Raw genomic sequence first — 45,373 nt, forward strand, 5'->3', positions numbered from 1 at the left:
GATTATCATTAAAAACTCCCAAAAATGAAGCAAAATGAATATTCTTATTAAATCAAAAATTATTTAGGACAGCATTGAAAATTTATATAAATGAAAACTTAAAAAATCATCTGACAGATTTGGATTTTTGGGATGGGCAACATTTATATACAATCCATTTTCATTAACAAAAAAATTATTTATCTGATACTTATAATCAGGGAGTAGAATCTCACTTATAAATTTAAAGTTTTGATCAAATACTTCCACAGAAAGTTGTTTATCTAAAAACCCTCTTTCAATGTTTTTGACTGATGGTTTATTCCATTTAAATCTATAAACTAAATTCCTCCATTTATCAGGCATGACTGATAAAAAATGTGTATTTTCAATCGCATGGGTATCAAACTCGTCGGAAGTGGAGTTAATATTTAATAGGTTAATTTGGCTTGGATTTTCTTCTGAATTCCCTGAAAATCCTTTTATTTTACCATTTTTTGGATTACATAAAAAAATGGCTGATTGGTTTTGAAAATTATAAAGAATTTCCCCCTTCCAATAGTCAACAAATCCCAAATATGAGATAAAACCTGTAGTTTCTTCACTTGACAAAAAAATAGGGGCTTTTACAGGTAAAATAGTTAATTCCATAGTTTTCAGATTAAGTGATGCAATTTTTGGAGAACTTTCTTTATCATTAAATTGTGTTAAATAAAAAATTGTACTATGATTTTCTTGATTAAAATTCAATTTAAAATAAAAATTAAAATTTGGTTCGCCTAATTCTTCCACATCAAATAACTCATAGAGAGAAAAAGATTTAAATTTTTCCCCTTCTAAATTCATTAAGTGAAGGTAACCTCTTTCATAAATAAAAATTGAATCTCTATTATGGAAATAAAGTGATAATATTTCATTAATGCCATTTGGCCCCTCCCTTTCTAATTCTAATTCGCTAATAATCTGACCACTTTCTAAATTAAAAAAATTTAGAGAGTGGGTAAATCTATTGTAGGAAACGAATTTATTCCCATTATCTTCTTGGTAAGGATTGAATACTTGGTAGGAATTCAAATATCTTTTGGTAATTGGGATATTCAGACTCTCTACAGCATAATTTATTTTAAATTTTTTCTCTTCTTTATTTCGCTCGCATGAAAATAATAATAACGAAAAATAGAATATTAAATAATATTTCATTATTTCTAGAATAAATTTTTGAGACAATACAATGAGTTGATTTAATTTGAATAAACCAACTCATTTTAATTAACAAATTTGATCATTGCACAGATCCCGCACACATTCTAAATGTATCACAAGATTGGCTAGAGATATCACCTAACCCGCAACCTGTCATACCCATAGTATCCGGACACCATACCCTCGTACATTTAAAAACTTGACCGGCAACTCGAAATTCACATGCTGCATTTGTTTGCAAAGTAGTTCCTAAGCCGATGAAGAGGAACAAAGAGAATAAAATGGTTTTTTTCATTTTTTAAATAGTTTAAAATTTAAACGTAAAACAACTATATAAAAACTAAAATCAAAATATTATCTTATTTTTTTTATGATTTCTTCCACTTCGCCTGCGTCTTCATCTGGTTTCTGTTTCTTTTAGCTTTGGAGTTTTTGTTGCCGCGTTTCTTTTCGACTTTATTGGGATTGGCTTTGGGAATGGCTTTTTTCTCGTGAAAACCGCCTTTGAAATCGGGATTCATTTTCCTCTTCTGCCCATCGATTTCCCTTTCGTAAGCCTGTTTTTCTTCAAAAGGTGTTGGGACTGTATCAACCTCAACCGGAATCTGCACAGTCGGAACTTCCATGCGGATGATTTCTTCTATTTTCTCAAAATGATACTCTTCCGCAGGATTGACAAAAGTGATGGCAATTCCTTCGTTTTCTGCCCTTCCTGTCCTGCCGATGCGGTGTACATAATCTTCATAGATCAGGGGCACGTCAAAATTGACCACATGGCTGACCATACTGATATCAAGCCCTCTTGCTGCCACGTCTGTCGCCACCAAGATCCGCACATCCCCTGCTTTGAAATCCTCCATGGAGTTGATCCGAGTATTTTGTCCTTTGTTGGCATGGATGACACGCATAGACCCGAGTTTCTTTTTGTCCAGATAGCTATATACTAACTCGGCATTTTTCTTTGACTTGGTAAACACCATGATCCTTTTGACATCATGGGCCTCCAGGATATGGATCAAAAGATTGGTTTTGGTTTTGATATTGGGGATCAAATATTTGACCTGATGGATGGTCTCTGCGGTAGTAGCCTGAGGAGATACCTCTACACGCTCAGGAAATTCCAAAAACTCGTAAGAAAACTTCTCTACCTTTTGTCCAAAGGTGGCCGAAAAAAGGAGGTTTTGACGCTTGGTCGGAATGATCTCGAGTATGGACCTGATCTGTGGCATGAAACCCATGTCCAGCATTTTATCAGCCTCATCCAAGACCATGGTTTTGATCTCTTTGGTGACGATTTCACCTTTTCTATATAAATCCAAAAACCTTCCCGGTGTGGAAATGATAATATCCACGCCCTTTTGGAGCTTTTCGATCTGGGTTTTTGGCCCAAGGCCACCGTAAAGAGAGACGAACCTCAGGTCTGTATTTTTGCCAAAAACGATTACCGCCTCTTCGATTTGCATGACCAATTCACGGGTTGGCGCCAATATCAATGCCCTTGGAAGATTCCCTTGGGCATACTTGATTTTCATTAGGATGGGAAGGATATAGGCGGCTGTTTTGCCTGTTCCCGTTTGGGCGATACCCAATACATCATGTCCTGCAAGGGCCAATGGGATTGCCTTTTCCTGAATCGGCGTGGGCTTGGTATATCCGGCTTCCTTGACAGCATCGAGGAGCTGTTTATTTAATTTAAAATTTTCGAAACTTTGAAGGCTATCGGACATGTTTTGTATTTTTGAAAGGTAAGAAACACCGAGTATGAAATTTTTTGGCTTTTATCTCCCAGATGTAGGAAAATCAGCGGTTAAGAATTGGTGTTTCTTGGATCAAATTTCCCATCTCATAAAGAATATTCATGAAAAGTATTTTAATCACCGGTGCAAATATAGTGAATGAAGGCAAGATAACCCTCGCTGACATTTTGGTTAAGGAAGGAATGATCCATAGTATAGGCCCGGATCTGTCAGATTTTGAATCAGATATCCATATTGATGCATCCGGCAAATATGTTTTTCCCGGGCTGATCGATGATCAGGTGCACTTTAGAGAGCCGGGATTGACCCACAAAGCGGATATTTATACAGAAAGCAAATCCGCCGTAGCAGGTGGCGTCACCTCCTACATGGAAATGCCCAATACCGTCCCCCAAAGCACTACTATCCCTCTTCTGGAGGAAAAATTTACCATCGCCTCCCAAAAATCCCTTGCCAATTATTCCTTTTTTTTTGGTGCCACCAATGACAACATTGCAGAAATTCTCAAAGTCGACCCCGAAAATGTATGTGGCATCAAAGTGTTTCTGGGTTCCTCGACGGGAAATATGTTGGTAGACAATCCGGAAAGCCTGGAAAGAATATTTGCGGAGTGCAAATTGCTGATCGCCACCCACAGTGAAAACGATCTGATCATCAAAGCCAATCTGGAAAAGTACAAAACCGAATATGGTGAGGACATTCCGGTCAAATTTCATCCCAAAATCCGGACGGCTGAGGCCTGTTTTGATGCATCCAAGAAGGTGGTTGCATTGGCAAAGAAGTATGGCAGCAAACTCCATGTTCTTCATATCAGCACGGCCCAGGAAGTGGAGCTGTTTGACAATTCCATTCCTTTGGAACAAAAGCGCATCACTGCAGAGGCTTGTATCCACCATCTTTGGTTTTCGGAGGAAGATTATGAGAAAAAGGGAAATTTGATCAAATGGAACCCTGCAGTAAAGTCGGCCCAAGATCGGGAGAGAATCCTTCAAGGTGTATTGGAGGACAGGATAGACATCATTGCTACCGACCATGCCCCACATACCTTGGAAGAAAAATCGAGGACTTACAGCTCTGCACCCTCGGGAGGGCCATTGGTTCAGCATAGCCTTGTCGCCATGCTCGACCTCTACCATAATGGTAAAATCAAGCTTGAACAGATCGCCGAGAAAATGTGTCATAATGTTGCCATTCTTTTTGAAATTGACAAAAGAGGCTATATCCGTCCGGGATATCATGCGGATCTGGTGATCGCAGACTTGGACAGTCCCTGGAAAGTTGAAAAATCCAACATTCTTTCCAAATGCGGGTGGTCTCCATTTGAGGGTCATGTCTTCAAATCAAAAGTCACACACACAGTGGTTTCCGGACATTTGGCTTACGAAAACGGTATTTTTCATGAGGAAAAGAAAGGGGAGCGTCTAAAATTTTCAAGAAAATTTTGAGAAAGGTTATTGCTTTAGGAATCGCGAAATATTACCTTTGCAGTCCAATCTGATAAATGATCAGAATAAATTAAAATGGTGGTTGTAGCTCAGCTGGTTAGAGCGCTGGTTTGTGGATCCAGAGGTCGCCGGTTCGAACCCGGTCTTCCACCCTCAAACCCCTGTCTTGGACGGGGGTTTTATTTTTTATTGTTTTCAATGAACCCAAATGGCACAAATTTTGTATTAGTGGTTAAAATTAAATTTGGAAGGCAATGTTTACTTTATTCAAATCTTCACCGAGATTTCCGAAGGTCAATCCTGTAAATCTCAAATTTGTTCATCTTTACGTCATCAAGTTTGAGGAATCCCTCCGAAACTTTGAGGAACTGCAAAAAGAAGGGGCACTCTCTTAATTCAAGAATAATTCAAGGTTATGGAAACATAACCTTTATTTTTGTCCCAATTAATTTTTCTTTCGCATGCAAAAAAGTATTTTTATAAAAATCTCAAACTTTTGACCAGATGAGTTATATCCACTTTGACAAAACCCAATTAATTAACCTTAACTACTCACTTGACAGGGAAATAATTCGAACCAATAGAGGCGGATGTTATACCAGCACGACAATTATAGGGTGTAATACCAGGAAATATCATGGGTTATTGGTGGTTCCCCAACCGCAGATTGATGAGCAACTACACGTGATGTTGTCGACTGTTCACGAGACAGTCATTCAGAGGGGAGCAAGCTTTAATCTTGGTATTAGTAAGTATCCGGGAAATTATTCTCCAAGAGGTCATAAATATTTGGAGGACTTTGACACCGAACCTATTCCAAAACTCACCTATCGTGTGGGAGGTGTTTTACTTCAAAAAGAACTCATACTCGACACCAATAGGGATCGTGTGATGATCAAATACACCCTTTTGGAAGCCAATTCTCCTACAAAAATCAGAATCAGTCCTTTTTTGGCATTCCGTGGCTATCATAATCTTTCAAAGGAAAATGACAGGTTAAATAAAGAATTTGAAAAAGTGCCAAATGGGGTAAAATTTCAACTTTATCCTGAATACTCACCGCTTTACCTGCAGCTTTCCAAAAGAAATGAATATATCTCCAAACCGGAATGGTATTTCAATATTGAGTATATCATGGAAAGGGAAAGAGGATATGAATACCAGGAAGATTTGTTTGTTCCGGGGTGTTTTGAATTTGACATTGCCAAAGGTGAGTCCGTAATTTTTTCAGCAGGACTTACGGATGCTGACCCTAGTACACGCCAAAGGGCATTTGAAAAAGAGCTTGCAAGAAGGATTCCAAGAAACAATTTTGTCAATTGCCTCAAAAACTCAGCAGGGCAGTTTATTCAGAAAAGAGATGGCAAAACACACGTCATAGCAGGTTATCCATGGTTTGGATGGTGGGGAAGGGATACTTTCGTTTCGGCACCGGGCTTGGTTTTGACCCAGGGAGACAAAGAGACTTTTCTCGATATCATGGATACTATGGTTGCAGATCTTCATGGCCCTTTGTTTCCGAATGTGGGTAGCGGTGTGATGAGAAATCTTGCTTCGATGGATGCTCCACTTTGGTTCTTTTGGTCATTGCAACAGTTCATCAGGTTTACCGCTGACACTCAAACTGTCAAGAAAAAGTATCTTGAAAAGATGAAAGGCATTATTGACGGGTTTAGAAAAGGCACTGACTACAACATCCACATGCTTGATAACGGACTTGTGTATGGTGGACAGGAGGGTGTTGCCCTTACTTGGATGGATGCTGTAAATTCAGATGGGCCTGTCACCCCAAGAATCGGATGTCCGGTTGAGGTCAACGCTTTGTGGTATAATGCGCTATGTTTCTACCATGAATTGACCAATGACAATGAAATAAAAGATTTGGCCGAACAGGTTCAAAAATCCTTTACAGAGGTGTTTTGGGATGAGAAAAAAGGCTATTTAGCTGATTATGTCAGCGGGGAATATAAAGATTGGGCCATCAGACCAAATATGGTGATCGCTACTTCCATGCCATATTCTCCCTTAGAAGAAAGTCAGATGAAGAGTATTCTGGAGGTTGTCAAGTCAAAACTTCTTACTCCAAGAGGCTTGAGATCACTTGCACCTGATGACCCGGGATATAAAGGCTATTACCATGGGAATCAATATACCAGGGATATTGCATACCACAATGGAACGGTTTGGGCGTGGCTGTTGGGTCACTTTGTAGAGGGATACCTCAGGTTACATGGCAAAGCAGGTAAACATTTTGTAGAAAAAATAGTGCAGGCATTTGATGATGTCATGCCGCAATACGGTATAGGAACCGTCGCTGAGATTTACGATGGAGATCCTCCTCACAGACCAAAAGGTGCCATTTCTTCGGCATGGTCCATCGGTGAGTTATTGAGAATGATGTATATTTTAGAAAAAGTTTAAATCGGTTTTATGAAGGTATTAATGTTCGGTTGGGAATTTCCTCCACATATTTCCGGGGGCTTGGGCACAGCTTGTTATGGCTTGGTCAAAGGCTTAAACCATCATAACCAAGAGGTAATTTTTGTGGTGCCAAAATTATGGGGTGACGAAGAACCACTGGCGGATTTTGTCAATGCCAGCGACGTAGTCATTGATTACCGTGAAAGAAAATTCAAGAAAATCTGGAAAAACCTTACTTACCTTGAGGTAAGCAGTTTTCTTGTTCCCTATTTGGGACCTGAGGAATTTAAAAAGTATACCGACTTTACCATCCACGACCGAACAGATGTCGATGAAAGTGTTTTTTCAAATAAGTTTGAATTCAGTGGAAAATATGGAAAGGACCTGATGAAGGAAGTTTCAAGATATGCCCTTGTTGCAGCCCAAATCGCCAAATCCAAAGAACATGATGTCATCCACGCGCATGATTGGCTGGCATATCCGGCCGGAATTGCGGCCAAAGAAATCAGTGGAAAACCACTGATCGCACATATTCACGCTACAGAATTTGACAGATCAGGTGAATCGGTAAACAAACCTGTCTATGATATCGAAAGAGCGGGAATGCACGCAGCTGACCATGTTGTGGCAGTCAGCCACCTGACCCGAAAGATTGTAATCGATAAATACGGGGTACATCCTGACAAAGTCAGCGTACTCCACAATGCTGTATTGGATGCTAGCATAATTCATTCTGATACCCGGAAGCATGTCCCCGAAAAAATCGTCACCTTTTTGGGAAGGATTACATTCCAAAAAGGCCCTGAGTACTTTGTAGAAGCTGCCAAAAAAGTAATTGACAGAGACCCCAATGTGAGGTTTGTCATGGCAGGAAACGGAGATCTTCTCAACAGGATGGTGGAACGCGTTGCAGAATTGGGCATGGGTACCAAATTCCATTTTACAGGATTCCTAAAAGGAAAGGATGTAGATGATATGTATGCCATCAGTGATGTCTACGTCATGCCTTCAGTCTCCGAGCCTTTTGGAATTGCCCCGCTTGAAGCTGTGAGACATAATACTCCTGTCATCATCTCCAAACAATCAGGCGTAGCAGAGGTGCTGGTAAATGCCATCAAAGTGGATTTTTGGGATGTAGATGCCATGGCTGATGCCATTTTTGGTTTACTGCATTATGAAAGTATCTCGAAGATGTTCAAGGAACTTGGCAGTGAGGAATTGAAAAAGCTGAAGTGGGAGCATGTTGCAGCCAAACTAGTTAAAGTATACGAAAAGACCATAAAACAATAGCCATGAGAACAATCTGTTTTTACTTTCAGGTTCACCAGCCTCTAAGAATCAAGCCTTATCGCTTTTTTGATATCGGTGATGACCATTATTATTGGGACGATTACAGTAACAAAAGCATCATCCGGAAAGTCGCCCAAAAATGCTACCTCCCTATGAATGCCCTCTTGCTAGACCTTATCCACATGCATCAGGGCAGGTTCAAAGTGGCTTTTTCAATATCAGGCGTTTGCTTGGATCAGTTCGAAGCATTTGCACCTGACGTGCTGGAAAGTTTCAAAAAACTGGTGGCTACGGGGCATGTCGAAATCTTGAGCGAAACAGATGCACATGCATTGTGCTCTTTGAAAAGTAAGGATGAATTCAAGAGAATGGTCGGAAGGCATACAGAGAAAATAAAGAGACATTTCAGTGGCTACACCCCAAAGGTTTTTAGAAATACAGAATTGATATATTCTGACAAAATCGGGGGAATGGTAGCAGAAATGGGATATGAAGGCATACTGACCGAAGGTGCCAAGCATATTTTGGGATGGAAGAGCCCAAACTTTGTTTACCAAAACGCAATCGAACCTAACCTGAAGATTCTTCTCAAAAACTTCCAACTCAGCGATGACATCGCTTTCAGGTTCAGCAACAAGACCTGGGCCGATTATCCCTTGACCACTGAGAAGTTTGTCACTTGGCTCAATGCCGTCCCAAAGGAGCAGGAAGTGATCAACCTTTTTATGGACTATGAAACATTCGGTGAACACCAATGGGCAGAAACCGGGATTTTTGAATTCATGAAAGCCCTTCCAAGTGCAGTATTCAGGTATACCGACTTCAACTTCTCTACACCATCTGAGGTGGTTAAAAACGGAACTCCGGTGGCCAAGATCAATGTACCGACTCCAATCTCTTGGGCGGATGAGGAAAGGGATTTGACGGCCTGGTTAGGAAACGACCTCCAAAATGAGGCTTTTTCCAAGCTCTATGAAATGGAAAGCAGAGTCAAAAACATCGAAGATGAAGAAATCCAAAGGGATTGGAATTACCTTCAGACCTCCGATCATTTCTATTACATGTGTACCAAATTCTTTTCTGATGGCCATGTCCACTCCTATTTCAGTCATTATGACACACCATACGATGCATTTATCAACTACATGAATGTATTGAGCGATTTCATCCTTCGTGTCAAAATGAAAGAGAATGAATTGGCAGAAGCTGAAGAATAGACTACATTTTGAATCAATAATAAGAGGCTTGGTAAAACAAGCCTTTTTAATTCCTGAAAACCCCGACAAAAGATGAAAAGAATAATTTTCCTATTACCCATGTTTGCTTTCCTTGGTTCCTGCATGGTCACTACAGAGAAAAAAGAAGTTTCCGAAGAAAAAGAGGAATTTATCGTCCGATACGATCGGCCTGATGCCTCCATTCTAAGGGGGGTGTATATTCCAAAAGGCGCAGAATATTTCTATACATCGGGCTTGGTCGCTCCTGTAAAGGATGAAAATGCTGTTCCGGGCACTTACGCAAGGTATGGTAATTCCTACGAGCAAAGTATCGGGATTTTGGAAAGGATAAAAGAAACCATCGGAGAAGGTGGGTTTACTCTTGAAGACGTGGTCTTTCTACGGGTCTATCTTGCACCTGATAAGGATGGGAAAATTGATTGGGAAGCATGGTTCAAGGCATATGGGGAATATTTCAATAATCAAACCAACCCAAACAAAGTCGCAAGATCGACAATAGCGGTTCATTCCCTCGCCAATCCTGAATTGTTGATTGAAATTGAAGCCGTTGCAGCAAAATGAAAAAATTCAGTCCGATCTCTTTTCTTCTAATTTCCTTGTTTGTCAGTTCATGCGCCTGCGATGGAGAGACAATGGTCAAAGGTATGATGTGGGGATTTAGCAAAATCGCCGGAGAAGGCTACCTCCCTTCAGCAGAAATCATGGCTTTGGGGGAATTTGAAAGTGTAGAAGTCAATGTATCCCAAGAGTACACGGATGGCGAAAACCAAGGTACAATAGAACTCAGGTTATTCAACGGAAAAAGTCCCGAGATGAGAATGAGTGAAGAAAATGTGGCCAGAAAATGCGCTGAATTGTATTCTCAAGGATATTCAAAAATCGAAGATTATAAAACCATTAAGGTCTCCTTTATTCAAACCGATCCTTTCAACGCTGAAAACTACGCGATAAGCGAATATACTTTTGAAGTAAATGATTTATTAACCTCCACAAACCCTGAAGAAAATGGAATTTGACTACAATGCAGAATTTAAGCACCCAACCGTAAAAGCAAGCGATTGGTTTTTGACCATATTAATTGCCAATATTCCTGTTGTAGGATTTATCATGCTCATCGTGTGGGCTGTGGACAAAACAGGAAACCCCAACAAAGCCAATTGGGCCAAAGCCAAACTGATTTGGTATGCTATTGGTTTCGGATTGATGATCCTGTTGTTGCTGATGATTGGATTTGGAACGGTCTCAGGAGTTTTTGATGAAATCGACTGGAACGATTTCCAGTAAATCCATCACATCAACCCGTCTCCGCTATCAGAATCATCTATTGCGCGGGAAAGAAAATCATGGAATGGCTTCATCAATTTGAAGCCTTCCACTGCTTTTTTCTTAAAGCTTCCGGTGGAAATTTCCACATCGGAAATCGGATTGGATACTATAAAACTCTTTTGCTTGAGCAATTCAATGTAGGGGTGATCCATTTCATAACCCTTTGGCATATTCTTGAGTTTGTCACCTTCCAATCCTGAAAAAGTCTTTTTGAACTTCGGTTCGTTCAAAATGGCTTCCAATTCCTTTCCGGAATAGTCAATTTCCTGCCTTATTTTTTTCAGACTTTCGGATTCCGGCATCCATATTCCACCTGCCAAAAAGCTATTGCCCGGCTGTACATGAACATAGTATCCCGGGCCTGGGGATTTCTTTCCCCCTACAGAGAAATATGCAGCAAAATTGGTTTTGTATGGGTCCTTGTTTGCTGAAAAGCGGACATCCCTGTTTTGTCTAAAAACACAGTCTTTTGCTTTGAAAGAAGATAAGGCCGGTTCCCAAGCAGAAACTTCCGCGAGCATTTTGCCCACGTCATTCAAAAATTCCTCCTTGACAGCAAGGTACCACGTTTTGTTCTCATCCATCCATGATTTATGGTTGCTTTGAGAAAGTGCTTCGAGAAATTTCAAGTATTGATTGGCCATGGTCAAATATAAATAACAACAAGAAAACAAGTCATAAGTTTTTTTCAAATGATGATTCTATATCGTTTTGAAAAGTGGTTGGGTATTGAAAAACTTCCAAAACAGGATCAAAACCAAAAAAAATTCAAAGATCCAATCAGAACTTTGGAAAAGGTCATCGGGTCGTCCATAACAAAAAAAATGACTTTGGATCATGAAAAAAGCCTGACTTTACGATCAGGCTTTTTTCTATTTATTTCAATTATTTCAACATATTCCTATTGATCCATTCGATCTCCTCTTGGCGGATCGTATGCTGCGTATCAGGAAAAATCAAGGTTTTCACTTCCGCACCTAGATTTTTTATCAATTCTGCTGAAGCCTCAATCCTGCTTAATGGAACATGCATGTCCTTGTGACTTGATCCGATAAAAACAGGAGTTCCGAGAAAATCACCTTTGTACTTGGTGGGATTTAATTTTTCTCCAATCAACCCTCCGGTAAATGCCATCACTCCTCCGTACTTTTTGGCGTTTTGAGAGGTATATTCCAATGAAAGACAAGCCCCCTGAGAAAATCCGATAAAATAGATTTGATCCGATTGGAATCCTTTGTCTAAGAGATTTTGAACAACCTTATTGATTATCTCAACAGAATTTGAAAAGGCAGGTTCATTATTGGCATCCGGTGCCATAAAGCTGTAAGGATACCAAGAACCACCCTGAGCTTGCGGTGCCAATAGTGCAAATTCATCCAAGTTCAGGTATTGACTTAAACTCAATATGCTTGCGGAAGTCGCGCCTCTGCCATGAATCATGATCGCAACTTTGGTTGCTTCTTCGATCGATTTTCCGGAATGTATCAACTCAGGCATATTTTTCAATATTTAGTTCAACTTTGGCTAGCCGTGCTTCTAACTTTGCCCTTTGAGGCTCAATCCATTGAGGGAGTTTTAACAATTCTCCCAAATGTGCTTCATCTTCATCGATGGCAAATCCCGGTTCATCGGTTGCGATTTCGAACAACACTCCGCCAGGTTCGCGGAAATAGATGGAATTGAAATAATTCCGATCCTTTACTTCTGTGACATGATAGCCATTACTTAGCAATATTTGTTGTATCTCCTGTTGGCTTGCAACATTGGCAGTCCTAAAAGCGATGTGGTGGACAGTTCCGGCGCTTTGCATCCCCTGTCTCCCATTTGGATCAATGACGATGTCCACAATATCACCCGGTTCACCTTTGGTTCCATATCGAAACCTACCATTCTCCTCCTCGATAAACCTGTAATCCATGAATTGGGTGAGCAAGTTTGCTGTCAATTCTTTTGCTTTGAGGTTCAATGTAGCTCCGTAAAATCCCTTAATCGAAAATTCCAATGGGATAGAACCGTAAGACCAACCCTTTCGGCTGTCTTTGTCAGTAGCAATGAGCTCGATACCCATGCCGTCATGGTCTTCAAATCGGATCCATTTTTCACCAAATCTTGACAAAGGAGTAGATATGGGAATATTGAATTTGGTCAGCCTTTCCATCCAAAAACCCAAAGAATCCATAGGAATTGAAAAGGCGGTATAGGTCAATTCACCAGTCCCTTTTGTTCCTTTTCTTGCTCCCTCAAACGGGAATGTGGTGAATACCGTCCCGGGGGCGCCCGATTCATCTCCAAAATAGAAATGATAGACATCAGGCGCATCAAAATTGATGGTCTTCTTCACCAGCCTCAAACCCAAAATACCTGTATAGAAATCCAGGTTTTTTTGTGGATTACCTGCAATTGCGGTGATATGGTGTATTCCGGTGATTAAAGGAGACATAGTGTTTGGGGTTTTTGGTTGAATTATTTGGTTATTTGGTTAATGGTTATTAGGAATCATGGATATACGCTTCTTTGCCAGTAACCTTATATTCTGCTTCAGTGGGGACAGAAGACCGAAGTAGGAAGACCGATGTACCCGGCATTTCAGTCCGAAGACAGGAATTTAAATGGATATCCATTTTACTGGCATAATTGCGTAAATACATTTTAGGAATAACTCAATAACCATTAACCATTTTCAAAATTACTGTTTTACAATCTGAATGTTGGCCAAAATTCTGACTTGGTCACTGACGACAATGCTACCTGCTTCTGTCACGGCATTCCAAGTCAATCCGAATTCCTTTCTGCTGATTTTTCCTTCCAACTCAAAACCTGCTTTCGTTTGTCCATATGGATCCTGCACTACACCGCCAAAGTCCGCGGTCAATTCTACTGTCTTGGTAATGTCTTTGATCGTCAACTCACCAATAAGTGAATTTCCTTCCAAAATACCTGAGAAAGTCATTTTTGGATATTTCTCAGCATCAAAAAAATCAGCTGATTTCAGGTGGTTGTCTCTGTCAGATTGGTTGGTGTCAATACTTGCGATGTGGGCTGCAAAAGAAATCTCTGCTCCCTGAAAATCATCTGACGAACTTTCTGCTCCCCCTTCAAATGAGTTGAAATTACCTGTCACAGTAGAAATCACTAGGTGTTTCACTTTGAATGATACTTCTGAATGTGTTGGGTCAATAGCCCATTTGGTTGTTTTTTCTGTTGCGGTACTCATTGTTTTATTGGTTTAATTTATTTGTTGATAAAGATTTGTTTCAGCTGACCCCTTATTTCAACCCAAAGTCAAAATAAAAGTTATTATAAAGAGTTGATACATTAAATGTATAGACATTTTTATAGGTAATTTTTTTTCCCTAGCCTCGGAGCTTATCAAGCAGAAAATTCAATTGACTGACTTCCTCATTGTCTAATTTTATCAGGCGAATATTTTGATTCAGAATCTCCGTTTGAAGTTGGTTGAGCAATTGAAGACCCTTTTCAGTAATCATGATATCAACCTGCCTTCTGTCTACGGGACATTCTTCCCTAAGTACTAGCCCCTTTTGCTTCAACTTTTCCACCAGACGGGATGCATTTGACATTTTATTCAGCATTCTATCTTGTATCGAAGAAACTGTAATGGGGTTTCCATTTTGACCTCTTAGAATTCTCAGCACATTGTATTGCTCAGGAGAAAGGCCAAAAGGCTTAAAGAGACTGTTCTGCTTTGTGACAATATAACTTTGCGTAAAAAGAATATTGACTACGGCTTTGTTGTAGTCATCTTTAAATTCCTTCTGCTGTATTTCGTCTTCCAATCTCATATTTATAAAATGTTTTTGTATTAAATGTATATACATGCAAATGCTTGAAAAAGTTTCAAATGAATTTCATTTTTTAAAATTTGTTTGAAATAATCTAAAAAAAATTGTGAGCATTCGCATAAATGCAGGTAACAGCATTAACCATGAGCATATGGAGTTCAGTTTTAAAATAGAAAATTTCGAAACTCGTAGGGTACGTACAATAATGTGAATACAAATAAAAATGTACGTAATGATGCCAGAAGATCCGACTTCGACACGCAATCGGGATCCGTCCCGAAGAGGATTATGGGATTGCCGTCAGAGAAATAAATAACCCTAAAAATTAAAACTGCCTTATCCAATCCCCAATGAGCCTATTAATTTCATCGGGTTTTTCGATGCAGCTGCTATGACCCGCTCCCGGCACCATATGCAATACCGCATTTGGGATAGACATTTGGATAAACTTTGCTTTTTCTGGCTTGGTGGCCACATCCTCGTCTCCCACTACAATCATGGTGGGACATTTTATGTTTCGGATTTCTTCCTCTATTCCTTTCCTATGGATAACAGCCTCCACAGATTTGGTGATGGACTTTTTGTTGGATTGTAATTCTTTCATCCACTTTTTATAGGAATCTGCATTTTTTGGATTTTCAAGCCAGCTTTGTGCAAACATGATCTTCATCACAGACCCCGCAACTGTTGGGATGATCCCAAACCATTTGACTATTCCATTCAAAAATTTATACTTTGGGAGGTTTTCTACTGGTTCAGGACTTGCCGAAGTCTCCAGCAAAGCCAGGCTTTTTACTTTTTCAGGAAATCTAGCTGCAAGTCGCATCCCAACAAATCCACCCATAGAAAGCCCGACAAAATGAACAGGCTTGCCTACAAGTATGTCTATCAGCTCCACCGCATCTAAAGTCAATAAATCCATGTCAATGGGCCCATCAGTCACTTCAGATTGACCCTGTCCCCGATGGTCATAGGCGATAACGGTATAATTCTGTTTTAAAAAATCAACCTGACTCTGAAACATCTTATGGCTCCAAAGTAATCCATGTGAAAAGACGACAACTTCTTTTCCTTCTCCCTCTTTGATATAAAAAAGCTTTGTCGTGTTGAGCTGAATGTGTGGCATAATGTTGTTTTACGAAGTATAGCGGACCTAATACCAAGTATTGGAAAATATGTTTGAATTTACTTTCTGATTCCAGATCCTACTTCTGTATAAACCAAAGTCAACCTGAGTTGTTAAAATTGGCATTTTCAGAATAGGTAAAGACGATTGGTATCGCGTCATTCTGAACGGCAGCTTGCGAATCCCGACAGCTGTACGGGTGAAGAATCTCTTTATTAAATGAGAATCTTCGCTTCACTACCAATGACGTGAATCTCTTGGTCGTCACACTTCTCCACCGCGGCGGAGAAGTGTCTCCTTATTCAAAGAGCTTTCATCCCCGTACCTCGGATTCAAGATGACACAACAACCGTCATTCCATTTCTGAACATTAACAAAATGTTGAAAACTCAGAGTGACGATTCCGATAAATACGTCATTGGTAGCTTACTTGGTTCTTGGTACTTGGTTCTTGGTACTTGGTTCTTGGTACTCAATTTCACCAATCCAAACCCGGCTGTTTTAATTTCCTGGATTCTTCCCGGTCCTTGTGCTGTTGTACCAAAGTACGTACATCCTGCAAGAGTTGTTTGGCATCATAGACTATCCCATCTTTCACAGTATATTTTACGCCTCCAACCCTGATCGGTTCATTGTTTTCATCAATCCGGATGGCGCCGGTGCCATATAAAACCTTGAGATTCTGAAGTGGATTTTCTTCCAAAATCACAAAGTCTGCCAACTTCCCAACTTCCACAGTTCCGATTTCATTTTCCATCCCCAAAGCCTCCGCGGCATACATGGTCGAGGATCTGATGACTTCCAATGGATGAAATCCTGCTTCCCTGAGCAATTCCATTTCTCTGATAAAGGCAAAACCATACAATTGATAAATAAAGCCAGAATCCGAGCCGGTGGTCACACGGCCTCCACGGTTTTTGTATTCATTGACAAAGGTCATCCAAAGTTGGTAATTTTCCTTCCATTGGATTTCCTCTTCTGTAGTCCAATCAAACCAATAGGATCCGTGGGACTCGCGGCTCGGCTTATAAAAACGCCATAAGGAAGGAAGCGTATATTCCTCATGCCACTCGGCCCTTCTTGCACGCATCAAATCCCTGTTTGCCTCATAGATATTAAATGTAGGGTCCAATGTAAAATCCAGGTCCAAAAGCTCCTGCATTACTTTGTTCCAATGATCTGAATATGGCGGCGCAGCCTGCTTCCAAAGCTTTCCTGCTTCAGCAAAACGGTGCTGTTCATTCTGATAATTATAATCCAGCCTGTAATCCTGAATGGTCCTATCAGCAAAAAGAGCTTCAGGAAGTCCATACCAATGCTCCATCGTAGTCAGTCCAGCCCTTGCAGAATGGAGGACATTCCATCTTGCCACGTCCATCTGCGCATGATGCATTGAAGACCTCAAACCGATTCTTTTATTTTCTTCCAAAGCCGCCTGCATTACTTCCGGTTTTGCACCAAAGAATTTGATGCCGTCAGCTCCTTTTTTGGCATTGTCATTAACCCAAGCCTTGGCTTCAGCAGCATTGGTTATGGGTTTTTCTGAACCTTGCCCAAAACTGGTGTACGCAAACAAACGCGGTGCGGTAATGGTGTTGGCTAAGGATTTTTTCTTATGGTCAAGCACCCAACTCAATCCATTACTTGCAGAAGGGTCTTTTACAGTAGTGATGCCATGTGACATCCAAAGTTTGAAAACATATTCGGCGGGAGTACCCTGTCCAGATCCTCCGATATGCCCGTGCATGTCTATAAAACCCGGCAAAAGGTAATTTCCCTCCAATTCCATCACTTTGTCATTAGGGCCGGCTTTAGGCCTTCGGTCTTCTTTGATAGGAATGCCGGGATATCCTACGACTTTTATTTCTGTGATTCTGTTTTTTTGTACTACAATATCTACAGGACCAATTGGAGGTGAACCTGTCCCATCTATCAATGTTACTCCCCGAAGAATCAGCTTGTCATAAGGGCCTTCACCTTCCTTTCTATCAGGAGAAGGCATAATCCGGGAAAAAATCTCTGAGGCAAATAAAAAGAAGCTGAAAGCAAATAGAATTAATGTTTTTTTCATGGCTAGTGGATTTGACAGGAACAAAATAATCCTTTTCCATCCAATAAAAAAACCGACCATCCCAATGAAAAGGATAGTCGGTTATGTCAAATAGGAGGTCTATATTTTATTCTTTTTCCTTCCTGAAAGTGTAGCGCAGACCGATATTTCCTCTAAACCCAATCATTCCAATATCAAAATTTACATTGGGTGTAGCTTCAATTAAAATTGAGAAATTTTTATGTTCTTGAATGGGTTTAAAAGTCAACCCAAAAGGCAATCCAACTCTTGCGCCTCCATTTTCAAATACGCCTATCATTACTCCTGCATGCAAATTAACCCAATCAGACCTCTTAAAATTTCGATGAAACATTCCTTCGACTCCAAGAGGAAAATCAAGTAGATCTGTTGCTAAGAACCTCAATTCGCCGAAATACTTTTTCTCAATATCGGTTCCAACTCCGATTTGGCTAAATAGGCCACTATTGTACACACCAACATGGACTTGGGCCTGAGCCTGAATGGAAATGAAAAGTCCAAAAATCAAAATAATGGTAAAAGATCTGAATTTATTCATGTTTTTTATCGGTTTGATTTATATAAGACAAAAATAGTTTTTAATTCCAATCTACCAAAAGGAAAGTTGATTATCCCAAAGCGGACAAAAAAAAAAGGGCCTTTGAGAATTTTATTCCCAAAGGCCATATTTCCATTTTATCAGTATTCATTATTTTATTAACAATTTTGCCAGAAGCAGTCAAAATCAAACTCAACCTTGATTTCGGAAATAATATCCACAAATATCAAATATCAATGAATATCTAAACTGAGAATTGAGGTTAAATGCAGTAGTTGCAAAATTCATTACATCAATAAAACTTAGCCCCTCAAAATCTCCATCGGAGGCATCTTCACGATTTTGCGTCCATTGAGCCAACCTAGTAGAATGGTCAATGCAGTAATGGCTACATAAACTACCAAGGCTTCTTTGTATGCGCCTCTAAATGGCAATTCAAACACGAACTCACTTAGCAACCATGTTGCCAAAAAGGAAAGCAAAATCCCGCTCAACGAAGCCAAAGAGCCCAAAAAGAAATATTCCAAGGTATTGATCTTGCTGACCAATCCGCTATCTGCACCGAGTGTCCGTAGCAAAATACTTTCCCGCATCCTTTGATACTTGCTGATAATTAGCGAACTGATCAAAACCAAAATCCCGGTAATGATACTGAAGAACGCCATGAATTGGATCACAAAGCTGATCTTGCCGAGGATTTCTTCCAAGGTTTCTACTATGGCCCCTAGGTTGATCACGGAGATATTTGGAAACTCTCTCACAATCTCCGATTGCACATCCGCGGCCTGTCGGTCATTTTTGGTTTTGGTAATCAGCACGTGAAACTTCGGCGCATTGTTCAACACATTTTCTGGAAATAAAACAAGAAAATTGGTCAAGACCTGATTGAACTTCACATCCCGAAAACTTCCAACATAGGTTTTGATGGGCCTTCCCTGCACATTGAAGATGATTTCATCACCCAAATTGATTCCGGTCCGCATGGCGTAGCCTTGGTCAAAGGAAACAAATACAGAATCTCCGGGATTGGTCACTTTCCTTAGGTCTCCGCTCAACAGTCTTTCAGAACTGATCAAAGTGTCTCTGTAGGTCACCCTAAATTCCCTGTTGTATAATCCCCGAGATCGCTTCTCTTCCTCAGGCAAAGTGTCATTTCCTTTTTTGGTAAGGCCGTTGATTGACTCCAATCCCATAGTAACAATAGGCACCTGCTGCATGATGGGCAGGTCTTTACTTCTGATCTTATCAGCTACAGCTTCTACCTGATGCGTTTGGATGTCAAAAAGCAGCATATTGGGTTGGTCTTTTTTGTCTGCAAACTTGGCTTCATCCAACAACTGGTTTTGGACAAAAAACAAGGTACTGATCATGGCTGTACCCAATCCGATTGTCGCAATCAGGGAAACGGTTTGGTTGTTTGGTCGATACAAATTAGCCAAAGATTGTCTGATAGGATACTGTAGTGAAATCGGCAGAAACTTCCTGATCAACCACATGATCCCAATCGCAACAGTCCAAAGAATCAGGAAGGCAAAGACAACGAAGCCGGTAAAACCGAGTGCTTGCTTCCATCCATTGAGCAGGTAAAAGCTAAACCCGAAGACAAACAAAAGAATGCCAAACACAACCGCCCAACGCAAGGGATCCTTGTTGATCTTGGTTTCTCCTTCTTCAGGCCGCAAAGTAGCCATCGGAGAAACCTTTCTGATTTTCAACAAAGGCAACAAGGCAAATAAAATAGATACCAACAATCCGGTGATTACCCCAAAGCCTACACTTTTCCAAGAAAGTGCAATGGCGACATCCACCGGAAGGAAATCTGCAAAAACTGCCGGTAAAATAAACTGCAAAAGGCTTCCTAAAAGTGATCCAAACAACGCGCCTGCCAAACCCATAACCACGATCTGAACCAGATAAATTTTCATCGCAGTCCAAGCTGAAACCCCAAGACATCTCAGTACTGCCACGGAAGCTAATTTTTCCTTTACAAATACATTAACGGCGCTCGCGACACCCACACAACCTAAAAGCAAGGCAATGAAAGCCACCAAACTCAGAAAGTTGGATAGGTTTTGGAAGGAACGTCCCGTCTGCCTTTTCCGGTCTTCAATGGTATCGGCATCGACTTTTTCTTCCTCCCATTGCTCCTCGTATTTCTTCACCACGTCATCAGGATTGGTCAAGTCATCCAATTGATAATACCTGACATATTCAAGCCTGCTGCCGTATTGGATCAGCCCGGTGGCCTCCACGTATTCCATCGGAATGTACACAGCAGGTGCGACAGTGGCTGTAATCCCGGTTTGTCCCGGAACTTTCTGCAATTCTCCTTCTATATAAAAAGAAAGATTACCCACTTTGATGCTATCCCCAATTACGGCATTGAATTGTGCCATGAGGAGTTTTTCTACCAAAGCCCTTTTACCTCCTTTTCGAAAGGAAGCTTCTGCTTCAGCGGGGATGGTTTCTAATTTTCCATAGAAAGGAAAATCTCCTTCAAGTGCCCTAACCTGCGTTAGCCGGCTTGCACCTGTGGAAGGGAATGCGACCATACTGGCAAAATTGATTTCTTCTGCGGTAGCAATGGCCAAAGAATCGGTAGGCTGTAGCCCAAGAGGCTTGTTATTTTCCAAGACCAAATCAGCACCCACAAGTTCTTTGGATTGTTGGTCGATTCCCTTTTTGAGGTTTTCACCAAAGGAACTGATGCCTACCAAAGCCGCAATTCCTACGACCATGGAAGAAACAAAAAGAAGGAGCCTTGAGAAATTTTTTCTAAAATCTCTGAAGGCCATTTTTAAAATCCATGAAAAATCAGACATGGCTGCCCTCCTGGATTTTACCGCCTTTGATGTTGATGATGCGGTTTGTTCGCTTGGCCAATTCCGGATCGTGGGTGACCAATATGAGTGTGGTGCCTAGTTCCTTGTTCATATCAAAAATAAGGTCTTCGATCATCTCACCGGTTTCGGTATCCAAGTTTCCGGTAGGTTCATCAGCAAACAATATCTTCGGTTCATTGGCAAAGGCCCTTGCTATAGACACACGCTGTTGCTCTCCACCAGAAAGCTGAGAAGGATAATGGGTAACCCGATCTCCCAATCCCACTTTGGTCAGTAACTCCGTAGCTTTTGCTTTTGCATCCTTTCTTTTCTTTAATTCAAGAGGTACCATCACATTTTCCAAGGCGGTAAGGGTAGGAAGCAATTGGAAATTCTGAAAAATGAATCCGATGTTTTTACTCCTTACTTCAGCCCTTTGGTCTTCGGACAGCTTTTCGAAGGCATTTCCTGCCAAAACCACAGATCCCGTACTTGCGGAGTCTAATCCTGCACAGAGTCCGAGCAGCGTGGTTTTTCCACTTCCCGAAGGGCCTACGATGGAGATGCTTTCTCCTGCTTGGATATCAAAATTGACCTGGTCTAAAACAGTTAGTTTTCTTGTGCCGCTTTGGTAGGTTTTGGACACATCCTTTACACTCAATATGCTCATAAAAATCTTTGTGGATTGGTTTTGACAATAACACCATCAAACGGCCAAATGGTTTGATTCGTTGGGTTTAAATATAAAAGGAAAGGATGGGGTTTGAACAAAATAGCTGAAAAATTGTAGATTTGATGGTAACAAGAATAAAAAATGAAAACATTCAGTAATTACTCAATTCTTTTATTGTTGGTTTTTTCAATTGCCTGCAGTTCAAAAAACGAAAAAACATCTGAATCTGAATCAACCTCAAAAACTGAAACAGTTCAATCAAAAAAACTAATCCTCTTTTTCGGGAACAGCCTCACAGCAGGATATGGGATTGAGGCTGAGGATGCTTTCCCAGGATTGACTGCCGCTAGGATAGACAGTCTTGGCTTGGATTACAGGGTTATCAATGCCGGATTGAGTGGAGAAACGACAGCTAGCGGATTGAGCCGTTTGGATTGGTTTTTGGAAGAACGACCGGCAATTTTTATTTTAGAATTAGGCGGAAATGATGGTTTACGCGGAATTACTCCATCGGAGACCAAGAAAAACCTGAAAGGAATCATCCAATTGGTGCGGGGAAAATATCCTGAAACGGTTATTGTTTTAGCAGGAATGCAGATTCCGCCCAATATGGGACAGGAATACACCAAAGAATTTTCAGAATTATTTCCCCAAGTAGCTGCTGATGAAAATGTCGAATTGATTCCATTTTTATTGGAAGGTGTGGCAGGGAACCCTGACCTCAACCTACCCGATGGAATCCATCCTACCGAAGAGGGACATTTGATAGTTTTTGAAACTATTTGGGTCACGCTCAAAAACCTTCTTTGAAACCTCTATTTGTCAATAATCATTTTAGGTGAAGTCATTAAAATGCCTTTATTTATAAATTAACGGTCTTTTCTATCGTTTTTCCCACATTTCAGGTATAAATGTTTATTTTTGGGTGAATTTGTAAATTTTTATTTCATCCCCAAACCATTTCCTGAATGAAAAAGCTTTTAAAAATTGTTGCGTACTTGGTGACAGCCTTGGTAATTGTAATTATTGGAGCCGTGGCCTATGTGTCTTTTGCCTTGCCCAATGTGGGGCCCGCGGATCCGGAATTTAAAGTGGAGATCACGCCAGAGAAAATTGAACATGGCAAATACTTGGCAAACCATGTGATGGTGTGTATCGACTGCCATTCCAAAAGAGATTTCAGCCTCTTTTCAGCACCCCCGGTTCCGGGAACAGAAGCGACAGGGGGAGAAAGATTCGATGCTACGATGGGATTTCCCGGAGTATTTATTTCTCCGAATATCACACCATTTGGAATCGGGGAATGGACAGACGGTGAATTATTCAGGTTGATTACCACAGGAGTAAGGCGAGATGGAACTCCCATCTTCCCAATCATGCCTTACTACAGTTATGGGAAAATGGACGTGGAAGATATTGAGGCTGTAATCGCATACATCAGAAGCCTAGAACCAGTGGAAACAAGCCATCCCGAATCCAAACCTGATTTTCCGTTTAACCTCATCATGAGAACGATGCCGGCTGAAGCTTCATTAACCAAAAGACCTGATCCAAACAATCAGGTAGCTTATGGAGGATACTTAGTCACAGCAAGCGCTTGTGCGGATTGTCATACCAAATTCGAGGATGGTGCCTACGTCGGAGAACCACTTGCAGGAGGCCGGGAATTTGCCTTTCCCGATGGCATACTTTCTACTTCTAATTTAACCCCACATGCGACAGGGTTGGGGAATTGGACAGAGGAGATGTTTGTACAGCGATTTAAAATGTACGGAGAAAACTATACCGCAGAAAAACTCAATCCGGGAGATTTGCAGAGTATTATGCCTTGGGTGATGTATGCGGGGATGAAGGAGGAGGACCTAAAAGCCATTTTTGCTTACCTTCAATCTCTACCACCTACAGAAAACCCCATAGAAAAATTCAAGCCGAAAAGTTAAATTAAATTAAGGCAACCAAAATGGCTGCCTTAATTTTTAATGGCTTTGAATTTCACCAAGTCTTTTCTTTTGTAAACAAGTCAGCTGTCCTCTGCTCCTTTTTCATGGGCCAAACACTGGAAGGTGTAACACCATCATCTTTGACCTCATAACCCATAATTATAATCCCTGATTCGCAATATTGATATTCCATTGCAAGAAATTTTTGTCCCTCATCTCCAATTCTCCTATACGAATCTAAAAGTTTATAATTTCGAGACCCTTCACAACTCTCTCTCAAGAATTTTTGGGTATTTTCTATATTCTTTCTGTAGAGTTGTTCGGCCATTGCTCCTGAAAATTCTTTGGATGAAACCACAGGGTGCTTCAAAGTTTTTTCCGTGTTGTCAATACTTTTAAAAAGCTTCTTTGAATCCTTCATAGCCAACTTCTCATAGCTTTTGGGGGCGCAACTAATGACTAGCATCAAGACACTGAGATAAATCAATAATCCTGTTTTGATCTTCATACCTTATTAATTTTAAACTAAACAACAACTTAAAAAAAATTACAGAACTTTTGACGCGGTTCTTCCAAAAAAAAGGTCTAAAGGTACCTTTAAACTTTGCCTTGTCACCTTGACGGCAGGTCCTAGCCTTGGCGGAAGAGGTCTGGAAACCTTCAGATTAGAACAGAAATCTCTCCAGATATTCTTATCGGGATCGATATGGCAAGGAGAGACCATTGTCACGATTGATCGAACAATATCATTCAAGAGTCCTTTCTAATTTTGCTGTTCTCTCATCTCACGACTCATATCTCACGTCTCACGTCTAATAAAAAGCATCTTCAAACTGCTTGAAATTCACATTCCCTTTTTGGTCTCTATATACTCCGACGATGTCAAACCGAATATCCTTGTGCCAATCCCTTTCGTAAAGGAAGTTATCAGCGGCTTTGATCAATAGTTTTCTTTTGGTAGCGTCTACGAATTCCTCCGCATAGCCAAATCCAGTCCCGCTTCGATATTTGACTTCTACAAAAACAAGAATCCCCTTGTGTTTAAAAATAAGGTCAATTTCGGCATGTCCACTCCGGTAGTTTGCCTCCACAAATTCATATCCTCGCCCCATCAACCAAACTTTGGCCAGGTTCTCAGCTTCGTTTCCTTTGTCATTGTGTTCTGCCATAGGGATATTTGTTTATTTTTGGGTTATCAAAGAGAACCATCATTTTATGCTTGCTGTTCTCATTTGGATTTAAAGAAAAACTGTGAATCAAGTTATCAATAAAAAAGTTAAGTTCATCGATCTTGGCAAAAAGGATTATAAAGAAACTTGGGATTTCCAAGAAAATCTTTTTGCACAGACCGTTTCACTCAAAATCCAAAATCGTCAGACCGGTCCCGAATCACAAATTGTGACTGACAACTATGTGATTTTTGTTGAGCATCCACATGTCTACACTTTGGGAAAAAGCGGTGAATTATCCCATCTCCTGTTGGATGAGAAGGGTTTGGAAGAGAAAGAAGCAACTTTTTATAAAATCAACCGGGGTGGAGATATCACTTATCATGGTCCCGGACAGTTGGTGGGCTATCCCATCATCGATCTTGATAATTTCTTTACCGACATCCACAAATACCTGAGACTTCTCGAAGAAGCTATCATTTTGACTTTGGCTGAATATGGGATCGAAGCAGGGAGAATTGAAGGATTGACCGGGGTTTGGTTGGATTACCTCGAACAGAAAAACCCTCGAAAAATCTGTGCCCTTGGTGTAAAATCAAGCCGGTGGGTGACCATGCATGGCTTCGCATTTAACATCAATGCAGACATTGGCTATTTCAACAACATTGTACCATGTGGCATAGCGGACAAAGCAGTCACTTCTATGCATTTAGAACTTGGATACCGTATAGACGAAACAGAAGTAAAGGGAAAAGTCAAAAATCATCTTGTTGAATTATTTGAGATGGAGTTGGATTAAATTTTCGAAATACAGTAGAAATAGGTTGAAATACGGTAGATATAAAATTGAAATAAAGTAGAATAGGATTGAAATAAAGTTGATATAACTACTGAAAATAACGGTTGATTCTATTTCTCAAATCTCATGTCTCAAATCTCACGTCTAATTTAAATGAAAAAAGACATCGACTTTCACCCTGTCACGGGAGTCAAGCTTGCAATTGCCAAAGAAGAAACCAACGGCAATACCGAATGGTCGGTTTATATCATCAATCTCAACCTGATTGAATTGAATACTGTAATGATTACCTCCAAAGGCTATGGCCAAATCGGTGGAGAAGAAAAGAAAACCTCGGTTTTGAGACACATGATCCAAGAACTTGGTTCAGAATCCATTGCCAAAATCGAACCGATTGACCCTGCCCTTTTTGCCTTGACCAATGAATATTGGGTCAGTTATTATATCCTTGATCAGATTTTTGACAAAAAATTCATTTTCGCAGAAGGGAGTATGGACCCTTCCAATCTGAGCTTTATCCCTGAATTGGGATTGGAAGGGGTTCTCCATTCATAATGGACGAATGGAATTTATATGATTTTTTGATTTTTAGTTGAATATTAACTAATATCCCAATATCTTAATGAGTAATTGGATCAATTCTAGGAATGGGATTGTCCAATGTTTATTTGGAAGATAGAAAGGAAACAATCTAAAGATCATTTATATGGGAAATTTTTTGAATGAATTGGGCGATATCCTTTTTTTGGACATCGAGACTGCTTCTTTGGAATCCGATTTTAAGGAATTGCCTCCGCGGCTACAGGATGAGTGGCTTAAAAAAGAAAGGCATATCATTCCTAAAGAGGAAGATGTGGAACCCGGAAGTTTATTTTTCCAAAAAGCAGGAATTTATGCTGAATTTGGCAAAGTCATCTGCGTAGGTGTCGGGTACTTCCATTATCTGGAGGAAGAAAATAAATTGGAATTCCGGACCAAAAGCTATGCAGAAGAATCAGAATATGACACCCTTGCTGCTTTTTGTGAATTGCTTTCAAAGAAAAAGTGGATCCTTTGTGCCCACAATGGAAAGGAATTTGACTTCCCTTACCTCAGCAGAAGGATCTTGATAAATAGGATTCCTCTTCCTGAACCATTGCAGATCGCAGGCAAAAAACCTTGGGAAGTCCGTCACCTTGATACTTTGGAACTGTGGAAATTCGGGGATTACAAGCATTACACCAGGCTGGAATTGCTTGCTGCCATTTTTGACATCCCTACTTCCAAGGAGTCTATCGACGGTTCTCAGGTCAATGAAACCTATTATATCCAAAAAGATTTGGAGTCCATTCGGAAATATTGTTTGCGGGATGTTGTCGTGACAGCTCAGATATATTTGGCCTTTCAAGGGCTGCCACCTGATATCGAAATGAAAGTGATTAATAGGGATAATGAGGTTTAATCAAATTTAGGATATAAGCGATAAAAAGGGCTTAATTTTCTTTTTTTTGAAGTAATTATAACTAAAATAATACATGTCAATTCAAAATTGAATCTATGTAATTTCAAAATTCAACTCATGTAATTTCAAAATTATATCTATGTTATTTCAAAATTTATCTTGTGTTATTTCAAAATTCAGAATACCTTTGAAATAAAAAGACATGCTGATTTCGAGGGATATTGTGTCGGCAATCAAAATCCTGATCCCCAAATACCCGATCATTGCCTTGACAGGACCGAGGCAATCCGGCAAAACCACTTTGCTAAAAAGCCTATTTCCAGACTATCGCTATATCAGTCTGGAAAATCCTGATATCAGAAACTTTGCTGAAAAGGATCCCAATGGTTTTTTGGCCGAATATGACCGGCATGTAATCTTCGATGAAGTCCAGCGGATTCCTGCGTTATTTTCCTATATCCAAAGTATCGTGGATGATAGAAGTGGAGAAATGGGCATTTATGTACTTTCAGGCTCACAAAATTTCCACCTGATGAACAGCATTACCCAAAGTCTAGCAGGTAGAGTAGCAATCTTTAAATTATTTCCCCTTGATTGTCAGGAACTGGAAAAAGCAGGATTGCTTGGGGATGACTTTTTAGCCCCATTGATCAAGGGATTTTATCCGGCCATATACGACAGAGACATTCCTTCGAGGATCTTTTATTCCAATTACATTCAAACCTACATCAACAGAGACGTAAGTGAGCTGATTGCAATCAGAGACATGCGTGGGTTCCAAAATTTCCTTGGACTCTGCGCTGCTAGAGCAGGACAATTGCTCAATCTCAATGCATTGGCAAATGAAAGCGGGATAAGCCAACCGACAGCCAAAGCATGGCTTTCGGCATTGGAGCAAAGTTTCATCACTTTTCAGCTTTATCCATACCATAAAAATTTCAACAAAAGGATAGTCAAAACTCCAAAGCTCTACTTTTATGATACAGGATTGCTTTGTCATCTCCTCAAGATTACCAAAACCGAAAGCCTGCTGACGCATCCATTTAAAGGTGCGTTGTTTGAAAATATGATGATCTCGGAATATGTAAAACAAATGCACCACCGCAACAGTCCCGAAGATCTGTGGTTTTGGAGGGATTCGGGAGGAAACGAGATTGATCTGATGGTGGATAAGGGCGATGAAATGGAGATATTCGAGTTCAAAGCATCCCAAACCATCAAAACTGAGATGTTTGATGGACTGAACAAGTTCGAAGAAATCTCACAGATGCAAAATCTGAAAAAAGTCTTGGTATACGGCGGCAAGGAGTCACAAATACGTAGCAGCGGTAAGTTGCTTTCATGGAAGGATTTTGGTTAAAAGAATCTCAGGAAGGTGCGGTGCAGAAAAACATCATTTCTTTGGCTCATAAACCTCTATCCATCCATGATTGCTGTCGTTAAGTATCATTTTCCCTTGATCAAATTCAACACTTAGTATAATAGTAGGCACCCCAGCGATCGCTTGGGTAAGAAAAACATGAATCCTGTCCCCAACTACCTTCCAAGACATCATCTGTGACATTTCAAAAAAATCTGAAGCTTTCAAGCGATATTCCTGAGGAATAAATATTTCTTTTGAAGCTTTTTGTTCAGCATCTCTTAAACCTCTTATATCAACTACATACTTTCCGTCGGGATTAAAAGCAGTCATATAATCTTTCCCTGTCATTTCAGAATCTATTTTCACTCCATTTTCAATTTTATATTTTTCCTTTAGAATCCAAATCCCGGTAATTTTGTCACTTAGTTCTTTTGAAGCTTCTCCAAAAACCCTAGAAAAATCATAATTCAAATCTTTGGAAACAATTTCCATTTCAACTGTCCTATTAACTGCTTTCAGGTTCAAAGTCAGTAATTTCTTATCTAATTTTCCATAAACCTCTTCTTGCCCTCCATTTCCTTCCAATACCCCAACAAATCCGTTATTCTCCTTCCTTCCGACAAATTCTTTGGAACTTAAATCAGATTGGTAAAGTTTCCCTAAAAGTAATTCTCCTTTTTCTGAAATACTTAAAACCAATGGGTCATTTAGATCAATGCTTTGGTATATACCCTGATACTTCTGAGAAAACCCAACATTTTGAAGGAAAAACAATTGCAAAATCAACAATATCGACATTTTTGTATTCATCTTTCTTTCAGTTTAAATAATTGAATTAAATGCTAAGTTAAAAATATTCCTCACTTTCCAGAATCATTTTCTTAACTTTATTCAAAGAAATTTCTGATGAAAACCAAATCATTTGAATTTACCAAAAAGAAGGTTTTAGAAAAGATGGAGAATCTATCAAAGGAAGAGATAATTGAAGATCAGGACCATAAATCAAGAATAGAAAAAATTTTATCTTTTGCAGGGTTATTAGATAAAGTTCAAGATGCTGATTTAATCAAAGAGTTGACTGTTGATCTACACAAAACCAGACTTAAAGGAAACCGAAATATTGCAGACAATTGGAAGGGTCACTTTTAGATTTGGAGATTAAAATAAAATTTTTCTGAGAAAAAATTCAAATCATACCTCAAACAAAAAGAGTCATTTAAATCAAAATGGATTTTTTGATTCATTTATAATACTAATCACAAACAACACAGCCCATTTCGCACAGATTCAGGGCTTATCATTACACAATTGGAAATAAACTTTCATGGGAAGAAAATCAAATAATCAGGGCCAAAAGGGCAAAAAAAGCGGAAAGGTGATAGATGCCGCCCAACTGACCAAAAAAGTACTCAACTTTTTAGATAACAATTACGGCAAAGAATTCAATGCCAAACAGATTATCAAGAAACTTGAAATCCGCGACTCCATCGCCAAAGGCGGTGTAGAACCGATGTTACATAAACTTGCAGCAGCAGGCAACATATCCAAATCACCGAGAAATTATTTTGCTTCAGTCAAAGAACCTGAGTTCATCGAAGGGGAAGTGGATTTTGTCAATCCGCGCTTTGCATTCATCAAACCTGATGCAAAACATGGATTGGAGGAAGATGTCCTCATTAAAGAAGCCGATCTAAAACATGCTTTGGATGGTGACCGTGTCAGAATCATGGTATACCCCGTCAAAGGAAGTACCGGAAGGCTCGAGGGAAAGGTATTGGAAATCGTAAGCCGAAGCAGGGATGAGTTTGTCGGCAGGGTAGAAATATCCCCGAGATTCGCCTTTGTCGTGCCTGATTTCAAGAAGATGCATTATGACATTTTTGTCCACAGAGGTGACCTTGGCGGTGCCGAACACAACCAAAAAGTAGTTGTCAAACTCTCCGACTGGCGCGAGGACGACAAAAATCCGACAGGGAAAGTCACCCGTGTTCTCGGCAAAGCCGGAGAACATGAAGTCGAAATCCACTCCATCATGGCGGAGTTTGGCTTGCCCTTCGAATACCCAAAAGAGGTCGAAGATGAAGCAAACCTGATTCCTGAGGAAATTTCTCCGGAAGAAATCAAAAACCGCCGTGATATGCGGGGCATTCCCACATTTACCATTGATCCGGCTGATGCTAAGGATTTTGATGATGCGATATCCTACCGGGTATTGGAAAACGGAAACCTTGAAATCGGTGTCCATATCGCCGACGTGACCCACTATGTCAAGCCAAAAACCAAATTGGAAAAAGAGGCCTACGAAAGGGCTACTTCGGTTTATTTGGTGGATAGAACCATCCCGATGTTACCGGAAAGGCTCAGCAACGGGCTTTGTTCGCTTAGACCCAACGAGGACAAACTGACTTTTTCCTGCGTTTTTGAAATGGATGAAAATGCCGATGTTCTGAATACTTGGATAGGTCGGACAGTAACGCATTCCGACAGGCGATTTGCCTATGAAGAAGGTCAGGAAAACATCGACAAGCAGGAAGGTGATTTCTATCAGGAACTCACACTTTTAAATGACCTTGCCAAGAAGCTGCGAAAAAGAAGATTTGATAAAGGAGCGGTCAATTTTGAGACGGTGGAAGTCAAATTCAAACTGGATGAAAAAGGGAAACCACTTGGTCTCTTTGTCAAAGAGCGAAAAGATATCCACAAGCTCATTGAGGAATTTATGCTATTGGCAAACAGGACTGTTGCAGAATTTGTCTTCAACAAAAACAAAGGAAAGGATACATTTGTATATAGGATTCACGACCACCCGGATGTGGAGCGATTGGAGACTTTTGCCAATTTTGCCAAGAAATTTGGCCATGAAATGAAAATCGGGGAAGGGACTAGAATCTCTATGGCTTTGAATAAACTTATGGAAGAGATTCTCGGTAAGCCGGAACAGAATATCTTAGAACAGCTTGCAATCCGAAGCATGGCCAAAGCCAAATATACGACAGAAGCAAAAGGTCACTTTGGTTTGGCATTCCAACATTATACCCACTTCACCTCCCCTATTCGAAGGTATCCGGATATGATGGTGCACAGATTACTGCAGCATTATCTTGATGGTGGCAAGTCACCTGAGGCAGAAACCTGGGAAGACAAATGTCTCCATTCTTCAGAAAGGGAAAAAAGGGCTGCTGATTCAGAGAGAGCTTCTATCAAATACAAACAAGTGGAATTCATGTCCCTTGCTGAGGAAAAGGATTATGATGGTATCGTTACCGGAGTGACAGAATGGGGAGTTTTTGTGGAAATCACCGAAACCAAGTGTGAAGGAATGATCAGGGTTCAGGACATGAAGGACGATTATTACCAATTTGACGAAAAAAATATGCGTCTTATTGGGACAAGAAATAAAAAAATGATCACTTTGGGTGAAAAAGTAATGGTACGTGTAGTAGCCACGGACATTGATAGAAGAACTATAGACCTGGAATTTGCAGATAATGAACCAAGAAATAAGCGTAGATAAAATCTTACAGGATTTAGAAAAACATATCCAAGGACATTCTTACGGAAAATCACCCCAAGAACTATATGAGCCGATTTCATACATCATGAGCCTGGGTGGAAAAAGAATTCGCCCCTTGCTTACACTGATGGCTTATTCGCTTTATAAGTCTGACTACCAAAATATCATGAATCCCGCTTCAGCTGTGGAGGTTTTTCACAACTTTACGCTGATGCATGACGATATCATGGATGATGCCCCGCTGCGCAGGGGAAAGGCAACTGTCCATGAAAAATGGAATGCCAACACTGCAATCCTTTCTGGGGATGTGATGCTGGTCAAGGCTTATGATATGCTCCTAGACATTGAACCCGGTAAATTCTGGGAATCCATCCGCCTCTTTAATCAGACAGCAGCAGAAGTCTGCGAAGGCCAACAGCATGACATGAATTTTGAATCCCAAAATACTGTCTCGGAGGAAGCCTACATCGACATGATCAGGCAGAAGACAGCAGTGTTGTTGGGATTTGCACTTCAATTTGGGGCAATCTTGGCAGAGGCTAGCACCGAAGATGCACAAAAACTCTATGATTTTGGAGTCAATATCGGTATCGGTTTTCAACTCAAAGATGATTTGCTCGACGTCTATGCCGACAAGGCCAAATTCGGAAAGCAGGTCGGTGGAGATATCATTTCCAATAAAAAGACTTTCCTGCTGATCAAAGCAAAAGACTTGGCTCAGGGAGATTCTAAAATCAAATTGGAGTCCTGGCTTGAGGCTAAGACTTTTAACAAAGAAGAAAAAGTGGCTGCAGTCACAGCAATTTATGATTCATTGGAGATCAAAAGCCTGACCGAAGCAAAAATGAAAGCATATTTCGACAAAGGCTTTGAGCAATTTGCTTCTCTTGAAGTTCCCAACAAGGACATCTATACATCCCTTCTTCAACTTACCCAAGACCTGGTGCACCGGGAAAAATAATCAAACATTACTTCATGGAATTATCTGCAACGGTTCTCATCATTGCGCTGACAGTCTTGACTTCATACTTAGCTTGGCAAAAGCCCAACCTGATGGAAAGGTGGATGTTTACGCCTTACCAAATCCAAAAAAGGAACCAATGGGATCGGTTTATTCTGTCTGGATTTATCCATAAGGATGGGACTCATTTACTCTTCAACATGTTTACTTTCTATTTTTTTGGAAGGGTGGTTGAGAGTTTTCTAATGATTAAGTTTGGGCAGACAGTTGGGATTGGTATGTATCTTCTATTCTATCTCGGGGCGATTGTAATTGCTGATATCCCGACCTATTTCAAGCATCAATCCCACTCCTACTATCGCGCGCTAGGCGCATCAGGCGGGGTTGCGGCTACGGTATTTGGCAGCATTATCTTGATGCCTCTGTCTGACATTTGTCTTTTTGGTTTGCTTTGTCTACCGGGTTTTGCGCTGGGAGTCTTTTTTTTGATTTACAGCATCGTGCAATCAAAAAAAGGTGCCGATGGCATCAACCATGACGCCCACTTGTATGGCGCATTATTCGGAATTGCTTTTATCCTGATCGTGTCCCCACAAAGCGCTTTGAATTTTATAGATCAAATAAAAAGCTTCAGGCTTTTTTGACCTGAAGCTTTTAAATAAATTTTCTGAAATGATTCCTATTTATCCTTTTGAAGCATACGGATATTTTTGTCGGTGACACTCCTTAGCATCGTATTCCATCTCTCCTTTCCTTTTTCCTCAGAATAGATATCCGGACCGGGAACCCCCACCCTCATTCCAATAATCCTTTCCGCTGTTTTTCCTTTTCCTGAAATATTAAAATAAATATCCACAGCATTGATAGTGTCGGTAAACCTAGAGATTTTGTCAATTGATTTTCTGATTTGAGCCTGCAAACCTTCGGGCAAATCTACCTGCGGTGCCTGCACATCAATTTTGATTCCGTTATAATTTTCTGTGTAATTCATGGTACAGTATTTTGAGTTTATAAACGTGATTTATTTACCTTTTACAGTAATTAAAGCTAGTCTAAATTTCTATTTCAACCGAATTTTAGAACACAAAAAATATTAAAGTTTTACCCAAATTACAGTGCCAAAAATCAGATAATCATCCAATATCCAAGGACACAGAAACATTTCTTTTTGGTGCCAATAATTACCGGAAAAAAAACCTCAGACCTGACCGGCCTGAGGCTGTAGAAGCAATGTCTTGCTTTTCTTCTTACTTCACATCTTCAAGTGTGTTGTTGATGATCAATTTCAAGTGGTCTTTGTGGGCCTTTGAGGAAATGTTTCCTGAGGAATTGCTCACTTTGGTTTTGATGTAATTCAGGTTATACAAAGCCGCAGACTTGGCAAAATTATTATACCTGTTGCTCTGTGGTCCTGTTACCATTCCCTTTAAAGTATTGACATATTCAATCTGAAGGTTCTGTCTGAAAGTATTGACATTGCCATTGATGTCCGCATCGAAGATTGCCTTGGTCAAGTCATTCATATAGGTAGCCATATTGTAATCATTGCCATACAATTCTGAATCTACCATTCTTTGCAAAGTATTGGGATGTATCATGTGAGCCAATACGCTTCTTTGAGAATTCAAGATCTGCTGATGGATTTTTGGATCTTCCGGTCCACTGAAGAAATTGAAACCTCTTCTTTGTCTCGCAAGGTAATTGATCAAATCTTCAGGAATTTGATAGGCATTTGGGGCAAACATATATTTGCTGATGGCTTCCAAGGCTCTTTTTTGATCTTTAACACTTACAGGAGTGAAAGGCTGGGTGGCTCCGTCCTGACCTGCCATGGCACGGTCCACGTATACTCCACCGATATACCTTGACATTACACCTCCCGCAGTGGTATAGGTTCCCATCAATACACCATATGCCTGAGTCAATTCCTCGTAAGACTGTCCATCGGTTGAATATTTTTCTTTGATCCCTTCCATGAGTTTTTTGGAAGTTTCCATCATGTGGATGGAATAGCCAATCTGATCATTGGAAAGGTCACCGATCATTACCCTTGGGTCGATGGCTTTGCCAGGAGCTCTCATGTCATCTGCATCATTGCCAAAAATCAGTTCAGGCCTGGTAGAAAGTGCTAAAATCGCGTCTAATTCGGCTTGGGATTTGACAGGAGTGTAACCGGCCTGGATTGCCCACACATCGTAAGGACCAACTGTGGTAGAGAAGTAATGCCCTTGGGTGCTCTTATCGGGAGAAAGATTGATCGCCAAATAATCCATTACAGATCCTGAAAGGGCTTTTCCTTCGATAAAATTTTTATCAGCCAATTCTTTTGGGGAAAATAGCTGGGAGGCTTTCATGTTGTGGTTCAAACCTAGCGTATGTCCAACCTCATGCATCAGTAATTCGGCCATCGCTTCTTTTTTCATACCTTCCATTTCCATGTCAGAAGCACCATGTGCTCTCAGGAAAGCCTGACCAAACATCATATTATTTTGAAGATGCGCTCCTACAAAACAGAAATGAGGTTGTTTGCTATGGTTAAGTCCATTTTCTAAGGCTGCTTCTTCGCCAAAAAGTTTGTCATACATTACCCTGTTGGTATGGTATACAAACTCCAACATTATGTCTGCTCCTAAAATCTGTCCTGTTCGGGGATTGACAAAGCTTGGACCATAACCGCCGAAGGGAGGATTTGGTGAACTTGTCCATCTCAATACATTGTATCGGATATCTCCTGCATCCCAATCTGCATCATCCGGCTGGATTTTGACCTGAACCGCATTTTTGAATCCAGCCTTTTCGAAGGCTTTATTCCATTCCAATACCGCATCCATGATGGTTCCCCTCCATTCCATCGGAGTCGAATTTTCTATCCAAAAAACAATAGGTTCTATAGGTTCAGATATGGCAGCACTTGGATCTTTCTTTCTCAAATCCCATCTGTGGATCAAATCTCTAAAGGGAGTTGCACTGGAAGAAGTCATGTCTGTAACTTCTGTTGTGAAAAAACCCACCCTCGGGTCGTCAAATCTCGGCTCATAACCATTGTCCGGCAATTCAATCAAGCTATGAAAAACCTTGATACTCACATTTCTCCCATCAGTTACCGCAGAAGAGCCTCCATTCAGAACAGAGGGGTTGTTGTACACGTATTCTACCGCGAGGTCTGTGTTTTTCTCATAACTTCTGATGGCAAGTACTTTTGTTTTTTCACTATCAAGATTGCCTAACCTGAATGCCATCGGAGATTCCCCGGGGAAAGGTGGGTTTTTGATCTGCGAAAAAGTTTCTTTCAAAAAGAGGTTATCTGCTTTGATCAATATGGTTCCTTTATCAGTGTCTTCAGCTTCGATTTTGGCGCTTGCCATGATTCCTGGGCTGATGTTGGCATCGGCTGATCTGCTCAAAGGATTCTCTGGATCGAAATAATGTGATACGTTTTGCTTGACAAATTCCACCCTATTGAAATACCTGACAATCTTAAAGATGTTATTTTCTCCATAGGCACCTCTAAATGTTCCTGCTTCAGTGACACCATCTCCGATCTGGGCAAAATAAATAAACTCTTTGCCCAATTGGTCTTTGCTTACTTCCATCTTCAGTTCACCGCTGACGGTATCCTGATAGAAAGTAAATAGCCCTTCAAACTTGGTGTTGCCTTTGGTCAGGTCAGCGATGGTTTTTTTCTCAGGTTTCTTTTCCGGAGCAGGGGCTGTGACTGCAGGCGCATCGGATTTCTTTTTCTTTTTTTGTGCCAAAACCTCATTCATAGGCATGGACACAGCCACTATCACCATCGTCATGGCGAGGAGTAATTTTTTTTTCAGTTTAAACATAGCGTTCTCAATAATTAGGTGGTAGAAATAGTTATTTGGGAATGGAAAATAATGGGTGGTAATGTACAAATTCTTTTGAAGTCCTTAAAATCTTAAAATGCTTCAAGGAAAAGTTAAGAATAATTAACAAAAAAATCCCTGCCGAATCGTGTGGCAGGGATTTGATTTCCAATCTCTATTTTTATGCGCGATTATGAAAGTAAAAATGATCACTCAGTTAAATCATGGCAAGAGACCGAAATGACCGGTACATCGGTCTTCCGACTTCGGTCTTCAGTCCTACTTGCAAAGAAATATTAGGTTCCTGGCAAAGAAACTCATGATTAACTCTACTTCTTCTCTATTTCTGCTTTCAATTCCTCGATATTCAAAATTTTGGAAATCTGGGTTTTTTCAATTTCCCTGAATTTTGTCAATTGAATATTGATCAAGTTGGTAATTTCTGTTCGTACCTCTTCGGCTCCATCGGTCGGTCGGTAATCTCCCGTTCCGACCACAGAATTCAAATGTGCCAACTTATTGTTTAACCTGATAGGGAAGTTCAATGGATCCTGCCCGCTTTGGTTTTGGGTTTGGTACAATTCTTTTTCTATATCACTAATACCCTTAATGATAGGATCAATCCTTCTTTTCTTTTTGGGATCTTTTTCCACCAATGCATTCAACTCATCTCTGTATCTCCTGATGATGATTATTGTTTCATGGGTTTCGGTCAGCTTATCCCTGACATTCAAGAGAAAATCATATTGCGCCAAAAGGTCTTCCTGCGTGGATTCATACCTTGGGTCCGCCAAAACTTTGAAAGACTCTTCCTCAGCCTTGCCATCCACTATCAATCTGACAATGTAGTCTCCAGGAACAATCTTTGGGCCACGTAACGGTCCTGACCACATGATCATTCCTTCAAAACTTTTAGCATCAGGAATGCGCAGATTCCAATTGAACTCATTTGAACCTGTTTTGTACTTCAGCGTATCTTTTTCGATTCCTTTGGAAGAAAATTCTCTGAGAAGATTTCTCTTGTTGTCATAAAACTCCATCCGAACTTCCTCTTTGGGTTCGTCTTTCAGGTGGTAATAAACCAAGACTCCGCCGGCCCTATTGGTTCCTGCAGTTTTTGACTCCCTTTTTACTCCGTCCATCCTGTAAGAATCCTGAGGTTTAAAAAGGTGAAATGGCTTAGCACCAATTTCATCTGACATTTGATGCAGGACAGTCAGGTCATCAACGATCCAAAAACTCCTGCCTTGGGTGGCAGCGATCAAATTATTATCCTTGATGGTCAAGTCTGTGATAGGAACAATTGGCAGATTGAGCTGAAATGGCTTCCAGTCTGCTCCATCATTGAAAGAGATATACATTCCTGTCTCTGTACCTGCGTATAGAATACCTTTTTTGGAGGGATCAGCCCTAATCACCCTTGTAAAATGCTGTCCGTCAATACCATTGGTGATTTTGGTCCAGGTTTTACCGTAATCAGAGGTCTTGTATAGGTAGGGTGCAAAATCACCGTTTTTATAGCCTGTTGCAGCAAAGTATAATCCACCTTCCTCAAAAGGATGGCCCTCGGTGCTGTTGATTTGGATCCATTCAGGAAGGTCTTTTGGAGTTACATTTTCCCAAGTCTTTCCGTTGTCTTTGGACACATGGACCAATCCATCGTCTGAACCTGCCCAAAGCACTCCTTTTTTCAATGGAGATTCAGACGCAGTAAAAATAGTACTGTAGTATTCCACAGAGGTATTGTCCTTGGTTATGGGACCTCCGGAAGGTCCTAATTTTTCTTTTGCATTTCTCGTCAAATCCGGGCTGAAAGTCTCCCAAGATTGACCTCCGTCTGTTGACCTGTGGAATTGGTTGGAAGTAGTGTAAAGTACTTTCGGGTCATGAAGGGAAAAGAAAATGGGGAAATTCCATTGAAAACGATACTTCATATCTTCTGCGCCATGCCCCATAGGATTGTTTGGGTACACATTGACTGTTCTTGAGGTTTTTGTTCTATGGTTTTCTCTTGTCAAATATCCGCCATAGGACCCACCATACACGATGTCGCTGTCATTTGGATCAGGTGCTATCCAACCACTCTCTCCACCGGCAGTAGGTTCCCAGTCATCTTCAGTAATCCCTCTTCCATCATTTCGGTGGCTGATACGGAGCGTAGAGTTATCCTGCTGTGCCCCATAAATTCTGTAAGGAAAATGATTGTCCGTAGTTACCCTGTAGAATTGGGAAGTCGGTTGATTCATATAAGTCGTCCATGAAGCTCCTCCATCGAAAGTAACCTGGGCACCGCCATCATCAGCGATGATCATCCTTTGGTTATCTTTTGGATCAATCCACAGGTCATGATGATCCCCGTGAGGTGCTTCATAATTTTTGAATGTCTTGCCTCCATCGGTAGATTTATGGTAATCGACATTCAGGACATACACCGTGCTGTCACTTTGCGTATCGGCATAAAGCCTCGTGTAGTACCAAGCTCTTTGTCTGAGATTTCTGTCTTCATTGGTTTTTTCCCAAGTTTCCCCTCCGTTATCTGACCTGAACAATCCACCATTTAGGTTTTCAACCATGGCCCAGATACGGTTGGGGTTGACAGGGGAAATTGTCACTCCTATGATTCCCAAGGTACCTTCAGGCAATCCTTTATTGGTAGAAATTTCAGTCCAATTTTCACCTCCATCTACACTCTTGAAAATTTTGGATCCGGGGCCGCCACTTTCAAGACTATAAGGCGTTCTTTTCAGTTCCCAAGTCGTCGCAAACATGATATCCGGATTTTTTGGATCCAATACCAAATCCACGGCTCCTGACCTGGGATTTACAAATAGTTTTCTATTCCAGGTTTTTCCTCCATCAATGGATTTGTAAACCCCTCTGACATCTGTTGGTTTGAATATGTCTCCCATCACTGCCGCAAGGACAATATCCGGATTGGTTGGATGGATTCTAATTCTGGAGACAAAGCGGGAATCTTCCATTCCAAGATTGGTCCAGGTCTTTCCTGCATCTGTACTTTTCCAAAACCCATAGCCGTAGGAAACATTGCCCCTGACAGTCTTTTCTCCCCCACCGACATAGATTATTTTCGGATCAGACTCTGCGACTGCGACGGCCCCAATAGAACCTCCGAAGTATCCGTCAGAAATATTCCCCCAAGTTTTCCCGCCATCAGTGGTTTTCCATACCCCACCGCCTGTTGCACCAAAGTAAAAGGTATTCCTTTCGGAAGCTACCCCTGCCACAGCAGCAGAGCGTCCACCTCTGTGGGGGCCAAGGTTACGCCATTGGATGGCTTCATAGATTTTTTCATCATAGGATTGGGCTTCAATCTCATTGCTAAAGCAGAAAGATAAAAGAAGCCCGATAACCCAAATCAATCGTATCGTTTTGATCATTGCTATAAGGTTGGTTAAGTGTGACGAAATTTAATTCTTAAAAAGAGAAAATTTTATAAAAAGTGATTTCTGGCAAAATTTTGGTCTAAAAACAAAAAAGACCTCCCGGTTAGGGGAAGTCTTTCTATTTCTAAAGAAAATAATTGTTATGCTTCTGCAGGAACCACGTTTACGTATGATTTTCCGTCAAACTTCCTTTTGAATTCAACTTTTCCCGGTACCAAAGCAAATAGAGTATGGTCTTTACCTATCCCTACATTTTCACCTGGATGGTGCTTTGTACCTCTCTGCCTGATGATGATGTTTCCGGCAATAACTGCCTCTCCACCAAATTTTTTCACACCTAATCTTTTGCTGTGTGATTCTCTACCGTTTCTGGAACTACCGACGCCTTTCTTGTGAGCCATGATTTTATACGTTTAGGACTTCTTGAGAAATCTTATAATGAAATGTTTTCAATCAATACTTTAGTAAAGTTTTGTCTGTGACCGTTTTTCTTTTTGTAACCTTTTCTTCTCTTCTTTTTGAAGACGATTACTTTGTCACCTTTAACATGATCAAGAATTTTTCCTGATACCTTGGCCCCAGCAATAGTGGGTGCCCCAATTGATACTGCACCATCGGCCTCAGCCAACAATACCTCATCAAATTCCACGGAAGCGCCAGCTTCGCCTTGCAACAATGGTGCATAAACGTGCTGATCTTTAGTTACTTTGAACTGCTTTCCTGCGATGTTGACAATTGCGTACATATAATGATTTTAATTGCTTTAGGAAATTGAGGTACAAATATAAATATTCTTTCTTTAAGAAAAAAGTACCTTGTAGAATTAGCTTACTTTTCTTAGCAGCCAATCTATTTTTCAAACCTGCCGTCAAAAAACCATTCATTTACCATCAGATAAAACCAAATTATAATCTGAAGGTGAATTTTTTTTGACTTTTGTTCAAAAATCGTTTTAAAAATAGGTCGGAAAAAAAATTTATGGACTTTTAAAAAAGTTTTGATGCCCCATACAGCTATGATTAATTAAATATTAACTTTATATATGTTGTATTATAATATTGTATTTCAATACTTTATTTATTTTTTGAATTAAGTTCAAAAAAATATACTTTTAAACATTCCAGGGGTTTTATTTTTGGAATTTGTTCATCATATTTGTTGAAGGCTGTTTCTAAAGAAATGGCCTTTTCTTTCCAGCAGTATTTTGAAAACAATATAGCCTTCTCAATCCTTTTAAGAAGACTAACCCCAAAACATTTAAGAGTAATGCAACATTTTGAACCAATTCTCCAAGAGAACAAAAACCGCTTTGTTTTATTTCCCATCCAGCACGATGATATATGGCAATACTATAAAAAGGCTGAAGCAAGCTTTTGGACTGCTGAAGAAATTGACCTAAGTCAAGATCTCAAAGACTGGAAAAATCTCAATGATGGTGAAAGACATTTTATATCGCATGTATTAGCATTTTTCGCTGCAAGTGATGGAATCGTTAATGAAAATCTTGCAGAGCATTTTGTGGCCGAAGTACAATATACCGAAGCCAAATTTTTCTATGGTTTCCAGATTGCCATGGAGAATATACATTCCGAAACCTATAGTTTGCTGATTGATACGTACATCAAAGATAATGTAGAAAGAGACAGATTACTCAATGCGATTGAACATATAGATTGCGTAAGGAAAAAAGCGGATTGGGCCCTAAGATGGATCGACAATGGAAACTTCCAAGAAAGACTCATTGCTTTTGCAGCTGTTGAAGGTATATTTTTCTCCGGATCATTCTGTTCGATATTTTGGATGAAGAAAAGGGGACTAATGCCGGGGTTAACCTTCTCCAATGAGCTTATTTCAAGAGATGAGGGTTTACATTGTGATTTTGCTTGTCATTTATACACCCAGCATGTGGTCAATCATTTACCGAAAGAAACTGTTACTAGAATAATTGAAGATGCCGTTGCAATCGAAAAAGAATTTGTCACAGATGCATTGCCTGTCAAATTGATCGGTATGAATGCCGATTTGATGTGTCAGTATATAGAGTTTGTTGCCGACAGACTCCTTGTTGAACTGGGCTGTGCCAAAGTATGGAACAGTACCAACCCATTTGACTTTATGGACATGATTTCCCTTCAGGGCAAAACCAATTTCTTTGAAAAAAGGGTTGGTGATTACCAAAAGGCTGGGGTGATGAAGTCCAAAGAACTGGTCGAATCCCCTAAGTTCTCCATCGGAGAAGATTTCTAAAATTATTTCACCACCAACCCAAATCCATTTGTCATGTTAGTAATTAAAAGAGATGGCCGTCGCGAATCTGTACGTTTCGACAAAATAACCGCCAGAATAGAAAACCTTTGTTATGGTTTGGATATCAATTATATCCACCCTATCGAAGTTGCAAAAAAAGTAATCGACGGCCTGTATGACGGAGTGACAACGACAGAGCTTGATAACTTAGCTGCAGAAGTTTCTGCTTCATTGACAGTAAAGCATCCTGATTATGCAATTTTGGCCGCAAGGATAGCCATATCCAATTTGCATAAAACCACATCCCAGTCTTTTTCAAATACTATGAAAAGACTGTATACCTATGTCAATCCAAAGACAGGTGAAAATGCAGCATTGATTGCTCCGGATGTATACGGTGTAGTAAAAAACCATGCAGCGAAACTTGACGAAGCCATTGACTACAACAGGGATTTTGACTACGATTATTTCGGATTCAAGACTTTGGAGAAAAGCTATTTGATCCGCTTGGACAATAAAGTAGTGGAAAGACCGCAGCACATGCTTATGAGAGTCGCTGTAGGTATACATAAAGAGGACGTGGAAGCTGCCATTGAAACTTACCACTTGCTTTCTCAAAAGTGGTTTACTCATGCCACTCCGACTCTTTTCAACGCAGGAACTCCAAAGCCTCAACTATCTTCTTGCTTCTTATTGACAATGAAAGATGATAGCATTGATGGGATCTATGATACACTAAAACAATGTGCTAAAATCTCCCAATCTGCAGGAGGTATAGGTCTTTCAATTCATAATGTAAGGGCAAAAGGAAGCTATATACGAGGAACAAATGGTGTTTCTAATGGAATAGTGCCCATGCTGAGAAACTTTGACATGACCGCAAGGTATGTAGATCAGGGTGGTGGTAAAAGAAAAGGTAGTTTCGCGATTTATCTAGAACCATGGCATGCAGATGTGAAAGATTTCTTGGAATTGAAAAGAAATCATGGCAAAGAAGAAATGCGGGCAAGAGATCTTTTTTACGCAATGTGGATACCCGATCTTTTTATGAGGCGTGTAGAAGAGAATGAAGATTGGTCACTTTTCTGTCCAAATGAAGCCCCAGGATTGGCAGATTGCCACAGTGAAGAGTTTGAAAGACTTTATGAAAAATATGAGAGAGAAGGACGTGCTAGAGAAGTAGTAAAAGCCCAAGAACTTTGGTTTGAAATTTTGGAATCCCAAATCGAAACAGGTACTCCGTACATGTTGTATAAAGATTCTGCCAACAAAAAGTCTAACCAACAAAATCTTGGTACAATAAAATCTTCCAACCTTTGTACAGAGATTCTAGAATTTACTTCTCCTGATGAAGTAGCCGTATGTAATCTTGCATCCATTGCACTCCCAAAATTTGTAACAACTGGACCGGATGGAAAAAAATTCTTTGACCATCAGAAGCTATATGAAATTACAAAAGTAGCTACCAGAAACCTCAATAAAGTAATTGATGTCAACTATTACCCAGTGGAAGAAGCGAAGAGGTCCAACTTCCGACACAGGCCTATTGGTCTCGGGGTTCAAGGTTTGGCTGACGCCTTTATCATGCTGAGAATGCCTTTTGAATCAGCCGAGGCAAAAGGTTTGAATGAAGACATCTTCGAAACCATTTACTTTGCTGCCATGGAGACTTCAATGGAATTGGCCAAAGTCCATGGGCCTTATGAAACCTACGAAGGATCACCTGCATCCAAAGGTATATTCCAGTTCGATATGTGGGGGGTAACTCCAAAATCAGGCAGATGGCAATGGGATTCACTCAAAGACCAAGTCGTAAAGCATGGTGTGAGAAATTCATTGTTAGTGGCTCCTATGCCTACAGCCTCTACCTCTCAAATCTTGGGCAACAACGAATGCTTTGAACCATATACCTCCAATGTGTATACCAGAAGAACTCTTTCAGGCGAATTCATTATTGCAAACAAACACTTGATGAAAGATCTCATCAGCCTTGGACTATGGAATGACAATATGAAAAATAGGTTGATTGCAGCCAATGGATCTGTACAAAAACTCCCAGATGTCCCACAAAACATCAAGGATCTTTACAAGACAGTTTGGGAAATCTCTCAAAAAATCATCATTGACATGGCTGCAGACAGAGGAGCATATATCTGTCAATCGCAGAGTATGAACGTCTTTATGCAGGATCCAAACTTTGGTAAATTAACCTCTATGCATTTCTATGCATGGAAGAAAGGCCTAAAGACAGGAATGTATTATTTGAGGTCTCAGGCTGCCACAGCTGCTATCCAGTTCACTGTTGATAAAGGAGCCTTGGAACCGGAGAAAACTGTTATTGCATCTACTCCTACAATGGACCTGACCAAAGGGCAGAAGCAAGGCGCTATTGCATGTTCCCTTGATAATCCTGATGAGTGCGAAATGTGTGGAAGTTAACAGCTAAAAATTTATAGTTATTTATACCAATCCAAAAGCGTCTGATATTATCAGGCGCTTTTTTTTATGGCTAAATTACAGTCGCCAATTGAATTAGCTTGATCTATTGAAAATACAAAATTGTTTTTCAGAAGCTAAATGCAGAACATATTCAAAAATTCTCAGTGCATTTTTTTGGATTTTCTTTAAAAAGTCAACGTCCCTAAACGCAAAAGCCTTTGTATGAATGTGGCGGCGGCCTACTCTCCCGTGCGCCGTGGCGTACCGGTACTACCGGCGCTGCGGGCCTGCCCGGCTTTGGCAGGGCTTATCCGCCCCTGCGGATCGGGGCAGCAAGAGGCGGACTGATATCATTACAGTAATGGAATCCTCCCTTTGTCCCCTTTGTTTCTTTGTTGTTCAGCAAAATTCTGTGGTCTGTAGGATCGCGTTGGGTCCTAAATGCAAAAAGACCCTCAGAAGTAAATCTGAGGGTCTGAATAATGTGGCGGCGGCCTACTCTCCCGGGTGTAACCCCAGTACCATCGGCGCTGCAGGGCTTAACTTCTCTGTT

General features: G+C 40.4%; 41 protein-coding genes and 1 tRNA gene. 21 read left to right on the forward strand and 21 right to left on the reverse strand.

From position 1 onward, the window contains the following. Positions 1 to 63 precede the first annotated feature (63 nt). Together MMU07_RS19275 and MMU07_RS19280 are read right to left on the reverse strand one after the other, a co-directional pair. Complete coding sequence (locus tag MMU07_RS19275) at positions 64 to 1,179, reverse strand: DUF4221 family protein (protein ID WP_241128243.1); 1,116 nt, start codon at positions 1,177 to 1,179, stop codon at positions 64 to 66. 371 nt (positions 1,180 to 1,550) lie between these two features. Beyond that, the gene (locus MMU07_RS19280; RefSeq protein WP_241128244.1) at positions 1,551 to 2,909 is read right to left on the reverse strand and encodes a DEAD/DEAH box helicase; all 1,359 of its coding nucleotides are present in this window, start codon (positions 2,907 to 2,909) and stop codon (positions 1,551 to 1,553) included. Positions 2,910 to 3,040: 131 nt separating this feature from the next. On the opposite strand from MMU07_RS19280, the gene MMU07_RS19285 reads away from it, so the two are divergent. The 9 genes from MMU07_RS19285 to MMU07_RS19325 all read left to right on the forward strand — a co-directional run bounded on the left by MMU07_RS19285 (position 3,041) and on the right by MMU07_RS19325 (position 10,617). Further along, a complete protein-coding gene (locus tag MMU07_RS19285; RefSeq protein WP_241128245.1) occupies positions 3,041 to 4,384 on the forward strand; it encodes a dihydroorotase in 1,344 nt (447 codons plus the stop codon). Positions 4,385 to 4,461: 77 nt separating this feature from the next. Further along, positions 4,462 to 4,537 (forward strand) — tRNA-His (locus MMU07_RS19290). Between the two features lie 101 nt (positions 4,538 to 4,638). After that, the gene (locus MMU07_RS19295; RefSeq protein WP_241128246.1) at positions 4,639 to 4,779 is read left to right on the forward strand and encodes a hypothetical protein; all 141 of its coding nucleotides are present in this window, start codon (positions 4,639 to 4,641) and stop codon (positions 4,777 to 4,779) included. A 109-nt stretch (positions 4,780 to 4,888) separates the two neighbouring features. Further along, on the forward strand, positions 4,889 to 6,805 hold the full coding sequence (locus MMU07_RS19300) for an amylo-alpha-1,6-glucosidase (RefSeq protein ID WP_241128247.1): 1,917 nt from the start codon (positions 4,889 to 4,891) through the stop codon (positions 6,803 to 6,805). Positions 6,806 to 6,814: 9 nt separating this feature from the next. Beyond that, the gene (locus MMU07_RS19305) at positions 6,815 to 8,095 is read left to right on the forward strand and encodes a glycosyltransferase family 4 protein (protein WP_241128248.1); all 1,281 of its coding nucleotides are present in this window, start codon (positions 6,815 to 6,817) and stop codon (positions 8,093 to 8,095) included. 2 nt (positions 8,096 to 8,097) lie between these two features. Continuing rightward, on the forward strand, positions 8,098 to 9,312 hold the full coding sequence (locus MMU07_RS19310) for a glycoside hydrolase family 57 protein (protein WP_241128249.1): 1,215 nt from the start codon (positions 8,098 to 8,100) through the stop codon (positions 9,310 to 9,312). A gap of 72 nt (positions 9,313 to 9,384) precedes the next feature. Further along, on the forward strand, positions 9,385 to 9,894 hold the full coding sequence (locus tag MMU07_RS19315; protein ID WP_241128250.1) for a RidA family protein: 510 nt from the start codon (positions 9,385 to 9,387) through the stop codon (positions 9,892 to 9,894). Next, positions 9,891 to 10,349 carry a hypothetical protein gene (locus MMU07_RS19320; protein WP_241128251.1) on the forward strand — a complete coding sequence of 153 codons (459 nt, stop codon included), beginning with the start codon at positions 9,891 to 9,893 and terminating at the stop codon, positions 10,347 to 10,349. Before MMU07_RS19315 ends, MMU07_RS19320 begins: the two co-directional genes overlap by 4 nt. After that, entirely contained in the window at positions 10,339 to 10,617 is a 279-nt protein-coding gene (locus tag MMU07_RS19325) for a hypothetical protein (RefSeq protein WP_241128252.1), read from the forward strand. The genes MMU07_RS19320 and MMU07_RS19325 overlap by 11 nt, the downstream gene beginning before the upstream one ends. 5 nt (positions 10,618 to 10,622) lie before the next feature. Here the strand turns inward: MMU07_RS19325 and MMU07_RS19330 are convergent, their stop codons facing one another. The 10 genes from MMU07_RS19330 to MMU07_RS19375 form a co-directional block, all read right to left on the reverse strand. After that, complete coding sequence (locus MMU07_RS19330) at positions 10,623 to 11,303, reverse strand: DUF2461 domain-containing protein (protein ID WP_241128253.1); 681 nt, start codon at positions 11,301 to 11,303, stop codon at positions 10,623 to 10,625. A 241-nt stretch (positions 11,304 to 11,544) separates the two neighbouring features. Beyond that, positions 11,545 to 12,156, reverse strand: coding sequence for an alpha/beta hydrolase (locus MMU07_RS19335; RefSeq protein ID WP_241128254.1), 612 nt, complete (start codon positions 12,154 to 12,156; stop codon positions 11,545 to 11,547). After that, positions 12,149 to 13,099 (reverse strand): ring-cleaving dioxygenase, encoded by a 951-nt coding sequence (locus tag MMU07_RS19340; protein WP_241128255.1) that lies wholly within the window; start codon positions 13,097 to 13,099, stop codon positions 12,149 to 12,151. The genes MMU07_RS19335 and MMU07_RS19340 overlap by 8 nt, the downstream gene beginning before the upstream one ends. 246 nt (positions 13,100 to 13,345) lie before the next feature. Then, on the reverse strand, positions 13,346 to 13,873 hold the full coding sequence (locus tag MMU07_RS19345; RefSeq protein ID WP_241128256.1) for a YceI family protein: 528 nt from the start codon (positions 13,871 to 13,873) through the stop codon (positions 13,346 to 13,348). A 139-nt stretch (positions 13,874 to 14,012) separates the two neighbouring features. After that, positions 14,013 to 14,462 (reverse strand): MarR family winged helix-turn-helix transcriptional regulator, encoded by a 450-nt coding sequence (locus MMU07_RS19350; RefSeq protein WP_241128257.1) that lies wholly within the window; start codon positions 14,460 to 14,462, stop codon positions 14,013 to 14,015. Between the two features lie 325 nt (positions 14,463 to 14,787). After that, complete coding sequence (locus tag MMU07_RS19355) at positions 14,788 to 15,588, reverse strand: alpha/beta fold hydrolase (RefSeq protein WP_241128258.1); 801 nt, start codon at positions 15,586 to 15,588, stop codon at positions 14,788 to 14,790. A 478-nt stretch (positions 15,589 to 16,066) separates the two neighbouring features. Then, on the reverse strand, positions 16,067 to 17,659 hold the full coding sequence (locus MMU07_RS19360) for an amidohydrolase family protein (protein ID WP_241128259.1): 1,593 nt from the start codon (positions 17,657 to 17,659) through the stop codon (positions 16,067 to 16,069). Between the two features lie 106 nt (positions 17,660 to 17,765). Further along, complete coding sequence (locus MMU07_RS19365; RefSeq protein ID WP_241128260.1) at positions 17,766 to 18,215, reverse strand: hypothetical protein; 450 nt, start codon at positions 18,213 to 18,215, stop codon at positions 17,766 to 17,768. Between the two features lie 302 nt (positions 18,216 to 18,517). Continuing rightward, positions 18,518 to 21,037, reverse strand: a complete 2,520-nt coding sequence (locus MMU07_RS19370) for an ABC transporter permease (RefSeq protein ID WP_241128261.1) — start codon at positions 21,035 to 21,037, stop codon at positions 18,518 to 18,520. Continuing rightward, complete coding sequence (locus MMU07_RS19375; protein ID WP_241128262.1) at positions 21,030 to 21,707, reverse strand: ABC transporter ATP-binding protein; 678 nt, start codon at positions 21,705 to 21,707, stop codon at positions 21,030 to 21,032. The genes MMU07_RS19370 and MMU07_RS19375 overlap by 8 nt, the downstream gene beginning before the upstream one ends. Before the next feature lie 144 nt (positions 21,708 to 21,851). On the opposite strand from MMU07_RS19375, the gene MMU07_RS19380 reads away from it, so the two are divergent. Together MMU07_RS19380 and MMU07_RS19385 are read left to right on the forward strand one after the other, a co-directional pair. After that, positions 21,852 to 22,520 carry an arylesterase gene (locus MMU07_RS19380; RefSeq protein ID WP_241128263.1) on the forward strand — a complete coding sequence of 223 codons (669 nt, stop codon included), beginning with the start codon at positions 21,852 to 21,854 and terminating at the stop codon, positions 22,518 to 22,520. Between the two features lie 158 nt (positions 22,521 to 22,678). Next, positions 22,679 to 23,650, forward strand: a complete 972-nt coding sequence (locus MMU07_RS19385) for a c-type cytochrome (protein WP_241128264.1) — start codon at positions 22,679 to 22,681, stop codon at positions 23,648 to 23,650. A 52-nt stretch (positions 23,651 to 23,702) separates the two neighbouring features. Here MMU07_RS19385 and MMU07_RS19390 read toward each other — a convergent pair whose 3' ends face one another. Together MMU07_RS19390 and MMU07_RS19395 are read right to left on the reverse strand one after the other, a co-directional pair. Beyond that, entirely contained in the window at positions 23,703 to 24,158 is a 456-nt protein-coding gene (locus MMU07_RS19390) for a hypothetical protein (RefSeq protein ID WP_241128265.1), read from the reverse strand. Between the two features lie 304 nt (positions 24,159 to 24,462). Next, the gene (locus MMU07_RS19395; protein ID WP_241128266.1) at positions 24,463 to 24,819 is read right to left on the reverse strand and encodes a YraN family protein; all 357 of its coding nucleotides are present in this window, start codon (positions 24,817 to 24,819) and stop codon (positions 24,463 to 24,465) included. Between the two features lie 82 nt (positions 24,820 to 24,901). Between MMU07_RS19395 and lipB the strand changes: the two genes are divergently transcribed. From lipB to MMU07_RS19415, 4 genes are all read left to right on the forward strand, one after another. Next, the gene (lipB, locus tag MMU07_RS19400) at positions 24,902 to 25,618 is read left to right on the forward strand and encodes a lipoyl(octanoyl) transferase LipB (protein ID WP_241128267.1); all 717 of its coding nucleotides are present in this window, start codon (positions 24,902 to 24,904) and stop codon (positions 25,616 to 25,618) included. Positions 25,619 to 25,771: 153 nt separating this feature from the next. Beyond that, a complete protein-coding gene (locus tag MMU07_RS19405) occupies positions 25,772 to 26,173 on the forward strand; it encodes a hypothetical protein (protein WP_241128268.1) in 402 nt (133 codons plus the stop codon). 151 nt (positions 26,174 to 26,324) lie between these two features. After that, positions 26,325 to 27,059 carry a 3'-5' exonuclease gene (locus MMU07_RS19410; protein WP_241128269.1) on the forward strand — a complete coding sequence of 245 codons (735 nt, stop codon included), beginning with the start codon at positions 26,325 to 26,327 and terminating at the stop codon, positions 27,057 to 27,059. A 202-nt stretch (positions 27,060 to 27,261) separates the two neighbouring features. Beyond that, positions 27,262 to 28,419: an ATP-binding protein gene (locus tag MMU07_RS19415; RefSeq protein WP_241128270.1), complete on the forward strand. Its 1,158-nt coding sequence runs from the start codon at positions 27,262 to 27,264 to the stop codon at positions 28,417 to 28,419. A 33-nt stretch (positions 28,420 to 28,452) separates the two neighbouring features. Here MMU07_RS19415 and MMU07_RS19420 read toward each other — a convergent pair whose 3' ends face one another. After that, a complete protein-coding gene (locus MMU07_RS19420) occupies positions 28,453 to 29,232 on the reverse strand; it encodes a hypothetical protein (RefSeq protein WP_241128271.1) in 780 nt (259 codons plus the stop codon). Positions 29,233 to 29,328: 96 nt separating this feature from the next. Here MMU07_RS19420 and MMU07_RS19425 point away from each other — a divergent pair, with 96 nt between their 5' ends. From MMU07_RS19425 to MMU07_RS19440, 4 genes are all read left to right on the forward strand, one after another. After that, positions 29,329 to 29,571 (forward strand): hypothetical protein, encoded by a 243-nt coding sequence (locus MMU07_RS19425; protein ID WP_241128272.1) that lies wholly within the window; start codon positions 29,329 to 29,331, stop codon positions 29,569 to 29,571. A 175-nt stretch (positions 29,572 to 29,746) separates the two neighbouring features. Beyond that, positions 29,747 to 31,936: a ribonuclease R gene (gene rnr, locus MMU07_RS19430; RefSeq protein WP_241128273.1), complete on the forward strand. Its 2,190-nt coding sequence runs from the start codon at positions 29,747 to 29,749 to the stop codon at positions 31,934 to 31,936. Further along, a complete protein-coding gene (locus MMU07_RS19435; protein WP_241128274.1) occupies positions 31,911 to 32,897 on the forward strand; it encodes a polyprenyl synthetase family protein in 987 nt (328 codons plus the stop codon). The genes rnr and MMU07_RS19435 overlap by 26 nt, the downstream gene beginning before the upstream one ends. Positions 32,898 to 32,911: 14 nt before the next feature. Further along, positions 32,912 to 33,541 (forward strand): rhomboid family intramembrane serine protease, encoded by a 630-nt coding sequence (locus tag MMU07_RS19440; protein ID WP_241128275.1) that lies wholly within the window; start codon positions 32,912 to 32,914, stop codon positions 33,539 to 33,541. 35 nt (positions 33,542 to 33,576) lie between these two features. On the opposite strand, the gene MMU07_RS19445 is transcribed toward MMU07_RS19440, so the two are convergent. The 5 genes from MMU07_RS19445 to rplU all read right to left on the reverse strand — a co-directional run bounded on the left by MMU07_RS19445 (position 33,577) and on the right by rplU (position 40,879). Then, on the reverse strand, positions 33,577 to 33,888 hold the full coding sequence (locus tag MMU07_RS19445) for an HPF/RaiA family ribosome-associated protein (RefSeq protein WP_241128276.1): 312 nt from the start codon (positions 33,886 to 33,888) through the stop codon (positions 33,577 to 33,579). Between the two features lie 256 nt (positions 33,889 to 34,144). After that, the gene (locus MMU07_RS19450; RefSeq protein WP_241128277.1) at positions 34,145 to 36,730 is read right to left on the reverse strand and encodes a zinc-dependent metalloprotease; all 2,586 of its coding nucleotides are present in this window, start codon (positions 36,728 to 36,730) and stop codon (positions 34,145 to 34,147) included. Positions 36,731 to 37,059: 329 nt separating this feature from the next. Beyond that, complete coding sequence (locus MMU07_RS19455; RefSeq protein ID WP_241128278.1) at positions 37,060 to 40,128, reverse strand: WD40/YVTN/BNR-like repeat-containing protein; 3,069 nt, start codon at positions 40,126 to 40,128, stop codon at positions 37,060 to 37,062. Between the two features lie 146 nt (positions 40,129 to 40,274). After that, on the reverse strand, positions 40,275 to 40,535 hold the full coding sequence (gene rpmA, locus MMU07_RS19460) for a 50S ribosomal protein L27 (RefSeq protein WP_241128279.1): 261 nt from the start codon (positions 40,533 to 40,535) through the stop codon (positions 40,275 to 40,277). A 32-nt stretch (positions 40,536 to 40,567) separates the two neighbouring features. Next, positions 40,568 to 40,879 (reverse strand): 50S ribosomal protein L21, encoded by a 312-nt coding sequence (gene rplU / locus MMU07_RS19465; RefSeq protein ID WP_241128280.1) that lies wholly within the window; start codon positions 40,877 to 40,879, stop codon positions 40,568 to 40,570. A gap of 521 nt (positions 40,880 to 41,400) precedes the next feature. Here rplU and MMU07_RS19470 point away from each other — a divergent pair. Both MMU07_RS19470 and MMU07_RS19475 read left to right on the forward strand, forming a co-directional pair. Next, the gene (locus MMU07_RS19470; protein WP_241128281.1) at positions 41,401 to 42,381 is read left to right on the forward strand and encodes a ribonucleotide-diphosphate reductase subunit beta; all 981 of its coding nucleotides are present in this window, start codon (positions 41,401 to 41,403) and stop codon (positions 42,379 to 42,381) included. A gap of 33 nt (positions 42,382 to 42,414) precedes the next feature. Beyond that, complete coding sequence (locus MMU07_RS19475; protein WP_241128282.1) at positions 42,415 to 44,820, forward strand: ribonucleoside-diphosphate reductase subunit alpha; 2,406 nt, start codon at positions 42,415 to 42,417, stop codon at positions 44,818 to 44,820. 307 nt (positions 44,821 to 45,127) lie between these two features. Here the strand turns inward: MMU07_RS19475 and MMU07_RS19480 are convergent. Continuing rightward, positions 45,128 to 45,373: hypothetical protein (locus MMU07_RS19480; protein ID WP_241128283.1), on the reverse strand; the 246-nt coding region annotated here is incomplete at its 5' end.

Origin of the sequence: Cognataquiflexum nitidum, from assembly GCF_022538055.1 — a bacterium.
GTDB classification, from domain to species: domain Bacteria; phylum Bacteroidota; class Bacteroidia; order Cytophagales; family Cyclobacteriaceae; genus Cognataquiflexum; species Cognataquiflexum nitidum.

What these genes read in the sequence shown, in the direction of transcription:
- MMU07_RS19440 (WP_241128275.1), top strand. Translation starts at nt 32,912, where the DNA reads ATGGAATTATCTGCAACGGTTCTCATCATTGCGCTGACAGTCTTGACT.
- MMU07_RS19295 (WP_241128246.1), top strand. Translation starts at nt 4,639, where the DNA reads ATGTTTACTTTATTCAAATCTTCACCGAGATTTCCGAAGGTCAATCCT.
- MMU07_RS19415 (WP_241128270.1), top strand. Translation starts at nt 27,262, where the DNA reads ATGCTGATTTCGAGGGATATTGTGTCGGCAATCAAAATCCTGATCCCC.
- MMU07_RS19435 (WP_241128274.1), top strand. Translation starts at nt 31,911, where the DNA reads ATGAACCAAGAAATAAGCGTAGATAAAATCTTACAGGATTTAGAAAAA.
- MMU07_RS19350 (WP_241128257.1), bottom strand. Translation starts at nt 14,462, where the DNA reads ATGAGATTGGAAGACGAAATACAGCAGAAGGAATTTAAAGATGACTAC.
- MMU07_RS19395 (WP_241128266.1), bottom strand. Translation starts at nt 24,819, where the DNA reads ATGGCAGAACACAATGACAAAGGAAACGAAGCTGAGAACCTGGCCAAA.
- MMU07_RS19470 (WP_241128281.1), top strand. Translation starts at nt 41,401, where the DNA reads ATGCAACATTTTGAACCAATTCTCCAAGAGAACAAAAACCGCTTTGTT.
- MMU07_RS19360 (WP_241128259.1), bottom strand. Translation starts at nt 17,659, where the DNA reads ATGAAAAAAACATTAATTCTATTTGCTTTCAGCTTCTTTTTATTTGCC.
- MMU07_RS19305 (WP_241128248.1), top strand. Translation starts at nt 6,815, where the DNA reads ATGAAGGTATTAATGTTCGGTTGGGAATTTCCTCCACATATTTCCGGG.
- MMU07_RS19320 (WP_241128251.1), top strand. Translation starts at nt 9,891, where the DNA reads ATGAAAAAATTCAGTCCGATCTCTTTTCTTCTAATTTCCTTGTTTGTC.
- MMU07_RS19410 (WP_241128269.1), top strand. Translation starts at nt 26,325, where the DNA reads ATGGGAAATTTTTTGAATGAATTGGGCGATATCCTTTTTTTGGACATC.
- MMU07_RS19380 (WP_241128263.1), top strand. Translation starts at nt 21,852, where the DNA reads ATGAAAACATTCAGTAATTACTCAATTCTTTTATTGTTGGTTTTTTCA.
- rnr (WP_241128273.1), top strand. Translation starts at nt 29,747, where the DNA reads ATGGGAAGAAAATCAAATAATCAGGGCCAAAAGGGCAAAAAAAGCGGA.
- MMU07_RS19335 (WP_241128254.1), bottom strand. Translation starts at nt 12,156, where the DNA reads ATGCCTGAGTTGATACATTCCGGAAAATCGATCGAAGAAGCAACCAAA.
- MMU07_RS19390 (WP_241128265.1), bottom strand. Translation starts at nt 24,158, where the DNA reads ATGAAGATCAAAACAGGATTATTGATTTATCTCAGTGTCTTGATGCTA.
- MMU07_RS19330 (WP_241128253.1), bottom strand. Translation starts at nt 11,303, where the DNA reads ATGGCCAATCAATACTTGAAATTTCTCGAAGCACTTTCTCAAAGCAAC.
- rpmA (WP_241128279.1), bottom strand. Translation starts at nt 40,535, where the DNA reads ATGGCTCACAAGAAAGGCGTCGGTAGTTCCAGAAACGGTAGAGAATCA.
- MMU07_RS19355 (WP_241128258.1), bottom strand. Translation starts at nt 15,588, where the DNA reads ATGCCACACATTCAGCTCAACACGACAAAGCTTTTTTATATCAAAGAG.
- MMU07_RS19385 (WP_241128264.1), top strand. Translation starts at nt 22,679, where the DNA reads ATGAAAAAGCTTTTAAAAATTGTTGCGTACTTGGTGACAGCCTTGGTA.
- MMU07_RS19275 (WP_241128243.1), bottom strand. Translation starts at nt 1,179, where the DNA reads ATGAAATATTATTTAATATTCTATTTTTCGTTATTATTATTTTCATGC.
- MMU07_RS19450 (WP_241128277.1), bottom strand. Translation starts at nt 36,730, where the DNA reads ATGTTTAAACTGAAAAAAAAATTACTCCTCGCCATGACGATGGTGATA.
- MMU07_RS19325 (WP_241128252.1), top strand. Translation starts at nt 10,339, where the DNA reads ATGGAATTTGACTACAATGCAGAATTTAAGCACCCAACCGTAAAAGCA.
- MMU07_RS19285 (WP_241128245.1), top strand. Translation starts at nt 3,041, where the DNA reads ATGAAAAGTATTTTAATCACCGGTGCAAATATAGTGAATGAAGGCAAG.
- MMU07_RS19310 (WP_241128249.1), top strand. Translation starts at nt 8,098, where the DNA reads ATGAGAACAATCTGTTTTTACTTTCAGGTTCACCAGCCTCTAAGAATC.
- MMU07_RS19370 (WP_241128261.1), bottom strand. Translation starts at nt 21,037, where the DNA reads ATGTCTGATTTTTCATGGATTTTAAAAATGGCCTTCAGAGATTTTAGA.
- MMU07_RS19280 (WP_241128244.1), bottom strand. Translation starts at nt 2,909, where the DNA reads ATGTCCGATAGCCTTCAAAGTTTCGAAAATTTTAAATTAAATAAACAG.
- MMU07_RS19365 (WP_241128260.1), bottom strand. Translation starts at nt 18,215, where the DNA reads ATGAATAAATTCAGATCTTTTACCATTATTTTGATTTTTGGACTTTTC.
- MMU07_RS19315 (WP_241128250.1), top strand. Translation starts at nt 9,385, where the DNA reads ATGAAAAGAATAATTTTCCTATTACCCATGTTTGCTTTCCTTGGTTCC.
- MMU07_RS19345 (WP_241128256.1), bottom strand. Translation starts at nt 13,873, where the DNA reads ATGAGTACCGCAACAGAAAAAACAACCAAATGGGCTATTGACCCAACA.
- MMU07_RS19405 (WP_241128268.1), top strand. Translation starts at nt 25,772, where the DNA reads ATGAAAAAAGACATCGACTTTCACCCTGTCACGGGAGTCAAGCTTGCA.
- MMU07_RS19455 (WP_241128278.1), bottom strand. Translation starts at nt 40,128, where the DNA reads ATGATCAAAACGATACGATTGATTTGGGTTATCGGGCTTCTTTTATCT.
- MMU07_RS19425 (WP_241128272.1), top strand. Translation starts at nt 29,329, where the DNA reads ATGAAAACCAAATCATTTGAATTTACCAAAAAGAAGGTTTTAGAAAAG.
- MMU07_RS19375 (WP_241128262.1), bottom strand. Translation starts at nt 21,707, where the DNA reads ATGAGCATATTGAGTGTAAAGGATGTGTCCAAAACCTACCAAAGCGGC.
- MMU07_RS19475 (WP_241128282.1), top strand. Translation starts at nt 42,415, where the DNA reads ATGTTAGTAATTAAAAGAGATGGCCGTCGCGAATCTGTACGTTTCGAC.
- MMU07_RS19420 (WP_241128271.1), bottom strand. Translation starts at nt 29,232, where the DNA reads ATGAATACAAAAATGTCGATATTGTTGATTTTGCAATTGTTTTTCCTT.
- MMU07_RS19300 (WP_241128247.1), top strand. Translation starts at nt 4,889, where the DNA reads ATGAGTTATATCCACTTTGACAAAACCCAATTAATTAACCTTAACTAC.
- MMU07_RS19340 (WP_241128255.1), bottom strand. Translation starts at nt 13,099, where the DNA reads ATGTCTCCTTTAATCACCGGAATACACCATATCACCGCAATTGCAGGT.
- MMU07_RS19445 (WP_241128276.1), bottom strand. Translation starts at nt 33,888, where the DNA reads ATGAATTACACAGAAAATTATAACGGAATCAAAATTGATGTGCAGGCA.
- rplU (WP_241128280.1), bottom strand. Translation starts at nt 40,879, where the DNA reads ATGTACGCAATTGTCAACATCGCAGGAAAGCAGTTCAAAGTAACTAAA.